The organism is Faecalitalea cylindroides ATCC 27803 (assembly GCF_000469305.1).
Lineage (GTDB): Bacteria > Bacillota_I > Bacilli_A > Erysipelotrichales > Erysipelotrichaceae > Faecalitalea > Faecalitalea cylindroides.
On the sequence record NZ_KI271042.1, the window covers coordinates 1 to 49,168 of the forward strand.

Below are 49,168 nucleotides of genomic sequence, written 5' to 3' on the forward strand. Positions count from 1 at the left end.
AGTTCCTTTCTGACGGTAAGGTTTACGTCCACCACCAGAAACTTCGCTGCGTCCTTTTGTGTCAGCTGTTCCCTGACGACGACTTGCCTGCTGCATTACCAATGCATCAAACAAGCTCTGCTGATTTGGTTCAATTCCAAATACGGCATCGTTAAGTTCCATTGAACCAACGACAGCACCAGTTTGGTTAATAACGTCGATTGTAGCCATTATTCTTGAACCTCCTTAGTAGCACTGTAGTCAATTAAAGTTACTGGTTCTTTGTCACCCTTAGAAGTCTTAGCAGTGCGAACCATTACTAATCCTTTTTTAGGTCCAGGAACATTTCCTTTAATTAACAAGTAGTTATTTTCCTTATCAACTTTGATAACTGTCAAGTTAGGGTTAGTTGTTGTATAACCACCTTCCTGACCAGCCATGATAGTACCCTTCATGATACGTCCCTGACGTGAAGTGATACCGTTAGTAGCCAATGAACCGATGTGTCTAATGTTCTTAGAACCACCGTGTGATTTTGGCCCCTGGTGAGCATTGTTACGAACGATAGTACCGTTGTAACCTTTACCCTTGCTAGTTCCAATAACGTCAACTGTTTCACCAGCTGCGAAGATTGTTACGTCAATTAAATCACCAACGTTAACATCCATATCGCAGTTACGTACTTCTTTGATAAAGCGTTTTGGACTAGTGTTTGCTTTTTTGCAGTGTCCGATGTTTGCTTTTGTAGTACGTTTTTCTTTGATTTCTTCAAATCCTAACTGAACTGCATCATATCCATCACTCTGTGCTGTTTTCTTCTGTAAAACAACGTTTGGAGTTGCTTCAACTACAGTTACCGGGATCAAGACACCATCTTCTGTGAAGACCTGTGTCATTCCTAATTTTCTTCCTAAAAGTCCTTTCATCTCAAGACACCTCCATTAAAGTTTAATTTCGATGTCCACACCACTTGGAAGTTCCAATCTCTGTAATGAATCGATTGTTTCCTTAGTAGGTGCAACGATCTCAATTAAACGTTTGTGTGTACGCATTTCGAATTGTTCACGTGAATCTTTGTATTTGTGAACAGCACGAAGAATTGTTACAACCTGTTTTTCCGTTGGTAACGGTACGGGACCAACAACTTTTTTAGCTCCGTGTTTAGTTGCAGCTTCGACGATTTTTTTAGCACTATCATCCAAGATGCGATGTTCATACGCTTTTAAGCGAATTCTCATAGTATTTTTTGCCATGTTTTACTCCTTTCGTTTATTCTAGATAAACATGCTCCATACGAATTACCTGACTCCACCCATGACAACGCTTTTCAGTGGGTCAGCAACCTCGCACTTCCTCGCAATGCCCATAGAGTTTACCATAAATAAAAAGGGCATGCAAGCCTTATTTTTAAAAGATTTTTAAGTAATGTCAAACACTTAAATCCAACCCTTTTTTATGTGTTTTTTCTACTAATTTCTATCCAATTTCATATATTTAATGATTTTTTATTTCATAAACTTTCCTAGTAAAAAAAGCTTTCGGTTTTATCCGAAAGCTTAAGATTAAATCGTAAATTCATCCAACATCTTCTCGAATTTCTTCTTTGATACAAAATGTGCGATAAACAAGATGATCAAAGAGAAATCAAATGATACTGGAAGCCATATCTTTAATAAGAAGCACAATACAAAACTTGCTATATCCAAATATAAGTAATCTCTAGATGCCGTATAGCGTTTAACCAAACGATACTTGATCTTCATATTACGATATAAGAATACGATTGATAAAGCACCTACGATACCATCTACCCAAATATTAAACAAGAATTTTCCTGTCAATATCGCTACCAGGAAAAAAACCAATAATGTTCCTGTCATAACTATAACGATACCAGACATTACAAATTTACCTTTATCACTTTGAACCACTTGCTCCACCATCTTCTTAAAAGAAGAACTTTTTGGCCATGAGCGAAAATCACGAGTTAAATTGGAATCAAGTTTAATTTGATCAAGGCGATCTTCCTGAGCATATTTTTCACACTGATCAAAATAATATCTAGCTAAAATATCTTTTTTTGCTGATGTAAAATCTTTCTTATCTAATGTATCTAGAAGTCGTTTGGCTTCTTTTTCTTTGATCTGTGCACTTTCAGGCAAGCTTGCCTGTACATCCAGCCACTTATATTTTGTATAATCGATCATTATTCGTAAATGATCCCTTCAGCTTCATCAATTTTTACATTTGTATTATAGAAAGCTGTCAAAGATTCAACTGCATACCCTGTATCTTTGATACCAGCTGTTTCATAACATGAATGCATAGCCAACTGAGGAAGACCAAAGTCAACAGCATGCACACTTACCTGTGTATTTGACAAGTTGCCAAGAGTAGATCCACCCACTACATCTGAGCGGTTTGCAAATGTCTGTACCGGCACACCTGCTTTATTACAGATACCTGTGAACAAGGCACGGCTGAAAGCATCTGTTGTATATTTCTGGTTTGCACTTTCTTTGATGACGATACCCTTATTCATATATGAACAGTTTACCTGGTCTGTCTTTTCTGGATGGTTTGGATGAACAGCATGTGCATTATCGCAGCTTACCAGGAATGATCTTGCGACTGCCTGATAATATTCATCCGCTGTTTTTCCTAGACAACCATTTACTCTTTGAAGAACATCATACAAGAATGTAGACATTGCACCTTGTTTTGTATTTGAACCAACTTCTTCATTATCGAAACAAGCATATACATTAACGGCATGATCATTATTTGAATCTAAGAAAGCTTTCAAAGATACGAATGCACACTGCAAGTCATCTAATTTAGGTGTTGATACAAATTCATCCTTCAATCCCCAGATAACTGGTTTTTGACGGTTTACCAAGAATAGGTCTTTTGCAAGGATCTGAGATACTTCTACCCCTAACTCATCAGCAACCATTTGATCAAAAGCACCTTTTTTCAATTCACCTGTAGAGAATAATGGGCAAAGATCAATCTGGCGATTATAAGAATAACCATTGTTGATTTCACGATTGAAGTGAATTGCGACATTTGGAATGATCAAGATATCTTTATCAATATAAAGAAGTTTACTTTCAACTTTATTTCCTGTCTGCACCAATACACGACCAGCTACAGTCAATGGGCGATCAAACCATGTTGAATCGATCATGCCACCATAAGCTTCTACATCTAAACGTAGATATTCACCCTGTCCTGTTAATTCAGGAACGCTTTTTACTTTATATGTAGGTGAATCAGAATGTGATGCAGTCATCTGGAAATGATAATCATCCAATTCTTTTCCTACTTTAAAAGCAACAACACTTGAATGATTGCGGATCGTATAATATTTTCCACCTTTTTCAACTGTCCATGTTTTTCCTTCTGGTAAATAAGTAAATCCATCCTTATCTAAATATGTACGAATTGTTTTGATTGAATGAAACATACTTGGGCTGTCTTGAATAAATGACAGTAATTCTTTTGTAATTTCAATATTGTTCATTTTGTGAATCCTCCCTTTTTCAAGAATACCATTATTCTTCATAAAAGAAAAGAAACCAGCTCAAAAACCGGTTTCTTTTTATCGATGATCTTAAGCTTCTTTTGCGTCCTGAGCTTTACGAATAGCTGGCAAGATCAATCCTAATGCTGTTAACACGAATGGAGTAACAACGTTAAGGATCATTGTGAACATATCATCAGAATACATACCTAAGATACAGCAAGCCAATGTTACGATAAAACACCAAGCACCGAATACCATACCTACAGTTCTATTCTTAACAAACTTATATTCACGTTTAAATTTTTCTCCAGCTTTAACAAGCATAAAGTACGCGAAGAATGTCCATAAGTAACGAAGAGGCATACATACAGAGTTCAATTTATTCAACTGAGCCAATACTTCTGCAGCACCTGAACCCATCATTTGAACTACGATGATTGCTCCTGAAAGAATAACTACCATCCAAATACCATTGATATAAGCACCAACATCGTTCTGTTTCAATAATTGTTTTGGAACATACTGACGAGTATTTGGATCATCAAGCAACATACGTAATGGAGCATCGATACTTACTACTAATGTAGAGAACTGTCCGATAGCATTACATGCAGCATAAATAATCATTAACAAGTTACCAACACCATAGTATTCTCCAAGTTTTTCAAATGCCCAATATGCACCATTAGCGATATAAGCAGTTTGAGATTCTGCAGATGCGAATACAACTTCAGGATCAAACATCATACCCATAGCAATAGTACCGAAAATTGCACAAATGATAACCATGATAGCAGCGAAGATCATACTCTTAGGGAACTGTTTTCCAGGGTTTCCTTCAACTTTATTGATATAAGGAGAAATCTTTTCGATACCACCAACAGCAAATACCAAGATAGACAAGTTTGTAAAATAGCTTACATCGAATGTTGGAATCAAGTTATCCAAGCTGAAGTCCATATTAACAAATCCACCATTAGGGTTGATAACTGGAGCAGCAAACATCAATAAGATGTAAAGAATACTCATAACAAACATACTAGAACCTGCTAAAGTAGCAAGTTTCTTCAATGGGTTCAAACCACGGCTTGCAACCCAGCAGAAGAACAAGAATACTGCCAAAGTAGCTAACTGTACGTACAATGTAGGGAATGTATCGTAAGTTTCTGCATTTTGGAACACCATCCAGCTCAACGCTTTCAAACCACCAGAACCTTTTGATGCGATATAAGTTACATGGCATGCCCAATAAGTCCATCCTGCATAATACGCAACTTTTGAACCAGTAGTTTCACGGACCCAAGAAGTAACACCACCACCTAGATCTTTAAATGCTGAACCTAACTCACCAACCATTAACGCATTTGGTACGAAGTAAAGAGCAAACATCAAGATCCAAGAGAAGATTACCTGGATTCCATTGAAGTACATAAATCCATTTACGACATTTCCAAATCCCCATAGAGTTGAGAAACACATAAATGAAAGCATGTACCATTTGATTTTCTTTTGAGAATTATCCATTATATAGTTCTCTCCTTTCAATACGTACACATATAATCACATATTATTGATAAAATGTCAAAGAAACGTTGAAAAAAAGTTAAAGATATTTGCACAAATGTTAAATATCCTTGAACTTTTTGACAATTTTTTATGTTTTTTTCAATGATTTACTTTTTCTAAACCCTCATTTTCATTTTCAAGATATGCCAACCCTATTTCAATATCTGTTGAAAAATCAATAGGAAGACATTTTACCTTTCCTTGCCAGACTTTTGCAATCAAGCTATGCTCAACACTAATCCCCAATCCGGCTTCTACCATCGTATATGTAACAAACACATCTTTTGTTGCCAGCCTGGTGTTTGGAACTATGTGATATTTTTTAAAGATTCTAGCATAATCTGTATTCTCACCAACATGGGTTGCGATAAAAGGCTCCTTTTTTAACTGTTCAATCAAAATTGAATTCTTTTTTGCAAGTTTATGATTTTCGGATACCCATGCAACAAGCTTATCCTTATATAAAGGAATCCACTTATGATTACCTTCTCGTTTAGAAATAATACAAGCATCTATTTCATGATTTTCAACAGATTTTAATAGATTTGAACTATAATCGTGAATCAACTCTATTTCAATTTTAGAATAAACTTTTTGAAATTCTTTTGTAATATCTCCTAACCAACTAAGATACGCATGGTGTGCACATCCTATCTTAATTCTTCCTTGTGGTTGTTCTGATATCGTTTCTACTTATTTATCACACATCTCATTTTGTTCTACCAATTGACGAATCGAAGGAAGGATATCAAGACATTTTTTTGTAGAAATTACTCCTCCCCGATTTCGATATAATAACTTTAAACCTATATCATGTTCAAAAGTTGACATCATTTTGCTGATTCCTGAAGTTGTGATATTTAGCTTTCCCGCTGCGGCAAAAAGACTTCCAGTATCTATCGCATAAATCAATGCCCTACACCTATCGATATCCATATCTGATCCTCCTGACTAAAAAATACTACCTAAAAATGAGAAAAAGAAGGAGCGTTCCTTCTTCTATCTCTTACATTTTGCATAAGCCTCTTCCAAGAATCTAGTGTCAAGATCATTATCTCGAAATCCTTGTTCAACTCTTCTATAATACGATTCAGATGGAGTTGAAATCTCATATGACGGATCCATTTCATAAAAGAAAGCTTGTTTAATGCTTCCATCATCCATGAAAACATCACATTTACTACGTCCATACAATTTAGGATATTCTTCATATTCATCTAAAGATTTTAAATCATTTTCCGAAATTTTAAACAAACATACATTTACTTTTTTTGCAGAGTTAGGTCGAACATTCAAATATGCTCTTCCTGCTTCACCACAAAATAAAAGTTCATATCCTTCAATGGTTCCTGTTCCTTCATGCTTAGCATCAGGACAACGTTTTTTCATTTCTTCTAAATTCATATTACTGCCATATGCAGCATAATAAAGATCTAAATACTTTATATTACTCATCATCTACACCTTATCTTTCTGTATCGGCTTTATGCAAAACCAAAGTTCCATAACCATTTTTGTCGCCTTTCGAAAACGCCTCTTACGATAATGATACACTTCCAGATCTTGCCATGCATCATCTTGATCAAAGTCCTGATATGGAAGCCAATCTTGATAAAACTTCTTTCTTAATTCTGCGACTTTAGCTGGCAACAAGGCTTGAGTATGATATTTGACTGGAACTTTTACAATCCACTGCCCTTTTTCAATTTTTAAAGAAGCCATCTGTTTGTTTGCTTTTTCAGTCATATCTCCCATAAATAACTTTTTGCTTGATGTCGCAACCACTGTATAAACAGGTTTTTTTAAATGTTTGATTTGAGGTTTGATTTTTGCATATTTTTTACTGATAGTCTTTAAATCTTCAAACAATGTATCTGAATTTGTTTCCATCATTACCCCTGAAAGATAGATAGTCTCATCCAATTGTTGAGGATCAAACATTAATGCGTTGTTCCTCCTTGTGCCATGATATCTGTTGGATTTTCTATAATGGCTTCAATACTTAACTCTATACCTCTAGCAATATCATTTAGATTCATGCCTGGTGTTCCAGCTGGCTGATTGACAGTTTGACTTGTAGCATATGGTACATGCATAAAACCACCCTTTATATTTGGATATTTTGTATTTAAGGCATGCAGTACACAATACAACATGGCATTACATACATAGGTACCAGCTGTATAACTAACGGATGCAGGAATACCATTTTCTTTCATTTTTTCAACCATAGCATATACTGGTAATTGAGTAAAATATGCTGCAGGTCCACCCTCAACTAAAGGTTGATTGAAAGGCTGATCTCCATCATTATCTGGTATTCTTGCCTGTGCGTAATTGATTCCTACAAATTCTGGAGTTATTTGTGAGCGCCCTCCAGCTTGACCGATACAGAATACATAATCTGGATGATATTTTTCAATCGCATCAATTGTTGCCTGAGGCCCTTTCTTAAATACTGTAGGAACTTCTAGTTTAATAATTTCGGCTCCTTCAATACAATCTGGAATTAATTTTACTGCTTCAAAAGCAGGGTTTATTTTTTCTCCTCCGAATGGATCGAAACCTGTAACTAATATCTTCATGTCAAACCTCCTAAGATAAAATGATCATCATAACAGTTTGGATAACCAGCATGATTACTGCAATCAAAATCTGATTCTTAATAACTCCGTTATTATCCTTCATCTCCAACACCGCGACTGGAACCATATTAAAGTTAGCAGCCATCGGTGTACATAAAGTACCACAATAACCACAAGTTAGAGCTAGAGAGCCTACAATTACCGGGTCAGCGCCATAAGCTAGTACAAAAGGCGCACCAATTCCAACGGTCATGACCGTGATAGCTGCAAATGCATTTCCCATAATCATTGTAAATAAGGCCATACCAACACAATAAACGATCATACCAATAACGATATTACCTTCTGGAATTACGTTGGCAACCAAACCTGAAAGAACATCGCCTACTCCAGCAGCAGTAAATACCGATCCTAAAGCAGCCAGCAATGTAGGTAACATGCTCAATGGGCCAACAATATCCATCATCCTGCGACAATCATGCATGATAATAGACGGTGTATTGTCTTTAGAATAAGCCAATAGCATAATAAAGGCTACTAATACACCAACACCCATACCTACTAAAGGAGAAATTGGAGTTACCAAAGCAAAGGCTAGAGCACATACACCTATTGATAATGCAGGTATAAAAATTTTCATACCAATTTTTTTGTAATTTTTCTCTGTTTCCTCGTTAGATGGTGCCGGTTCAGAACCTACCCCAACTTGTTTTAATATTGGACTCAATACCATCAAAACCATTAATATACCCGTATACAAAGGTGGAATCCATGGTCCAATCACAAACATTAATCCAAGCAAAAACCAGAAAATAAACGAACCATATCGTTTCTTATTCTCTTTATCCTGTAAATTTCTAAAAGCTACATACAAAGTAATTAAACCTATCACAAAATATAATACTTCAAGAAGCTTATCTGACATTGTGATATCTACACTCATAAAATATTCAATAGGATTTGTCATGACTAGGCTCCTTTCTTATATTGTTTCATTAATCGTTTATCTTTTATATAATAGTAAACAATTGCACAACCAACTGCCATTATAGCTACTGGGATCTGAACAGAAGCTAAATCAATTAATTCCACCTCATATCCAAGATCTGCTAAAGTAGACTGTACAAGTAACATACCACTCGTACCAACAAACAACACCTGTCCAAAGAACCAGGCAACATTATCCATACCAGCAGACATTCCTTTTAACTGTTCTAGATGGTCTTCATTGATCTCATAACCTTCTTTTTCAACAGCCGCTTCAGCCATTGGCATTACAATTGGTCGAATAAATCCAGCCGATCCACCAAAACTGATATTAAACGCTGCAAAAATAAGACGGAAAACGCCATAAATGCCTACCACCATACCAGCTGAAGCCCCTTTAAACTTTTTCATCAATGCTGCAGCAGCTTGTTTCAAGCCATTTCTCTCTAATGTACCTGTAACTACCAATACAATAATAAAAGTACACATACTTCGATTCGAAACAAAACTAGAACCTAGTGTTTCCAAAAAAGTTACCAAGTCCATTCCACCAACTAGGGCCGTAACAACTGCAGCAACCATTATGATCAAGATTGAATCCATTTTTAATACGAACCCTATGATTACAATTAAAATTCCTAATAGTTTAAGTAATTCCATATTCAGCATCCTTTCTGCACTGAATTATATAAAAAATGTAAATTTTTTTCAATGTAATGTGATTTATTTTCATTATTTTTCCATAAATTTATTGCATTTTAATCAAGAAAAAAAGAGAGTCAACGCTCTCTTATAGATATTGTGATATCTATTAAGTATTTGACTCTCTTAAACTAACTTAAAATAAATTAAGCAATGATTTCGATAACGTTTCCGGCACCAACTGTACGTCCACCTTCACGGATAGAGAATTTAGTACCGTTTTCGATAGCGATTGGGTGAATCAATTCAACATTCATTTCAATGTTGTCACCAGGCATAACCATGTCAGTTCCTTCTGGTAATGTGATTACACCAGTTACGTCAGTTGTACGGAAATAGAACTGAGGACGGTAGTTAGATACGAATGGAGTGTGACGTCCACCTTCTTCTTTAGTTAATACGTAAACCTGAGCTTTGAAAGTTGTGTGTGGGTGTACACTTCCAGGTTTAGCAAGAACCTGTCCACGCTGAATATCAGTACGAGCAACACCACGTAACAATGCACCGATGTTGTCACCAGCCTGAGCTTCATCCAACTGTTTGTGGAACATTTCAAGTCCTGTCAATACTGATTTAGAAGTTTCACGGATACCAACGATTTCAACTTCATCGCCTAAGTGAGCAGTACCACGTTCAACACGTCCAGTAGCAACTGTACCACGTCCAGAAATTGTCATAACATCTTCAATTGCCATCAAGAATGGTTTGTCGATATCACGTTCTGGATCTGGAATCCAGCTATCTACAGCATCCATCAATTCATCGATAGCTGCTTCGTATTTAGGATCGCCTTCAAGAGCTTTCAATGCAGATCCACGAATGATTGGAGTTTCATCTCCATCGAATCCATATTCGTTAAGAAGTTCACGAACTTCCATTTCTACAAGGTCGATCAATTCTTCGTCATCAACCATATCACATTTGTTCAAGAATACAACGATGTAAGGTACACCTACCTGACGAGCAAGCAAGATGTGCTCACGAGTCTGAGGCATAGGACCATCAGATGCAGCAACTACAAGGATAGCACCATCCATCTGTGCAGCACCAGTGATCATGTTTTTTACGTAGTCAGCATGACCTGGGCAGTCTACGTGTGCATAGTGACGTTTTTCAGTCTGGTATTCAACGTGAGCAGTGTTAATTGTGATTCCACGTTCTTTTTCTTCTGGAGCACCGTCGATTTCATCGTATGCTTCTGCTTTAGCCATACCTTTCTTAGCTAATACGCTAGTAATAGCAGCTGTTAATGTTGTTTTACCGTGGTCAACGTGACCGATAGTACCAATATTAACATGGGTTTTACTTCTGTCAAATTTTTCCTTAGCCATTTAAATTTCCTCCTAAATATGCTATACATGCAAAATTATTGTAATTCAATAATCCTTTAAAAGCAACTAGTTTTCTTTTGAATTCTCTTTAATGATCTTTTCTGCAATGCTCTTTGGCACTTCTGCATAATGATCAAACTTCATAGAGTAAGTTCCACGTCCCTGAGTGAAGCTACGCAAGTCAGTTACATAACCAAACATTTCTGACAATGGAATGTGTGCACGTACGATAACGGCATTTCCACGTTCTTCCTGTTCAGTGATCTGTCCACGACGACTTGATACGTCACCCATAACGCTACCTAAGTATTCATTAGGTGCAGTTACTTCAACAAACATGATTGGTTCCAAGATAACTGGTTTACATTTTTTAGCAGCTTCACGTAAAGCCATGCTAGCAGCAATCTTGTATGCCATTTCACTTGAATCGACATCATGGTAAGAACCATCAAATAATGTAGCTTTGATATCGATTACTGGATAACCAGCGATGATACCATTTTCAAGTGCAGCTTCCAAACCTTCCATTGTAGGTTTGATATATTCTCTTGGCACTGTACCACCAACGATTGCATCAACGAATTCAAATCCTTTACCTTCTTCATTAGGTTCAAATTTGATCCATACGTGACCATACTGTCCACGACCACCTGACTGACGGATATATTTACCTTCACATTCAGCAGCCTGACGAATTGTTTCACGATAAGCAACCTGTGGTTTACCAATGTTTGCTTCTACTTTAAACTCACGACGAAGACGATCAACGATGATATCAAGGTGAAGTTCACCTACACCAGCGATAATTGTCTGTCCTGTTTCTTCATTTGTATATGTTTTGAAAGTAGGGTCTTCTTCTGCCAATTTAGCTAAAGCCAATCCCATCTTATCCTGGTCAGCTTTTGTTTTTGGTTCCAAAGACAATTCGATAACTGGTTCAGGGAATTCCATAGATTCAAGGATGATTGGATCCTTTTCATCACATAAAGTATCACCTGTAGTAGTTACCTTTAAACCAACAGCAGCAGCGATATCCCCTGCCCATACCTGGTCAATTTCTTTACGGCTGTTAGCATGCATCTGCACGATACGACCGAAACGTTCTTTTTTACCTTTTGAAGAGTTCAATACATAGCTTCCTGCTGTAGCTGTACCTGAGTACACACGGAAGAATGAAAGCTTACCAACAAATGGGTCTGTCATGATCTTGAACGCAAGAGCTGAGAAAGGTTCTTCATCACTAGAATGACGAACAGCATCTTCCCCATCCAATGTTGTACCTTTGATTGATGGTACATCTGTTGGAGCTGGCAAGTAATCAACAACAGCATCCAATACTAACTGAACACCTTTGTTCTTGTAAGCAGATCCACAAAGTACTGGGAAGAAATCACCAGCACAAACGGCAATACGTAAAACACGTTTGATTTCGTCAATTGATGGTTCTTCACCTTCCAATACCTGCATCATGAAATCTTCATCATAATCAGCAAGATATTCTAATAATTTAGTACGATATTCTTCTACCTGATCAACCATATCTTCAGGAACTTCACTAGTCGTAATATTACGTCCATAGTCTCCACTGAAATGATATGTTTTTCTTTCAATAATATCGATAATTGCTTCAAAATCGCTTTCAGCACCGATTGGCAACTGAATTGGGCATGATTTTGCACCTAAACGATCAATGATCGTGTTGCAAGACATAATGAAGTCAGCACCCGTAGCATCCATTTTGTTAACGAATACAATACGAGGAACTCCATAAGTCGTAGCCTGACGCCAAACAGTTTCAGTCTGAGGTTCAACACCTGCTTTAGCATCAAGTACTGTAACCGCACCATCCAATACACGCAAAGAACGTTCTACTTCGACAGTGAAGTCTACGTGGCCCGGTGTATCGATGATATTGATACGGCATTCTTCACCTGTACCATCTAGTTTTTTCCAATGGCAAGTTGTAGCAGCTGAAGTGATTGTAATACCACGTTCTTGTTCCTGCTCCATCCAGTCCATTGTACTAGCACCATCGTGTGTTTCACCGATTTTGTGATTTACACCTGAATAATAAAGGATACGTTCAGTTGTTGTAGTTTTTCCAGCATCGATGTGCGCCATGATACCGATATTACGAGTATTCTGTAAACTATATTCTCTAGGCATTCAACTGACTCTCCTTTCTTACCAACGGTAATGAGCAAATGCTTTATTTGCTTCTGCCATTTTATGTGTATCCTCACGTTTTTTAACACTAGCACCTGTTCCGTTAGATGCATCGATGATTTCAGCAGCTAAACGCTGTTCCATCGTCTTTTCATTACGTAAACGTGCATAATTTACGATCCAACGAAGACCTAAAGTTAAACGACGTTCATCGCTTACTTCAACTGGTACCTGATAGTTAGCACCACCTACACGTCTAACTTTTAATTCAAGCTGAGGCATAACATTTTCCAATGCTTGTTCGAAAACTTCCATTGGCTGTTTACCTGTTTTTACTTCTACAATTTCAAACGCGTTGTACAAAATAGTTTGTGCAACCCCTTTTTTACCATCAATCATGATTTTGTTGATCAAACGAGTAACCAACTTGGAGTTATACATTGGGTCTACTAATACGTCACGTTTGGCAATGTGTCCTTTTCTAGGCATTTAATTTCCTCCTTTCACGATTGATTTATTTCTTAGGTTTTTTAGTTCCATATAAAGAACGAGATTGTTTACGGTCGTTTACACCTGCACAGTCAAGTGTACCACGTACGATATGGTAACGAACACCTGGCAAGTCTTTAACACGTCCACCACGAATCAAAACAACACTATGCTCCTGTAAGTTGTGTCCGATTCCTGGAATATAAGCAGTAACTTCCATTCCATTGCTCAAACGAACACGGGCATATTTACGAAGTGCTGAGTTCGGTTTCTTTGGTGTCATTGTACCAACACGAGTACAAACTCCACGTTTCTGAGGGCTTGACAAGTTTGTTGGCTTAGACTGCAATGAGTTGTAACCACGATTCAAAGCTGGTGACTTTGAAACGTTTTGACTGGCCTTACGACCTTTACGAATCAACTGGTTGATTGTAGGCATAAGATCCTCCTTTCAAAATCTTCTAAACACACGCTTCCAGGTGTGTCTTTTTCATCCGTTTAATAAAGGCTCTTAAAAAGAACCTAATTTACGCATGCACGTTAAGATTACACTTTTGATACTTAAATGTCAAATCTTTTTTTATTTTTTTTGCACAAAAAGAGCATAGTTAAAAAACTATGCTTTATAAACCTATTAACCTGCAAAACGCACATCAATATTTCCATTTGATGATTCTAAACTTAATTTTTTATTTGCTCCATGATTGCCTTCTGTTTCTATCGAATGTGAAGTAGAAATATCACCAACATTTGTAGTTCCATTCTCATTTTCTAACTCATATCTATAGTCTTCAAATTTGCCACTTAGCTCTGCATCAATATTACCATTAGAACTATCTAAAGAAACTATATTGAAGTTTATTGTTTTGGCTTCGATATTACCATTTTCACAACTTACTTCTATATTGTTACCGACCATATTTTCTACAGTAACATTTCCTGAATCACATTCAATATCGAAATTTGCATTTTCATCTGCTACTTCAATAATAACCTTTTTACTCGTCTCATCACGAGTCGAATTTACTTTAACCTCAACCTTATTTTCATTACTGTTGACATTTACTTCCCTATCATACAATTCGTTAAATATGATTTTGTTTGAATTTCCTTGTCGTATCAACACAGAACAATTTGTTTCTAATTCTATTTTATTGATTTGAGGGAATGTATAGTCTGCCGCTAGCATTTCTTCACTTGAAAAAACTTGTGTATTCTTATTATTAATTATCACTTTATCAACAACATGGAACGTATAAAAGCCAAGAACAAATTTCAATAAAACCCCAATTATTATAAATGCCGCAATCACTCCGACTATTATGAAAGGTAATTTAGATTTCTTTCTTGAAGTTTTCGATATTTCATTTGATACATTTTTCATTTGATACTTAAACTCTGGTGGCGTTATTTTTTGTTTAAACGATTCATCACTTTTTAATTGTTCGGCGAATTCTTCTGGAGTACCTAACTCTTTTATAATTTGTTCAACATCTTTATCTTGAGCGTCTTCAAAATATTCTCGGCAATACGCAAGTGCTTCTTCTTTTTCCTTTGGATCCATGCCCTCGAGAAGTTTTTCTAGTCTTTCTAAATATGTTTCTTTTGTCATTTTAATTCCCCTTTCCGCAACAATGAATCTACGTTCTGACTAAAATGTGTCCATTCCTTTATATTATCCAAGTGTTTTAGCTTTCCTTTAGCACTTAAATGATAATACCGACGATTTCTTCCCATGTATTCTTGATCATATGTTTCAAGATATCCTTCCTTCATCAAACGTCTTAATACGGGATATAAAGTTGATTCACTAACACTCATCACATTACGAACTTCTTGTGTAAGCTTATAGCCATAGGTATCTTCATCTGCCAAGACACCTAATACACAAGCTTCTAAAAGTCCTGCTCCTAATTGAAATGCCATAATATCACCTCTTTAATAATATTATATTTCATATAGTATTATATTTCAATCATATTGCTAATATAAAAGACACAAAATGTATTTTATTTTGTATAATAGTATCAAGTAAGAAAAGAGGTTTTAAGATGAAACATAAAATTGCTTTTTTTGATATGGACGGGACACTTTATCAAACTGAAAATGATATTATCCAGGATTCTGCTCTAGAAGCTATCGATATGCTTCGAAAAGAAGGCTATACCGTATGTGCTGCAACCGGAAGACCTTTAAATCAAATGAAACTTATATTAGAAAGAGTTCATTTTGATTATTATGTACTTATCAATGGCAGCTATATCCTTGATAAAGATTTTAATGAGATTTCTGCTTATCCGATTAAAAAAGAAAACGTTGAAAAACTCGTTAAACTTTGTGCAGATGAAAAATATGGATTAATGTTCCATTTTGGAGATGCTACATATATTTATAATGATTTCTACCCTATGTATTATTTCTGTAAATACTGTAATGTGTTAGATTCATTGTTCTATGATCCAAATCAAGCATTCCACAAACGCCATCGTGTATTTAATGCCGTAGTATTGACCAAAGATGATCAAAAACTAAAACATTTTATGGAAGATCATCCTGAGCTTAGAAAAGATTTAATCAATGTAAAGACCGATGGTTTCTGTTACGATATTTTCAATGCTGACAATGATAAAGCTAAAGGAATCGAAGCTATTCTGGAAAAAGAAGGTCTAACATGGAAAGATACTATTTGTTTTGGTGACAGCACCAATGATATTCATATGTTAGAAAAAGCTGACATTGGCGTTGCCATGGGAAATGCTAGTGATTATGTTAAGAGCTTTGCTAACTTCTCGACAACTACGACCTATGATAATGGTATCTATAATGCAGTAAAGAAAATCTTAGAGGAAGAAAAAGACTAAATTATGTTTCTTTTTCCTTGGATTTTTAAAGAAAATAAATTAAAATATATCTCGTATTAGGCAATAGCCTTGATCCACGTTTGTTAGGGAAAATCATTTCTCCTGCCAAACGTGTTTTTTTGTGAAATTGGAGGAAGAATTATGTCAGTATTAAAATCAATTATTCCTGTCATGATAGGAAACATCATTTATGCCTTGGTCGTAAAACTTTTTATTCTACCAACAAATTTAATGAGTTCAGGTACTACCGGTATCGCCTTATTGGCAAATCACTTTTTAGGAATCCCTGTCTCATTTTTTATCTTAATATTTAATGTCTGCATGTTGATCCTTGGATTAATCGTCTTGGGAAAGAAATTTGCAATGACAACAATTGTCAGTACTTTAATGTATCCAATTGCTCTTGAATTCTTTAATCAGACATTGGGAGAATTTGTAATTACGAACAATGAATTATTGAACACGATCTTTGCCGGACTAGGCATTGGTCTAGCTTTAGGCATTGTAATAAGAAGTGGTGCCAGCACCGGCGGTATGGATATTCCTCCACTTGTGTTAAATCATTTTTTCAGAATTCCAGTATCCGTAAGCCTATATGTCTTTGACTTTATCATCCTTTCAAGTCAGTCTTTATACAATCCGCTTGAAAGATTGTTGTATGGTATTATCTTGATCCTGCTTACATCCATTGTATTAGATAAAGTCTTGTTAATGGGTACAACAAAAACCGAAGTAAAGATCATTAGCCCTAAATTTGAAAAAATTGCTGAAGAGATCTTATCCGAAATGGATCGTGGTGTTACGCTATTAAACGCCAGAGGTGGATATCTAAAAAATGAACATAGCGTTGTCTTAAGTGTTGTATCCAATCGTGAACTTCCAAAAATCGAAAAACTAGTTAGAGCCTTAGATCCAGATGCATTCATGATCGTTAGTCGTGTCAGTGAAGTTTGGGGACGTGGTTTTTCTACTAAGAAAAAATATCAATAAAAAAGATCAAACATCTTAAAGATATTTGACCATAATTAAGCCTTTATCAACCTAAGATAGAGGCTTATTTATTAAATATTGAATCTTATCAAGATATTTTTGACAACGATCATAATCCTTTTGACTTGGATTTTTGATACGGGTAATATCTGAATTGTGCTTCATATCCGCCAACTTAACCTTTTTGGCAATAGGATTTCTTATCACTCGATCAATATAAACATCATAAGACTCGTTTTTTTGTTTAGTTAAGGCTTTTAGAGCTTCTATGATTTGATTAGGAAACCCATATTCTTTTAAATCATCAAAGCTAATATTAGTATCTTCTACAACATCATGCAAATAGGCCACTGCTTTTTCTATATCTGTATCCATCATAGAAGCTACCGCTTTAGGATGTTCAATATAGTCGTTTCCACCTTTATCTTTTTGGCCTAGATGTGCTTTTTTCGCTAATGCGTATGCTCTTTGTGCATACATAACTTACCTATAGATATGAAATTACTAGAGCCACAAGCCCGCACGCAACCATGACTTTAATCGGCCCTGTTTTAAATTTTCTCAATACTATAAAAGCTCCAATAAATAAAATCAAGCTTTCTATATTAAGAGCACTCAACGAAACAGCACCTTCTGGCCAAAAACAGGCTATGATCATTGATACTCCGCTAGCCGCAATTAGAGCTGTAACCGCAGGACGAAGACCTTTTAAGATTGCTTTAACACTTCTTAATTGTCGATACTTATAATAAAACCAAGCCAGAAACAAAACAATCACAAAACTAGGCAATACTGTTCCTAATGTACTTACAATTGCTCCTGGCACTCCAGCAATTTTCGTCCCTACAAAAGTTGCAGCATTAATTGCTATGGGTCCCGGTGTCATTTGTGAAATCGTTACAATATCTCCAAACTCTCGTACTGTAAGCCAATGATTTAAATCTACAACTTGATTTTGAATGATAGGTAAAGCCGCATACCCTCCACCAATACTTAATAATCCGACTTGAAGGAAGCTTAACAATAATTGTATCAATATCATTTTACTTCCCCTCTTTTCTTTTCAAATATATATCCTGCAATGCCACATCCAAGTATGATCAATAATAAATGTACATTAAAGACAACACTTAACAAGAAAGCAACAAGCATCAATACAATATATATCGCCTCACCTTGCGAGACGATATCTTTTGCCATTTTATAAACCACATCACAGATTACAGCACAGACTCCAGCTTGCATTCCAAATAAGATTGTTTGAATCGCTTCAACTTGAATAAACCAGTCGTAGCATAAAGTAATAATAGAAATCACTAAAAAAGGTGGAAGAACCGTCCCAAACACCGAGACGATTGCCCCAACAACTCCTTGTATGCGATATCCAATTATGATTGAAGCATTGATTGCAATTGCTCCTGGAGATGATTGCGCTATAGCCACAAGATCCATCATTTCATATTTATCGATCCATTCATACTCTTCCACAAACTTCTTTTGCATCAAAGGAACGATCACATATCCTCCACCAAAAGTAAATGCACTTAATGAAAATGTGGATCGAAATAGTTGAAATAACACTTTATAATCTATCTTCATAATCCTATTCCTTCCTAAAAGAAAATACAAAAATAAAAATGGCCCAAATGTATTTTCTTTTTCCGTACATAGTATACCTAATGTTATCTTAAGATAAAAGAAAGATTTATTTAATATAACATCAAACAAAAGAAAAAAGCCTTCATCATACGATAAAGGCTTAAAGATCTTTAAAATCGATTTTACTTAACTTCTACAGAAGCACCAGCATCCATCAATTTCTTTTTGATTTCTTCTGCTTCTTCTGGAGAGATGTTTTCTTTGATTGCAGCAGGAGCACCGTCTACTAATTTCTTAGCATCAACTAGTCCTAAACCTGTGATTTCACGTACTGCTTTGATTACAGCAACTTTTGTTCCACCAACATCAGTTAATGTAACAGTTACTTCTGTAGGTCCTGCAGCTTCTTCAGCAGCACCTGCAGCAGGAGCAGCAACAGCAGCAGCTGCAACTACACCGAATTTTTCTTCGATTGCGCTTACCAAGTCGTTTAGTTCAAGAATTGTAGCTTCTTCTAAGTAAGCAAGAATATCTTCATGAGTTAATTTAGCCATTTTTCTTTTCCTCCTATAAATTATTCAGCAGCTGCCTCAACAGCTGGTTCAGCAGTTTCTTCTGCCGGTTTTACTTCTTCAGCCTTTACAGTTCCATTTTCTTTAGCTTCAGCTAATGCCTTAATAGTCATAGCGAACTTAATTACTGGAGCATTCAAGCAAGAAGCGAATTTAGCCAACATACCTTCTTTGTTAGGTAATGATGACAATTTTTTAATTGTATCAGTGTCAACCATTGACCCATCAACAATACCAGTTTTTAACACCAAGTTTTCGTGGTTTTTAGCAAATTTAGCTAATACACGAGCTGGAGCAACTGGATCCTTACCAAACGCTAATGCGTTAGGACCAACCAATCCTTCGCTGAAATCGTTGTATCCAAGTTTTTCACTTGCGCGGCGAGCGATTGCATTTTTGTATACCTTAAGTTCAACATCTTCTTCACGTAATGCGCGACGAAGTTCTGTTACTTCAGCAACAGTCAAACCACGGTATTCAACAAGTACAACTGAACTTGCTGCTTCCATTTTTTCAGCTAAGGCGTTAACGTCAGCTTCCTTTTTTGCAAGGATATCTTTGTTCATTCGTTCCACCTCTTCTTTCTTTTATTGCAACAATATTCGAAAGAAAAGCCCATACCAAAGTACGGGCTTTACAATGCAAAAACAATACTTACTGCATCAACCCTCGGTAACATGATTAAGCTTTCGCCGTTACTGTCTTTGGAATATTGATAACAATCAAATTCTAAATGTTCTTTACTGCTTTGTCAAACTATTTTTCAATAGTGACTTTAATTCCAGGACCCATTGTAGTAGAAAGAACTAAATTTTTCATGTAAGCTCCTTTTACTGTAGTTGGGCGTGCTTTTGCAATCGTGTTGTAGATTGCACGGAAGTTTTCAACAAGCTTGTCTTCTTCAAAGCTCACTTTACCGATCATAACATTGATGTTTCCTTCTTTGTCAACACGGTAAGTAACTTTACCTTTCTTGATTTCATCAACAGCTTTTGCAACATCCATTGTTACAGTTCCTGTTTTAGGGTTTGGCATTAAACCTTTAGGTCCTAAAACACGTCCTAATTTACCTAACTGACCCATCATATCTGGAGTAGCTACCAATACATCAAAATCGAACCAACCTTTTTGGATTTTTTCGATGATGTCAGCTCCGCCTACAAAGTCAGCACCTGCTTCTTTAGCAGCTTTTTCTTTGTCACCTTGTGCGACTACACATACACGCTGTGTTTTACCAGTTCCATTTGGCAATACCATTGCACCACGAATCTGCTGATCAGCATGACGTGGGTCAACATTTAAACGGAAACTTACTTCAACACTTGCGTCAAATTTAACTGTACTTGATTTTTTTGCTAATGCTACTGCTTCTTCGATTGAATAAGTTTTTTCAGAATCAACCAATTTAGCAGCTTCAGCATATCTCTTACTTACTTTTGCCATTTCGATTCCTCCTATTCAAATCCTTCAATTTTAATACCCATGTTACGAGCAGTACCAGCTACGATCTTCATAGCTGCTTCAATGTCATTAGCATTCAAATCTGGCATCTTGTATTCAGCGATTTCTTTTAACTGATCTACTGTGATAGTACCAGCGATTTGTTTCTGGTCTCCACTAGCCTTCTGAATGTTTGCTGCTTTCTTTAACAAGTTTGCAGCTGGAGTCGTTTTCAATACGAAATCAAAGCTTTTGTCTTCGTAAGCTGTAATGATTACAGGAACGATATCTCCTTTACGATCTTTTGTTGCGTCGTTAAATGCTGTACAGAACTGTGGCATATTGATACCAGCACTTGCCAATGCAGGACCTGGTTTAGCTCCGCCAGCCATAAATTGCAACTTACAAACCTTTGCAACTTTCTTTTTAGCCATAAGACACACCTCCTATTTTGGTCTTATGCAGTGGTCTTAACGAGTGGGTTGCGCACTCTGCCACGCATGCTAATCTATAATACAAAATTAAATAACCGATTTCAAGGCTTTTTTTGTAAATATAAGCATAAAATCCAAACATTTATCATTTTATCCTTTTCATCACGCTTAATATATTCTATACTTGTCTTGTAGCAGAGTAAAAATATGAGCGTTAAGTGTTCTAAACACGGGGAGTTGGTTTAGAAACGAAAAGATTTTCTTGCGGTTCATATTTTGCATCCCGCTGTTGTGATGAAAAAAAGAACCTCCTTTTTTCCATTCACAATATGGAAAAGGAGGTATTTTTATATGAAACAATACTTTGTTATGTTAAACGAGAATGCACGCTCAATTAAAAATGTGCACGTGATCGTTGGTGTCAGCTTATTTTTCGCATTAAACGTTATCATGAACCTGTTTGTATCGGTATATATTACACCGGAAATCAAAGTTGGTTTTGCCAGCATTGCCACAGCTGCAAGTTGTTATTTCTATGGACCAATTCCAAATCTAATCGTTGCCCCACTTTTAGACTTTGTTAACTTCATTGTTAAACCAAGTGGAACTTACTTTCCAATCTTTATGATCAGCACTTTTGCTACGGCAGCTATTTTCTCTTTCTTCTTTTATGGACAAGACAAAGTTTCTTTAAAGCGAGTAATATTGGCACGACTTAGCTATGACATCATCGTTAGTTTATTCTTAAACTCACTCTTTACTTCAATGCTTTGGGGAACTCCATTCTGGGCAATTGTTTCACCAAAGATTGTAAAAAATCTTATCTGTCTGCCAATTCAAGTAGTCGTTCTATACCTAACAATGAAAACTTGTACGCAGCTAAAGCCTAGACTTAAAGCTTAATTTTTAAGACATCTCCTACAAAATAAAGAGATCCACACAAAAGAATATTTTCTTTTGTGTTTTTTATTATTGTTTCCAGTTCATCAAATTCAATAATAGGCAATCCAAGATGCTCTAATGGATAAAGTCGATCTGTATCGAAACGAACCAATACGATATCTTTTGTAAGCTTTTTTAATTCTTCGATCATATCCGATGCATCTTTTTCTTTTAATACAGAAAAATAAATCGTCCCATCAAATGATTGAAGTTCATTTACCAAAGCTTTGATACCTGGAACATTGTGCGCTCCATCCACTAAAACATATGGATCCTCTCTTAGCACACTAAATCGTCCTAACCAGTTAAAATTATCCAGCACTTCCTGAATATGCTTGCTGCTAATGGAGTAACCTAGCACAAATAAAGTTTCCAAGGCTAAAATCATATTGTCAATTTGATATTCTGGGATCTTCGCAAAATAATCAACACCGTTGTATACGATCTTATATCCATCTTTTGTCTTGGAGATATCAGACAAAGACACAAATCCTAACATGACATTTAAATAATCGGCAACCAGTTCCATTACTTTTTGACAGGCAGGATCCTTCTCTGTCGTTAATGCGATCGCATTCGGTTTAAAAATGCCGGATTTTTCATAAGCAATTTGTTCTAAGGTATCCCCTAAAAACTCTTGATGATCTAAACCTACATTCGTAATCAAAGTGGCCATATAGTCTAGTGAAGTTGTCGCATCAAGCCTTCCACCAAGCCCAACTTCTATGATGGCAACATCTACATTTTGTTCAATAAAGTATACTAAAGCCATCCAAAGATCAATTTCAAACATCGTTAACTGTTTTTCTTCAAAAAATGCATCCCAAATATCATAAATCCTTCCCCAATCCTCTAATGAGATATCCTTTGAATCAATTTGTATCCTCTCCATATGAGACACTAAATGAGGTGAAGTAAACATACCCGTTTTATAGTCTTCGCTTTGTAAAAACATAGAAAGCCACTTACAAGTGCTTCCTTTCCCATTTGTCCCTGCAACTTGAATCTTTTTTAAGCTTTTGTGTTCCGGTAGATATTCATCCAGCCATTTTCTAAAAAGAACCAAATCGTGATTCTTCCCTTTTTTGTTTTCCATTTTTTTAATTTTATCTTGTACATTCATAGTGGTATTATATCATTAGTCAAACAGAAATGAGGAATAATTATGATCATGAATAACGATTGGGACGCTCTATTTGATCAGGAGATCCAAAAAGAATATCTATTGAACCTTCGATATTTCTTAGCTCGTGAATATAAGACAAAACAAATCTTTCCGGCAAAAGAAAACATCTTTGCGGCATTTAAGACGACTTCTCTAAAAGATACAAAAGTTGTCATTTTAGGACAAGATCCCTATCACAATGTTGGACAGGCACAAGGATATGCCTTCTCTGTGCCATCCGATTTTCCTTTACCACCATCATTAAAAAATATTTATAAAGAATTAGAAAACGAATATCATGTACCGGTTCATAGAAGTGGCGATCTTACCGACTGGGCAAAACAAGGCGTGCTATTGATGAATACAGTATTGACCGTTGAAGCTCATAAAGCTTTTTCTCATAGTAAGATGGGATGGCAAAACTTTACAAACGAAGCTTTGCGATGGATCAATAAAAAAGATGGACCTGTAGTCTTCATGCTATGGGGAAACAGCGCGATCAATGCTAAAAAGTTTCTAGACAACCCAAAACATCTTGTACTAACATGTGCCCATCCATCTCCATTAAGCGCTTCAAGAGGATTCTTTGGTTGTAACCACTTTAGATTGGCCAACGAATACTTAGAAAGTTATGGAGAAACCCCAATCAAATGGATCTAAACCAACTTTAATCAATATTTTTACAAAACAGATTATTTATCACAAACAAGAACCCAAACACAAAATTGATCAAACCATATTCCATCCATGACCATTGCTGTTTGGAAAATCTGGAGGCATATGTCAACATCGGATTGGCATCTTGTAAATAACCAATATATTGGATCAATCCAAATAACATTAATGCACTTACAAAGATCAGGATTAGTTTTAAGATCATTTCTACGACCTGCATCTTCATAAATACATTCGAATCGACACCCAGCTGGAAAAATACTCTTTGTTTTTCCAGTTTTTCTTTTATCTGCTGCTTTTTAAAATGATATTGCGTAAAGACCATCACGCATAAAACAATGAATGAGAGCATGCAGTTCAAAATCAGTTCATCATGCGCTATTTGATAATTTTCTTGTTTGATAAAAACATTATTGGAAAACATCATGTTATTCTCACTGGCAATTTTGGATATATCCGTTTCGATTGGAAGGGTATCCGCTTCTTTATCATAATAAAGCTCAATATGACTAACTGGATCATCCAAGCCAAATACAATATTCGTTGCATAAATACGATAAGGAGTATGTAAATCATATTGGAAACTGTTGGATGGTTTGTATTCTCGAATGATTCCCCCTATTTTTACCTTTTTATCTTCTTTATCATAGGAATGAATTGTGATCGTATCTCCTACATGGATCGTATCCTCTTGATAGATCTTATCTGCATCATAGAAAAACTCAGGGTTGGCACTTAACTGGGATCCTAATTCATCTATATAAAAAGTATATTCCGGTAGATAGATGTAGACTGCCTCTCCTTTTAAATACGCTTCTTTATCAAAAGTTCCTTCAGACAGGTTTTCTTCTAGAAAATCTTCCAGTGAATCAACCGGGACATATACCATATCCGGGAAAATCTGTTTATTTAAATTCCAGTCTAGATCAACGATAAATTGATCCAGTCCAGAATCCCATATATCCGAATCTTTCATGCCATTCCATGTTATATAGCTTGTATTGTCATAATAATACGTTTCATATTTCGTCAAGTTCTGGTTTGCGGTCAGCTTCTGAACGATTTCTTTATCGATCGAATCGTATTTTTCATGTCTTACCTGATAAACATCTTCAGATTCCTGTGTCATATACACAAGACTACGTGAAGATTCAAGATCTATATCACTTGTTTCATCCCATGTATCGGCAATATATTGATTATGTATCTGACTTGCTAGCCCTTGATATAAAAACACCAACAAAACGATCGAAATCATCATCTGGATCAATTCCTGTTTCCAATGAAATCGCAATGAACGAAGCATAATCCTAAATGGTGTTTGTTTCTTATATTTCGCTCGAATTGCTTGTTTTACGACCATTTCCTGATCTGAAAACGAATTGATATTTAAAGGAACTTTTCGGATTTGAAGAAAACAAAAGATAATGACAAGTATCAGTGCTGCCAAATAAATCGATAAAGAAACAACGATCGTAATTGGATAAATCGAAAACAAGATACAGCAGATTCCAAATATCATTATAGGCAGGATCAATGCCTTTGATAAAAGTTTTAAGAAATCCTTACACAACATAAATGAGCTGGCTCCTAAAGATTTCAACATTTGAATTTCCTTGGTGTGTTGATTGGTCCAATTATAAAAAGTGTATGTTATCAAAAGTAAAGTATAGATGATTGCAAAGCACGCCAGTATCGTATAAGGAAGATTTTGTCTGGAAAAAGGATCATAGACAAATTCAACCATATCGTTATACACAAAACGATTTCCATTTTTTAGGATAATTTCATCCATTACATCAAAATAATCTTGAAGCGGCAAGATGAACAAATTTGTTTGTTGAACGAAAAAAGAATCATCTTCCTGTATAAAGAAATTAACCAAAGAACCTTGATTGATCCAGGTTGCCGAATAATTATCCAGGATACCGCAAAGTCTGTATTCTTTTTTAAAGATCTGATCTCTAGACTGGATCGATAAAGAAATCTTTTGATCCAATGTATAATCAATTCCCAGACCATCCAGTATGTAAGCTTCGATGGCAATCTCTTCAGGACTTGAAGGAAGTTTCCCCGTTTTTAATGAAATATTGGAAATCTCGTAAAAGGAATCATCAACAATACCGATATTTCCCGCATATTCATCATTATATTGAACCTGGCCATAGACGCTCATCTTACCAATCGTATCTAACATCTGATGATCATACAACATATTCTCATTTTCTTTTGTCACATCATAAACAGATGCATACCAGGAACCATAGAGATCTTCATTATGTTCTTTTTTGGTTTCAAACACCCTTATCTGCATGAACAACGAAAAAAGGATCAACATCAAAGACGAAAACAACACAACACTAAAACGTATAAACAGCTTTCTATTTTTGGCATAGTATGCAAACTTATGATGTTTCATATCGCTTCACCTGCCCATCTTCCATATAGATCAAGGCATCGGCTCTTTTTGCTAGATCGATATCATGAGTAACCATGATAATCGTTTGTGAATACATGGCCTGGCATTCCTTTAACAGATTCATAACCTGCTTCGTGTTTTCTCTATCTAGATTGCCGGTTGGCTCATCTGCCAGGATAATATCCGGTTTACGAATCACAGCTCTTGCGATCGATACTCTTTGCTGCTCTCCACCAGATAATTCAAAAGGAAATTTATCCACCAATTTATTTAGATCAAGATACTGGATCACTTCATTGACAAATGCTTGATCCACTCTTTCACCATTTAAATCAAATGGCAACATCAGATTTTCCATAACGGTCTGTTCCTGTAAAAGATTAAAGAATTGAAAAATAAAACCAATATGTTCTCTTCGAAAACGAGAAAGTTCTCTTTGATCAAGTTTGGTCAATTCATGATCTTTGACAAGAATGGATCCAGAATCTACCGAAATCAATCCTCCAATCGCATTCAATAAGGTTGACTTTCCACAACCGCTCTTTCCAATGATACAACTAAAAGTAGATGGCATAATTTTCAAAGAGCAATTCTGCAGTGCTTTTGTTGGCGTACTAAGACCATGATACGTCTTATTTACTTCAGTTAATGTTACGATAGGTTTCATGATATCCCTTCTTTCCATCTACATTGTATGCATTAAAAATTACAAAAAGATTACAATCCTATCTTTCGCTTTAATTATATAAGACTTTTATTTAAGAATATATGAATCGACCATAAAAAAATGCTGTCATGATGACAGCACTATTTATGTACAAAATATTCCAATACTTTATATCCGTGTTCTTCTAAAGCTTCACAAATTTCTTTTGGATCCAGAGTATCACAGCGAATCACTAGATTTGCCACTCCGTTTTCAAAAGAATAAACACCGATATGGGAAATATTGATACCTTTTTCCACGAAAATTGCGGAAAGTTTACCAATCGCTCCTACTTCATCTTTGACAGAAACAGTAATACGTGCACCAACTTCATCCCAGCCCAAGACATTCAAGAAACAACTAAACACATCGTTTTGAGTAAGAATTCCTACAACATCCCCTGTCTGATCCACAACTGGCAAACATCCGATATCACTTTTCAACATTTTAGATGTTGCATATTCCATTAATTCATCTTGATCAACCGATACCACATTTTTGATCATGACTGTTTCCACTGTTGTTTTAGATAAAAGATAATTTAATTCATAAATGCTAAGGCTTGTTGCCTGACTAGTTCCTGAGTTTGAGATCATCCCTTCTGTGATCAATCCTACAAGCTTGCCATTTTCTGTAACTGGAACACGATGAATCTTATTTTGATTCATTAAATCAATAATTTCTGAAATCGTTGTATCCTTTTCTGTACAAATGACATCTTTGGTCATAAAATCTTTAACTTTAAACATTATCTTATCCTCCTAAATAGGCTTTTTGAATCTCTGGTGAATTGATCAATTCTTCACCGGTACCGCTTAATACGATTTTTCCTGTTTCAAGAACATACGCACGATGGGCAATCGATAAAGCCATCTTCGCATTTTGTTCAACCAGTAAAACCGTTGTTCCCTGAGCATTGATTTCTTTAATAATTGAAAAAATTTCTTTTACTAGAATTGGGGCTAAACCCATACTTGGTTCATCCAGTAACATTAACTTTGGCTTGGCCATTAAAGCCCTTCCCATGGCTAACATCTGCTGTTCACCACCAGATAAAGTTGAAGCATCCTGATTGATACGCTGTTCTAAAATAGGGAACTGCTTATACACTTTTTTTAGATCTTCTTCGATGCCTTTTTTATCTTTTCTTAGAAAAGCACCCATCATTAAATTTTCATAAACACTTAATCCAGTAAAGATTCGCCTTCCTTCAGGAACTTGAGTCAAACCAGCTGCTACAATATTTTTAGGATTGGTTTTATAGATAGATTGACCTAGGAATTCAACATCTCCGGAGCTTTTCTTGACGATTCCACTGATCGCCTGCAACATCGTTGTCTTTCCGGCACCATTTGCCCCAATTAATGAAACAATTTCTCCTTCGTTGACATCAATGCTGACACCTTTTAAAGCTTCGATCACACCATAGTGTACATGGAGATCTTTAACTGATAACATTGACATAATTAAATTTCCTCCCCTAAGTACGCCTTGATTACAAATTCATTGTTCTTGATTTCTTCTGGAGATCCATTGGCGATCATCTTTCCATAATCAAGTACATAAATTCTTTCACAAATGTTCATGACCAAAGACATATCGTGTTCAATCAAGATAACAGTTAATTTATATTTTTCACGAATATGATGAATTAGCTTTGTTAAATCGGCTGTTTCCTGTGGGTTCATACCAGCAGCCGGCTCATCCAAGAATAAGATTTTTGGATGAATTGCCAGAGCACGGGCAATTTCAAGTCGCCTTTGTTCACCATAAGGTAAATTGGTTGCCATCTCATTGCGTTTTGAATACAAGCCAACTTCCTTTAACAATTCACAGGCTTTTTCTTCGACCCATTTTTCTTCTGAGTAATAAGAAGGAAGTCTTAAGATTGCCGCAATTGTTCCATATCGAACATTTTTGTGCATCGCAACTTTAACGTTTTCTAATACCGTCATTGCCTTGAACAAACGAATGTTCTGGAATGTACGAGAAATCCCATAGCTTGTGATCTTATATGGTTTTAAACCACCAAGCTGGATTTTCTGTCCATCTTCATTTAATTCGATCAAACCACTGCTTGGTTCATATACACCTGTTAAAAGGTTAAACAATGTCGTTTTTCCTGCACCGTTTGGCCCAATCAATCCAATCAATTCCCCTTGATTAATAGTCATGGACACATTAGAAACAGCACAAAGACCACCAAAGTTTTTTGTCAAATTCTTCACTTCTAGAATTGGTTCCATTATTTATCCCCCTTTCTAGATGCAAAGAGCTTTTTGAAAGACAACTCACGCTGTCCCAAAAGTCCTGTTGGCTTAAAGATCATGATTGCAACTAAGGCAAGACCGTAGATGATCATACGGATTTCAGAGAAGTTCGCAAGGACCATATTGATGATACCAATTACAATGGCCGCAATGACACTTGAAGTCATAGAACCCATACCACCAAATACTACCATAACTAGAATATCAATCGATTTATTGAATGTAAACTGGTTAGGTTTGATTACATAGAAATTACATGCATATAAAGCGCCTGCCAAGCTGGCTAATAAAGCACCAATTACAAAAGCGATTACTTTATATTTTGTCGTGTTGATTCCCATAGCTTCACTGGCAATCTCATCTTCACGAATTGAAATACACGCACGACCTGGAGCACTATGCGTAAAATTACAAACGATCATAATTGAAATTACGACACCAATCATCAACAATGGCCAGCTTGTTAACTGAGGAATTCCATTCAATCCTGCTGCTCCATTGGTAATCTTCATATTCTGCACCAAGATACGAATAATTTCCGCAAACCCTAGTGTTGCGATTGCAAGATAGTCACCACGAAGTCTTAAAGTAGGAACGGAAACAATCAACGCAACAAGTGCAGAAATCGCAAATCCAACCAAGATACCAATCATGAATCCCCCAAAATTAGGCATCATCTTAGTAATAATACCAGCAGCATATGCTCCAATGCACATAAAACCGGCATGTCCCAATGAGAATTGTCCACAAATTCCAATAACCAAATTCAAAGATACAGCTAGAATAATATTGATACAAATATTATAAAGGGTAATCTGATAATAAGAATTGATGATACCCAAATTCATCAACAAAGAACAAAGCACAAAAGCACCAACCGCCAAAAGCAGCCATGCAATATTTTCTTTTGATAAATATTCTTTTCGCATATCTTACACCTTCTCTTTCACGTTTTTTCCTAAAAGTCCATCCGGCTTTAAGATCAAAACTAAAATCAAGATTACATATACGATCGCATCTTTATATAATGAACTTCCATATGCTGTAACCAGTGTTTCGGCAATACCGATAAATAATCCACCAATCATGGCACCAGGAATGTTTCCAATACCGCCAAATACAGCTGCGATAAAGGCTTTTAGACCTGGTGTCATTCCCATCAATGGGTTAATTGAATTGTAATAAACACCAACCAATACACCTGCAACACCAGCTAGGCAGGATCCTAAAAAGAATGTAAAAGAAATCGTTGTATCGACATTGATACCCATCAATTTAGCTGCATCCTCATCTACACTAACAGCACGCATTGCACGTCCCATCTTTGTCTTATTTACGATATAAGTCAATAACACCATCAAAATGATCGTAATCACAAAGATATAGATCTGCATCATCGTAATACGAACACCACCCAACGAAAATGCGGTATTCTCTAACAAATCTGTTGGAAAGGTTTTAACATCACTTCCAGCAAAATACTGCATTGTATACTCTAATACATAAGAAACACCCATGGCTGTGATCAAAGCCGTGATCCTTGTCGCATGACGTAAAGGCTTGTAGGCAATACGCTCAATTAAAACGCCTAACACACCACACAATAACATTGCGATGATCAAAGCAACAAAGAAGTTTAAATGGAAAAACGTTGTTGCATAAAAAGCCGTAAAAGCACCTAACATGTAGATATCACCATGCGCAAAGTTGATCAATTTAATAATTCCATATACCATCGTATACCCTAATGCGATCAAGGCATAGATGCTTCCTAGCGATAATCCATTGATCATCTGCTGTAGAAACTGAATCATAGTCATTCTCCTTCCTTAGCTAAAAAAGTGGAGAAAGTTTGCTTTCTCCACATCATTGTTCCATATACCTTATTCAGCGTTTGGATCAACTTCTACAGGGTTAACCTGTTCACCATTCTGAAGTTCAACAACAAGAACTTTCTTCAAAGGTGTGTGTTCTTCATCAAATGTAAAGCTACCTGTCAAACCAGTAAATTCAATATTTTTGATCGCTTCATTGAAGGCTTCACCTGTTTTTCCAGCCTTTTCCAATGCCTGCAAACCTAAGTTTGTTGCATCATAAGCAAGTACTGAGAACATATCTGGTTCTTCATTATATTCAGCCTTGTAAGCTTCGATAAATGAAGTTAATTCTTCAGAAGCATCAACCGTTGTATAAGCTGTTGTGAAATATACATCATTCAAGTTTTCTTCACCTGCAAGTTCTGCAAGTTTAGGTGAATCCATTCCATCTGGTCCTAAGATTGTCTGTGAAATACCAGCATCTCTAGCCTGTTTGATGATCAAACCAGATTCACTATAGTATCCTGGAACATAAAGTACATCAAAATCTTCTTCACTAATTTTTGATAATGCTGCATTGAAATCTGTATCTCCTGAAGAATAACTTTCCTGAGCAACGACTTCACCGCCTAATGCTTCAAATTTACTTACAAAGTCTTCCGCAAGACCTTTTGCGTAATCACTAGTTGCATCTGAATAAACAACCGCTTTTGTCTTACCTAAATTTTCACGGGCAAATACAGCCATCGCACTAGCCTGTGCACTGTCTTCAAAACATACACGCCAAGCATATTCATAAGCGGAACCATCTTCTTTTAACATACCGCCATTTTGTGTAACAGCTGGACTCAATACTGGTGTCTGATTTTCGTCAGCTGCTGGATATGTTGCGATAGAATCACCAGATGTAGCTGGACCTAGCTGCATAACAACTTGATCTTCTGTCATCAATTTTGTCGCAATAGAGTAAGCTTCTCCTGAATCACTCTTATTGTCCATTGATACAGCTTCAGCTTTGTATTTTGCATCTTCGCTTTCGTTATATTGTTTAATTGCTAATTCTGTAGCTTTATTCATAGCCTGACCATAAGTTGCTACATTTCCACTCAACTCATAGTTAAGGCCAATTTTTACTGTATCTCCCTCAGATAATGTGACCGCTTCATTGGCTGCACCACCAGAGCTGCATCCTACTAGCATACTGGCTGCGATCGTACCAGACGCTAAGACTTTCCAAAAGTTTCCTTTCATATTTCATCCCTCCGTAATATGTGTATATCATACTCTTTGTTTGTTTTCTTTGCAAGGATTTTCGAAGATTTTTTGAAAATTTACAGATAAAATGTAAAAATTTTTCATAAGCATTTCATTACATTATCGTATATAATGTCGGTGTAGAAAAAGGGGTCAATATTACTATGCAAAGTATCAAAAATATATACAAGATCGGGCCAGGGCCAAGCAGCTCCCATACCTTTGGTCCAATGAAGGCATCTTCTTATATGCTGGTAAAATATCCAGAAGCAGATCGTTTCGATGTTATCTTATATGGTTCATTAGCTTTGACTGGAAAAGGTCATTTAACCGATATGATCATCAAAAAGACATTAAACCCAAAAGAAACAAATATCGAATTCAATCTCAAAGACACATGTAAACATCCAAATACGATGACCATTGAAGCATTCAAGGAAAATCAATCTTTAGGTAAACATCAGTTTGTATCTGTCGGTGGAGGAAAAATCGAAATTGATGGGCAAAAAAATGATGAAGTTGACGATGTATATCCTCATTCCACGATGGATGATATCCAAAACTATTGTAAACAAAGACATCTTCGTCTAGATCAATACATCGATATCTTTGAAGGGCCAGAATTTGATGCCTATATGAAAAACATCTTCAAGGCAATGTTAAAATGCGTAAAAACAGGATTAAACAAAACCGGTGTCCTACCAGGAAGCCTGAAATTAGACCGTGTAGCACACGCCTTATTTCAATCAGCTAACAGCTGTGAAGATATTACAGATAAAAACAATCTGTTAGTTTGCAGCTATGCCTATGCAGCCAGTGAACAAAACGCCAGCGGAGGAATGGTCGTAACCGCTCCTACGATGGGAAGCTGTGGTGTGCTTCCAAGTCTTGTCTACCACTTTTATCACGATCTTCATTATCCAAAAGTCACTTTGATCCAAGGCCTTAAAGTTGCTGGATTAATCGGTAATCTAATCCAGACAAATGCTACGATCTCTGGAGCCAAGGCAGGATGCCAGGCTGAAGTCGGTGCTGCCTGCGCTATGGGAAGTGCCATGGTTGCCTATTGTCAGATGCAAGCTAATGAGCAGATCGAATGTGCTGCTGAAATTGGTTTAGAACATCATCTAGGTCTAACCTGTGATCCAGTTGGCGGATATGTCATGATTCCATGTATCGAAAGAAATGCCGTTGCCGCAACAAGATGTATTGATGCTGCAAGACTTGCTAAATACATCCGAAACGTAAAGAAAAACCGTGTCAGCTTTGACATGGTCGTTAAAACAATGAATCTAACCGGTAAAAAACTTCCAATCGAGCTTAAAGAAAGTGCTCTTGGCGGTTTGGCTGTTGTTGTCCCGGATAAAGTATAAAAGCGCTCCAGACGAAGCGCTTTTTTATGAATAAATTATAGTGGAACTATCGCAGAAGCGACATTCCAGAATACTTCAAAGATACTGTTTCTAAACATATACAAAGGAACATCCAAAATTCCCGAGAATAAGACTGCGATAAAAATGAAATAGAAGATCTGTGATCCCTGGATAAAACGATAATATTGATCATCTGGCAAAAAGGAGAACAAGATCTTTGAACCATCCAGCGGTGGTATTGGAATCAAGTTAAAGATCCCAAACGCAATAGAGATACTTGATGTACCAATTAAACATGAGGCAACAAAATCACCTATTGTAGTTCCTAATAAAAAACCAGGAGCAAATTTTACCAGCAGCATATAGATAACCAAAACCAAAAAAGCTAAGATAAAGTTTGCCAAAGGGCCGGCAAAGCTTGTCCAAATAATTCCCGTTTTTTGATCTTTATAATATCTTGAATCAATAGGTACCGGTTTGGCCCAACCAAACCCGAAAAACATCAAACAAAGCACCCCTAACCAGTCAATATGCCTAAAAGGATTTAAACTTAAACGTCCTTCTAACTTCGCTGTTGGATCACCCATCCAATATGATACAAGAGCATGTGCCATTTCATGCACTGACATAGCCAGGACAACCGCAACGATACGAACAAGGATCGAAGTTATATCAAATCTAAGCATACTATACGTTAAATCTGAAGTGCATTACATCGCCATCCTGCACGACATAATCCTTTCCTTCTAAACGAAGTCTACCGGCTTCTTTGATGGCATGTTCACTTTCTAATTCATCAATATCTTCAAATCGGTATACTTCTGCACGAATGAATCCTTTTTTGAAATCGGTATGAATAACTCCCGCACAATCTGGAGCTTTCATGCCTTTTTTAAATGTCCAGGCACGACATTCATCTTCTCCAGCCGTTAAGAATGTACAAAGATTTAATACAGAATAGGCTTTTTGGATCAATAGATCAAGACCACTTGAATCCACACCAAGTTCATTTAAGAATGCGGTCTTTTCCTCTTTATCCAATTCCGATAATTCTTCTTCCATTTTGGCACATAACGCAACAACTTCATTATTCTGTGAACTTGCATATTCTACCAACTGGTTATAATACGCATTGGCTGATGGATCCATGACACCTTCTTCATCCAAATTGGCAACATAGATCATCGGTTTTGCTGTCAACAAATTATACCCTTTCAAAATGATAGCTTCATCTTCATCTACTTCTAATACACGTGCTGGTTTACCTTCTTCCAACAACGGTTTTAAACGATTCAATAAAGCCATCTCGGCAACTGCATCTTTATCTTTCGTTGTTTTCGATTTCTTTTCAATCTTTCCAATACGATTTTCAACTGTCTGTAAGTCCGCTAAATTCAATTCAAGATTGATGATTTCCGCATCACGAACAGGATCCACACTGTTTTCAACATGAGTGATATTCGCATCATCAAAACAACGAACCACATGACAGATCGCATCTGTTAATCGAATATTTGATAAGAACTGATTCCCCAATCCTTCTCCTTTGCTGGCACCTTTTACAAGACCGGCAATATCTGTAAATTCAAATGTAGTATAAATCGTTTTTTTAGGATGAAAGATCTCAACAAGACGATCGATCCTTGCATCCGGCACTTCTACGACACCTACATTGGGTTGAATTGTCGCAAAGGGATAATTTGCGGCTTCTACCTGACTTTTTGTAATAGCGTTAAACAGAGTAGATTTCCCAACGTTAGGAAGACCTACGATTCCAGCAGTTAATGGCATATTTCTAACTTCCTTTCACTTCTTCATGAACGACTACTTTTTTCAGCTTCTTTTCAAACTTTTGCCTAGGCATCAAAACACTTGCTCCACAACCTAAACATTTGATTCGAATATCCGCACCCATACGAATGATCTTCCATTGTTTTGATTTATGGCAAGGATGTTCTTTTTTCATCTCAACGATGTCATTTAGACCATATTCTTTTTCGTTCATCCAGTTTTCCTTTCTTTATTGTGATATGACTCCAATGTATTTTCTAACAACATACATACAGTCATTGGACCTACTCCTTTAGGAACAGGCGAGATAGCTTTCACTTTATCACAAACGTCATCAAAGTCAACATCTCCACAAAGTTTTCCATTCTCCATTCGATTGATTCCAACATCGATTACAACGGCTCCGTCCTTGACCCAATCAGATTTGACCATTTTTGGCTGTCCAATAGCTGCAACTAGTATGTCCGCTTTCGATGTGATGGTTTTAATATCTTTTGTCTTTGAATGCACTATTGTCACCGTTGCATTTTTATTTTGCAATAACAAAGCCAGCGGTTTTCCTACAAGGTTGCTTCGTCCTAATACAACAGCATTCATACCAGAAAGATCATCTAAACCAATGCTTTCTAACATCGCCATTACTCCTTTAGGCGTACATGGAATAAAACCACTTCGATTTGTCAATAAAGCACCTGCATTTACCGGATGTAAACCATCCACATCTTTTAAAGGACTGATCTTATCAATAACAGCCTGCTCATTTAAATGTTTTGGCAAAGGAAGCTGAACAAGGATACCATCTACCGTATCATCTTCATTTTGCTGCTGCACGACATTCTCTAATTCCTGCTGTGAAATATCTTCTGTCAGCACGATCGTCTTGTTTTCCATTCCAATGGATAGACAAGCTTTTTCTTTGGAACGCACATAAGACTGGCTTGCCGGGTTGTTTCCTACTAAAATTACCGCCAGCAAAGGAAGTCGTTTATTTTCCTTTTTTAATATTTCGATTTCTGCTTTCATCTTCTCTTTAAAAGAAGCTGCAAGTTCATTACCATAAATAATCATCCAAATAACTCCTTACTATCCAAAACGATCGTAACCGGTCCATCATTTAACAATTCAATTTTCATATCTGCACCAAAAACACCCGTTTCAACATGTACTTCTTTTTTTAGCTCTTGATTAAAATAATCATATAAAGGTATCGCAACATCTGGTTTTGCTGCATCAATAAAGCTTGGGCGATTTCCTTTCTTCGCATTTGCATATAAAGTAAATTGACTAATTGATAAAACAGAACCAGAAATATCTTTTAGAGATAAGTTCATCTTTCCTTGTTCATCCGAGAAAACACGAAGCTTGACGATCTTTTGGACCATCTTATCCACAATTTCAGATGTATCTTCCTGACAAAAGCCAACCAATGCTAAATAACCATCTTCGATCTTTCCTGTAACAGTTCCATCAATTGTACAAGATGCATGACGTACTCTTTGTAAAACAACTCGCATTATTTTTCCTCCAATAGGCAAACAGCCATAGAGAGAATTCCTTCTTCATTTCCTACAAAGCCAAGTTTTTCTCCACGAGTTGCCTTAATTGATATCTTATCTACATTACAATGCAGAATCGATGCGATATTTTCCCGCATTTTTTGAATATGAGGTGCCATCTTAGGCCTTTCAGCCAATATAGTTGAATCAATATTACCAATCTTATAGCCCTTTTCATCCATTAAGTGATATACATGTTCCAACAATATCATGCTTGAAACACCTTTATACTTTGGATCTGTATCTGGAAAATGTTTTCCCAGATCACCTAAAGCTAAAGCACCTAGGACACTTTCCATGATCGCATGGGTTAAAACATCCGCATCGGAATGCCCCAACAAACCTTTTTCGTGTTTGATCTTAACTCCACCTAGTATTAAATCTCTTCCATTACATAGCTGGTGGATATCCACTGCCTGCCCTATACGCATATCTTTACTCCCAAACGACTTTAGATGTACGTGGTTTTCTTGGTGCTATTTCACCATCAGAATAGCCTAGAATACAATTACCAATTCCCTCATATTCTTCCAAGCCCCATTTTTTCAACAACTCTTTTCCCTCTTCGGTTTCAAACACTTCTTTAGCACGATGAATCCAACAACTGGACACTCCCAAAGAATTGGCTGCCAGCATCAAATTCTCCATAGCCAAAGAACCATCGTAAACATGTGTACGCACATCTTTTTTCCCGAATACAATAATCACACAATCCGCATGATAAAAAGGATCTGTATCCGCCTGCATAATAGATGCATTTAATTTAGAGATCGTATTCATCATTTTCTTATCTTGAACAACGACAAAAGCATATGCCTGACGATTCATACCACTCGGCGCCATTTGTCCTGCCGCTACGATTTTTTCTAATACGTCTTTGGGAACTCTTTGTTCCTTGTAGGATTTACAACTTCTTCTTTCTATGATATTTTCATATGCTTGATTCATAACTTCTCTCCTTTAAAAAAAGCCTGACTATAAAGTCAAGCTTAACGACATACTTGGATAAACTGTGGAGCACCACCTGGAATGTATACAGACTCAATTACTGTACGTCCATTGTAGTTTCCATGCACGGCTAAACCGTTTCCAATATAGATAGCGATATGATCGACACCACGTCCTCCGTTATTATAGTAAATCAAGTTACCTGGCTGAGGATCATTTGTATAATATCCATACATACCAGCATATTCATCTGGCCATAACTGGTAGGCATCTGATACACCAGCTAATGCAAGAGCCTGTTGAACAACCTGTGTACACCATTGTCCATCTGTAACCCCTACTAACGTCTGCGCTGCAGCAGCAATACGTGCATTTAAATCGGCATAAGGATTTGTTGGTGTAGTTGGTTCCGTTGGTGTTTCTGGAACAGTTGGTTCAACTGGTGTAGTAGGAGTTTCTGGAGTACTTGGAGTCTCAGGTTCAACTGGTGTAGTTGGTTCAGCTGGAGTTTCCGGCGTACTAGGTTCTTCTACTGGAGTTGATGGTTCTGCAGGAGTTTCTGGTTCAACTGGTGTTGTCGGTTCTTCTGCTGGAACTTCCTCAACTGGTGTTGTAGGCTCTGCTGGAACTTCTTCAGCAGGAGTCTGTGTTTCTGTAGTATTATCCACTGGAGTTTCAACAACTTCCTGTGTATTCTTCTCTTCTTCTTGTTTCTGTACTTCTTTTACAACGGCTTCTTTTGCAACATTAGCTACTGTTTCCTGAACATCCCCCGAAATGTTAGAAGAAACACTAGCAACTACCGCTTTCTGTGTAGTTTCTTTTTCAATTGTTCCGTCATCTTCAGAGAAATAATAACTCTTTCCTTCGATTTCTTCCCAACCTTTTGCTACGGTAGCGTCTTCTTTAATATACTTATCGCCATGCCATCCTGGTTCTGTTTCCATTGCATATACAGTTGCAACAACTGGGAAACAAGATGCTACACAAAGTACGGCTGCTACTTTTTTACCATTGTTTTCAACATAATTCATAGCTATTCCCCCTATTTATATCCGATGATTCAAAAATACTTTAACACAAAAAAAAAGTACATTCAACCTTTAAAAGAAAGATTGTTTGTACTTTTTAGGAAAATCCTTTTAAAAACTATTTAGTTTTTTCAATAATATCGATAAAGCTTGCTTCCTTTAAACTAGCTCCGCCGATCAATGCACCATCGATATCTGGGCAAGCCATGTATTCAACGATATTTTCTGGTTTAACACTTCCACCATACTGAACACGTACGTTTTCAGCAGCTTCTTCACCATACATAACTTTTACCTGATCACGAACGATAGCACAGCATTTCTGAGCATCTTCTTTTGTAGCTGATTTACCAGTACCAATAGCCCAGATTGGTTCATAAGCAATAACCATGCTTCCTACGCATTTAGCGCAAAGGTCTGCCAATGATCCAGTTAACTGATCACGGATAACTTTTTCTGTTTCACCTGCATCGTACTGAGCTTCTGTTTCACCGATACAAAGAATTGGTGTGATACCAGCCTTTAATAGGCGTTTAGCTTTTTTGTTAACTGTTTCATCAGTATCACCAAACATCTGACGACGTTCAGAATGACCGATAATGCAGTATTTAATTCCGATTTCTTCTAGCATAGGAACGCTTACTTCACCCGTGAATGCTCCTGAATCTTCCCAGTGGCAGTTTTCAGCAGCAACGATCAAGTTTTTAGCATTGTCCTGAGCTGTTCTTAAATCTGTAAATGGACATCCAATTCCATAAGTAGCATTTTCGCTTGCAGCAACTGCATCAACAGCTTCAAAGAAAGCTTTTGTTTCTGCGTTGTTTTTATTCATTTTCCAGTTTCCAACAATAATTGGTTTTCTCATAATTCGTTATCTCCTTATTTCTCGCTGATGATTGCGATACCAGGTAATGTCTTACCTTCCATATATTCTAATGAAGCTCCTCCTCCAGTTGATACGTGAGAGAACTTATCAGCATATCCTAATTGTTTAGCAGCAGCAGCTGAATCACCACCACCGATTACAGTGATTGCATCAGGAAGTTCTGAAATAGCCTGGCAAACCAATTCAGTACCTTTTGCGAATTTCTTCATTTCGAATACACCCATTGGGCCATTCCATACAACTGTTTTAGCACCAGCTAATGTTTCTTTGAACAATTCAACAGAAGCAGGACCGATATCTAGACCCATCCATCCTTCAGGGATTTCACCAGATTTGCAAACCTGAGTGTTAGCTTCTTCGCTGAATGCATCTGCGCAAACATTGTCTACAGGCAATACTAATTTATCGCCAGCTTTTTCTAAGTATTCTTTTGCAAGATCTAATTTGTCATCTTCTACCAATGATGTACCGATTGATCCGCCTTTAGCTTTCATGAATGTATAAGCCATTCCACCACCAATGATAACTTTATCAGCTTTCTTCAACAAGTTATCGATAACATCGATCTTGCTGGAAACTTTTGAACCACCGATGATTGCAACAAATGGATGAGCTGGTTCATCAACAGCTTTTCCTAACATTGTTACTTCTTTTTCTACCAAGAAGCCAAGACCGTTTTCTTTGATATTTGTTGGGATACCAACTGTAGAAGCATGAGCACGGTGTACTGAACCAAATGCATCTTCTACGAATACTTCACCAAGGCTAGCCCAGTAAGCACCTAATTCAGGATCGTTTTTGCTTTCACCTTTTTCATAACGTGTATTCTGCATTAAAACGATTTCACCTTCATTTAATGCGTTAACTGCTTCTTCCAATTCTGGCCCACGTGTAACAGGGCAGAAAGAAACTTTTGTTTCAGGCAGTAATTCCTGTAAACGTACAGCTACACATTCCAAGTTGTTTTTAGCTTTGTCTTCTTCTGTCTTTACTTTTCCAAGGTGAGACATAAGAACAACTTTCGCCTTATTTTCAACCAAGTATTTAATTGTTGGCAACGCCATAACAATACGGTTGTCATCTGTAATTACTCCGTCTTTTCTAGGTACGTTAAAATCGCAACGTACAATGACCTTTTTACCGGCAACATCAAGGTCTTTTACAGTTCTTTTAGCCATTTAAATTCCTCCTATTGTTTTTTTACGCACATTTATTATAACACTACACATTTTTATTGACTAGTTTTTCACAAGCAATTTTATCAAAGTTTAACACTTATCTTCGTATATTTTATCAATATTAAAACGAGCATCCATCAATGCTCGCCAAGAGTTGTATGATTTGATTTTTTAAACTGAACCCATTCTCTTCTCGAAACATGAAAACTATGACCATTTATCAGTTTTATTTCATGTCTAGCATGATCGATCGCAATGATCTTATCTTTATTTACGATACAGTTACGATTGATACGCCAAAATCGAGAAGATAGAATATTTTTAAGTTCAATCAAAGTACGATAAGAAAGTCGAATTCTTTTTCCTGATCTAATTCAAGATACATAAATCCATCCTCCAAATAACAATACATCATCTTATATTCAGGAACTCGCACAAATTGGCGCTCGCTCTTTAACTCATAAATCTTATGTATCTGCATTAAATTCCTTATTTTTTGTAACTTTATATAGATCTTGTCTTCAATTTGATTCTTTAATACATATCCAAGAACATTCACACCATAAGCATCTTCCATATAATTACGGTTCATTGCCAGATAAATGATATACGTAAAAGGCTGTGGATGTGAATTTATACATTTTAGACCTTTTAAACCTATCGTATCAATATCGGCCAATAAAGCATCATGATAACGACCACAATTTTGATATCCATTTAAATCTTCATATACATCTATATCGGCAATCGAATACTCTTTCTCAATAACTCGTAACAGTTTTTTCAAAAATACAAAATGATCACACACAATAGCTAACTTCATATTTTCCCCTTAGTTGTTTTTAAATACTGTAGTAAAAATATTATATAGCCGCAAACTCTTTTTCACAAGAACATTATTTCATAGTACTGTGAAGTTTTTTTATATTAAAAAACAGGCAATGCCTGTTATTTATGATAGTTACGATTATTATTGATCATAAAAGCTCGATAAATCTGTTCCAAGATCAAAACACGAGTCATTAGATGCGTAAATGTTAGATCCGATAGCTTCCATCTTAGATTAGCTCTTTGTACCAGACTTGTCGAAGGACCTAAAGATCCCGCAATTACAAACACGATGTTTGACTGCGTGCTCATCAAAGAATCCAGTTTTTGTGCAAAGCTTTCACTTGTGAACATTTCACCATGTAAATCTAATAAAACAACAAAATCATTGACCTTAATTTTTTCCAGCACTCTGGAAGCTTCTTTATCTTTTATGATCTGCATCTCTTTTTCGCGCTCAGCATGTTCATTGGATTCGTCTTTTACTTCGATCACTTCACATTTACAAAAAGCTGACAATCTTTTTAAATATTCGGCTTCCTGTAATTTCAGGGCTTTATCCTTGTTCTTGCCAATGGCAATGATCTTGATCAAAATGTTGCCTCCGCTGGATGATCCTGAGTAAGTTTTAATACTTCTTCTCTTATCTTTTTAGCAAACTCTTCATCTTTTGATTTTAAGACTTGTATCATAAGATCTGTCACTTTTTCAAATTCTTTTTCTTTAAATCCTCTTGTAGTCATAGCCGCCGCACCTAAACGAATTCCAGATGTGACAAATGGTTTTTGTGTATCATATGGAATCGTGTTTTTGTTGCAGGTAATTCCAGCAAGATCTAACAATCTTTCCGCTTCTTTTCCTGTCATGCCAATACTGCCTAATACATCCACCAGTAACAAGTGATTATCACTGCCACCTGAAACAAGACGGAAACCAGCTTCTTTAAATCCTTTGCACATCACCTGCACATTTTTTAGAGTCTGTTCCATATATGATTTGAATTCAGGTTGGCTTGCCTCATATAAACAGACACCTTTAGCTGCGATCACATGTTCTAAAGGACCTCCCTGCATTCCCGGAAATACTTTTGAATCCAATTTTTTGGCAAACTCTTCTTTGCAGAAAACCATCCCTCCACGCGGACCTCGAAGAGTCTTATGGGTCGTCGTTGTCACAAAATCAGCATATGGAATTGGGCTTGGATGAAGACCTGTTGCCACCAATCCTGCAATATGCGCCATATCCACCATTAAATAAGCATTCACTTTCTTGGCAATCTCACTAAACCTTTTAAAATCGATGATTCTAGGATAAGCACTTGCCCCAGCCACGATTAACTTAGGTTGTGTTTTAATTGCCAATTCTTCAAGCGCGTCATAATCGATCAATTCTGTTTCAGGATCTACATTATATGCGACAAACTTATAAAGCGTTCCTGAAAAGTTCAAAGGATGTCCATGTGTTAAATGTCCACCGGCAGCCAGATCCATCCCCAGCACAACATCCCCTGGTTGCAACAAGGTATTATAAACAGCCATATTAGCCTGTGAACCTGAATGAGGCTGTACATTGGCATGCTCTGCCTTAAATAGTTCTTTAGCACGCTGGCGTGTCAAATCTTCAGCCTGATCCACATAAACACATCCACCATAATATCTTTTGCCTGGATACCCTTCTGCGTATTTGTTGGTCAAAACACTTCCCTGTGCTTCTCTTACTTCTTTTGAAACAAAATTTTCACTGGCAATCAGCTCTACATTTTGTTTTTGTCTTTTTGCTTCCTTATCTATAATAGAAAACATTGCTGTATCTCTCATGCTTTTTCCTCCTGTTTTCTAGTATTCTATCACTTCAAGGTCATTTGACAAAGAAGGATCTTCTGCAAGTTGTTCAAGAACATTACCCTGCAGATCACTTAAATACCATGTTCCATCTTGATTCAGCCCTAAATAATACGTTGTTGTCTCTTCTTTTCTTTGAACCAATACAACATCATTGTATTCTAGATTTACACTGGTCTTTGTTTTAGTATCATAAGATAAATATCCTTGATCATTATGAATAACTATATAATTAGACATTGTATAGATCACATCATCAATATTCTCAATAACCACATGATCATTTTCATCAATCAGTGATCCATTTTTGATCGTAAATCCATTTAAGAATGGTTCATTCAACTGATTCATGGTTTTATCTGTGTCGATATCCAATGGCTCTACTTGTTTTGTATCATCTGGCTCACTATCCCCTTCAATATTTTGCATAAAAAGTGTTAAAGCTCCAGATACCGCAATAACTACAATAATAAAGATTGCTCGATAAACTTTTGATTGTTTTGAAGATACAAGATATGCATTTTGAAACTTCTGCACTTTCTTTTTAGCCTGAATAAATCCATGCTCATCCAGCAGTTTCAACATAACTTGAAACTCTTCATAAGTTCCAATGAATGTTTTTTTGATCAAGGCCTTCTCTAATTTTCCACAAAATATCGAATCGCTTTTATATGTTTGTACCAGTGAATTTTCAAATAAATCTTTCAACGTTGTTGCATCGATCTTTTTTGGCAGGCTTGAAACGATGTTTTCCACGACATATTGATTATTATCGGTCTTGTTTGTTTCTTTGGTTTCCTGAAATAATTCCTTGCTTCTTGGAATTGGAGAAACATTTGATTCAATTGGATCTACATCAAACTCTAAATATGTTTCCGGCTTGGTTTCAGGTTCAATCTTTACGGGTTCTTCTTGATGAACCGGATTGCCTTTAGCGTATTCCAAAGCTTTTTGATACGCTTCCTGTAATTGTTCGAACTGTTCTGGGTGGGTTTCTGGATGATATACTTTTGCCATTTTCGCATAGGCTTTTTTGATTTCTTTCTTGTTTTGTGTTGGTTCAATTCCTAAAATTGTCCAAATCGTCATGATAACATACCTTCATTTTCATCTTCTTCATTCTTAAAAATGTCCATGTTTTCATAAATACGATTTAGATCATAACGATCCAGCAAATGATCCATTTCTTCTATCAATAAAGCCTTCTTTTTGATATTATTCGTATTTCTTTCATACAATTTGATAAAGCGCAAAACCATATCACGAAGCCAGTCCTGACCTTGGGCATCCATTTCCATATATATACGTTTAGCTTTTTCTAAGACCATTTCGTATTCTGAATTTTTATTCAGCTGTAAAGATACATTCTTGATTGAATCTAACTGTTTGGTTGAAGTTACCTTCTCAAAATCACTGCTCTGCCCAACTTGAAAAATATATATTTCATTTGTGGACAAGATATGGATCTCCACATACAACATCGAATTGATATCATAAGTATACGTTAGAGCAAACTGTTCATGTACCTGATGGTTTATTGGAATATCAATGCTTGTTTTTCCTAACTGCAAATTGTCCTTGGCATACATGGATTCTCCCTGAAACACTTCAACGTCCAGCTTCTTTTGACCAAGCCTAGCTGTCTGCAGCATGACCGTTTTACTACAAGGAAGCACACTGTTTCTTTCAATGATTACTTTCGATAACAGTTTGTCAGGCTCAACATCATTGATCACTGCCGTAGATAACGAGAATGGGCAAATATCGGTCACGACCATATCTTTGATGCTCTCGCTGCGTTGTTTGATTCCTATATATTTGCCTAACCCCATTGCGACAAGCTGATCAAAGTCACGTGTCTGTTCAATAGGAATGCTCAATAAATCAGATAAATACTCCTGCACCAGTGGCATTTTAGAAGAACCGCCAACCAAGATCAAGCTATCTAGTTCATCCGCTGTAAAGCCACTGTCCTTTACTGCTTTTGCGATCACGATCTTGGCATTTTCTAGAATCGGCAAACATATTTCTTTTAGTTTTTCCTTAGTAAAAGTATATTCATACATTTTATCTTTTATTGATAATTTCATTATGGCTTGATCATGATCTGATAAATAAATCTTGCAACGCTCAGCTGCCATCATCAAGCTTGCCTTGATAGAATCATTCAATTTTTCAAAAACAAGATTATTTTTGGCACAGAAATAATATGCGATTGCACGATCAAAATCACTGCCCCCTAGATGATTATTGCCACAAATTGAAGTGATGCTGACGACATTTTCAAAACAATCAACAACCGATACATCCAAAGTTCCACCACCAAAATCATATACAACAAAGGTTTCATAGTCCGGCATATCATGACAGGCTATAGCGGCAGCACTTGGTTCATTGATCAAACGATCCAATTTGATTCCTAAAATACTTCCAATTTCTTTTGTCGCCTTTCTTTGGCGCGCATTGAAATACGCTGGAACACTGACAATAACTTCTTCCACTTTCTCATTTAAATATACTTCAGCATCATATATCAATTGTTTTACCACAAAGCTTGAAAGTTGTGATGGAGTAAATTTTTTATTATCTAATTCATAAAGCTTATTAGTACCCATCGCACGTTTAAAAAGACTGGCTGTATGTGCAGGATCACTGACAAGTCTCTGTCTAGCAATTTTCCCTACGATTACTTCATCATCTTTGATCCAGACAGCACTTGGTGTCAAATATTCATTAAAGGCATTAGGAATTAGTTCCACTTTATTATTTCTATACGTTACACAAAGACTGTTCGTCGTTCCTAAATCAATTCCTATTACGGCCATAATATTCACTTCCCTTCTTGTTTACGATATAACTAATGATCAAGGCAATTAAAAAACCTCCTAAAACATCACTTGGATAATGAACTCCTAAATATAGTCTTGAAAACCCAATCAAAGCCGCAATCAACACAAAGATCCAGCTGTATTTTTTGTCCAACTGCCAAAAGCAAATCAAAGCAACCGAAAATGCAGCTGACGTATGACCCGATGGAAAAGAATAATCCCAAGGTTTATGTCCTATATAAATCAAAAAATCCACTAAATCATAGGGTCTGGTTCGCATAAAAAGAGGTTTCATAAACACATTAACAACTAACGCACATGCGCAAAATGATACGAACGCTATGATACCGACCTTTCTTGTTTTCTTATTGATCAATAAAACGATGATAAGCAATATCCAAAACCATCCATAATTTGATAAAGAAGTAATAAATGTAAAAAATCTTGTCAGAAAATCATTTCTTAAGTTTTCCTGGATCCAATAGTTGATCGCCAGATCAAGATTTGTTATCCAATTTAATATATTCATATCTCAACTATACGAAAGATTAATTAAAAAGGCAAAGAAATATTACATTGATTGACGAAACCCAAAAAATTAGCTAGGATTTAGCTATGCCAAAGATACAATTTGATATTGAAAACACTATAGAAATTAAAAAAAGCAAATTCATAACCTATCTTCATCGTACAAGCGATGAAGAAGAGGCAAAAGAATATATTCGTCAAATCAAAAAAATGCATCCTAATGCCACACACCACTGTACCGCAATGATCATCGGCTCTATCATGCGCTCTAACGATGATGGTGAACCAAGTCAAACTGCTGGTCATCCTATGTTAAATGTTTTGATGCAAAAAGAGATGCAAGATATCCTTGTTGTAGTAGTCCGCTATTTTGGTGGCATCAAATTAGGTACTGGCGGATTAGTTAGAGCCTACTCTTCCAGTGTCAGCGAAGCATTGGATAAAAGCGTACTAGTTGAAGAAACAATGTTTGATGAATACGAAATTGAATTCAATTATTCACTTATAGGTAAATTAGATCACTATTTTGCCACACATGGTATCCACATTAGTTTAAAAGATTATGCCGAAAATGTAATCTATCATTATTTAAGTACAGAAGATATTTCCAAAGATCTAAAAGAAATCTCGGGTGGAGTGATTGAACCGAAATGGATCAACAAACAATCTATGGAAAAAGTCATTTAGCCAAGATATTCTTATGTTATACTTTAAGAGGTGATCAACATGAATCTATTCTTTTATTTTATTGTCATATTGATAATTTTTATCTTGATTGGATATATTCTGCCTTTTTTGGCACCAATCTTACTTTTCTTCTTGGTTTTAGGTGTATTAAGAAGTTTTTTTCAAGGACGCAAACATTATGATGATTATGAAGATAATACATATTATGAAGACATTCACAATCAATCGGACTACACCTATACAAATCCACCAAAACACGATGCAATTGATGTCGAATACACTGAACATGAAGATGATGGAGATGCACAATGATTTGTCAAAACGCAATCGGCTACCATAATGAAATTCAAGAGCTGTTAAAAAAATCAATGTTAAATATGAATGATGCGCAGATTCGGGCATGGATGGAACATGAATTCAAACCCGAAACTATGTTCTGTTATTGGCAGGATGGTCGTTTGACTTCTTGTCTTCAGACCAAACGAAGGATCCTATCTTTCAAACACCAGAAGATCGCCGTTGCAACCATATCCCTTGCAGCTACACTTCCCGATTATCGTCAACGCGATCAGTTTGGACAGTTGTTAGAGGCTTTTTTGGAACAATCCAGTCATAATGAACTATTAACAATGGTATATACAAATTTTCCTAAACTTTTTGAAAACCGAAGTTTTTCTTGTATATCAAAAACAAAATACTATTGGATCCCTGCCGATAAATGCAATCAGGGAAATGATAAAAACATTCGTTTTTACCATCCAAATATCGATCTCTATCCATTGTATCTTGAATTCATGTCCCACTTTGATGGAAGCATCATTCTTTCAAAAAAAGACTTTGAAAACCAAATACACTATGCAATTGACTGCAAGAAAAAAGTAGCCCTCATGATGCATGGTGAAAAGCCCCATGGTTTTGCGATCTATAAAGTTTTAAACAATCATGTTAAAATTGATGTCCTGGTTTATCTGGATTCCAACGCAATCTTAGATCTCTTACGCTACTTGGCAATTCGAAACGATGCCATTTCCTTTGTTGTTTCAATGGATGAAAGAATCGAAAAATTATTCCCATTTGATATTCCTCGTAATCAAGGAACGATCTTAGCCCGATTGAACAACTACAAACTATTTTCCAAGTGGACCAAAGAAGATGTTCGTAACGCAAACCAGGCCTTTGAACTTATTCATCTTTTACCGTTAAGATTTCATCATA

60 protein-coding genes, 1 riboswitch and 1 other annotated feature are annotated in these 49,168 nt (G+C 36.3%); of the genes, 8 read left to right on the top strand and 52 right to left on the bottom strand.

What is annotated here, in order from left to right:
- The 19 genes from rplD to HMPREF0367_RS08480 form a co-directional block, all read right to left on the bottom strand.
- Positions 1-210, bottom strand: a 210-nt coding sequence (gene rplD / locus HMPREF0367_RS08390; protein ID WP_035403292.1) for a 50S ribosomal protein L4, incomplete at its 3' end; no start/stop codon positions are given.
- Positions 210-905, bottom strand: a complete 696-nt coding sequence (rplC, locus tag HMPREF0367_RS08395) for a 50S ribosomal protein L3 (RefSeq protein ID WP_035403294.1) — start codon at positions 903-905, stop codon at positions 210-212. The genes rplD and rplC, both read right to left, overlap by 1 nt.
- A gap of 15 nt (positions 906-920) precedes the next feature.
- On the bottom strand, positions 921-1,232 hold the full coding sequence (gene rpsJ / locus HMPREF0367_RS08400) for a 30S ribosomal protein S10 (RefSeq protein ID WP_015535569.1): 312 nt from the start codon (positions 1,230-1,232) through the stop codon (positions 921-923).
- Positions 1,233-1,541: 309 nt separating this feature from the next.
- Positions 1,542-2,186 carry a hypothetical protein gene (locus tag HMPREF0367_RS10120; protein WP_051335232.1) on the bottom strand — a complete coding sequence of 215 codons (645 nt, stop codon included), beginning with the start codon at positions 2,184-2,186 and terminating at the stop codon, positions 1,542-1,544.
- Positions 2,186-3,505, bottom strand: a complete 1,320-nt coding sequence (locus tag HMPREF0367_RS08410) for a M18 family aminopeptidase (protein ID WP_035403296.1) — start codon at positions 3,503-3,505, stop codon at positions 2,186-2,188. Before HMPREF0367_RS08410 ends, HMPREF0367_RS10120 begins: the two co-directional genes overlap by 1 nt.
- A 90-nt stretch (positions 3,506-3,595) precedes the next feature.
- Positions 3,596-5,032, bottom strand: coding sequence for an amino acid permease (locus tag HMPREF0367_RS08415; RefSeq protein WP_035403298.1), 1,437 nt, complete (start codon positions 5,030-5,032; stop codon positions 3,596-3,598).
- 141 nt (positions 5,033-5,173) lie between these two features.
- Positions 5,174-5,758: a LysR family transcriptional regulator substrate-binding protein gene (locus tag HMPREF0367_RS08420; protein WP_081683667.1), complete on the bottom strand. Its 585-nt coding sequence runs from the start codon at positions 5,756-5,758 to the stop codon at positions 5,174-5,176.
- A gap of 9 nt (positions 5,759-5,767) precedes the next feature.
- Positions 5,768-6,010 carry a LysR family transcriptional regulator gene (locus HMPREF0367_RS08425; protein ID WP_035403303.1) on the bottom strand — a complete coding sequence of 81 codons (243 nt, stop codon included), beginning with the start codon at positions 6,008-6,010 and terminating at the stop codon, positions 5,768-5,770.
- Between the two features lie 63 nt (positions 6,011-6,073).
- Positions 6,074-6,529: a gamma-glutamylcyclotransferase family protein gene (locus HMPREF0367_RS08430; RefSeq protein ID WP_035403384.1), complete on the bottom strand. Its 456-nt coding sequence runs from the start codon at positions 6,527-6,529 to the stop codon at positions 6,074-6,076.
- Between the two features lie 3 nt (positions 6,530-6,532).
- Positions 6,533-7,015, bottom strand: coding sequence for a hypothetical protein (locus HMPREF0367_RS08435; protein WP_015535572.1), 483 nt, complete (start codon positions 7,013-7,015; stop codon positions 6,533-6,535).
- The gene (pcp, locus tag HMPREF0367_RS08440; protein WP_015535573.1) at positions 7,015-7,659 is read right to left on the bottom strand and encodes a pyroglutamyl-peptidase I; all 645 of its coding nucleotides are present in this window, start codon (positions 7,657-7,659) and stop codon (positions 7,015-7,017) included. Before pcp ends, HMPREF0367_RS08435 begins: the two co-directional genes overlap by 1 nt.
- A 10-nt stretch (positions 7,660-7,669) precedes the next feature.
- A complete protein-coding gene (locus HMPREF0367_RS08445) occupies positions 7,670-8,626 on the bottom strand; it encodes a DUF979 domain-containing protein (RefSeq protein ID WP_035403305.1) in 957 nt (318 codons plus the stop codon).
- Positions 8,627-8,628: 2 nt separating this feature from the next.
- Positions 8,629-9,306: a DUF969 domain-containing protein gene (locus HMPREF0367_RS08450; protein ID WP_035403308.1), complete on the bottom strand. Its 678-nt coding sequence runs from the start codon at positions 9,304-9,306 to the stop codon at positions 8,629-8,631.
- A gap of 188 nt (positions 9,307-9,494) precedes the next feature.
- Positions 9,495-10,679, bottom strand: coding sequence for an elongation factor Tu (gene tuf / locus HMPREF0367_RS08455; protein ID WP_022355616.1), 1,185 nt, complete (start codon positions 10,677-10,679; stop codon positions 9,495-9,497).
- A gap of 66 nt (positions 10,680-10,745) precedes the next feature.
- A complete protein-coding gene (gene fusA, locus HMPREF0367_RS08460) occupies positions 10,746-12,845 on the bottom strand; it encodes an elongation factor G (protein WP_015535578.1) in 2,100 nt (699 codons plus the stop codon).
- Between the two features lie 18 nt (positions 12,846-12,863).
- Complete coding sequence (rpsG, locus tag HMPREF0367_RS08465; protein WP_015535579.1) at positions 12,864-13,334, bottom strand: 30S ribosomal protein S7; 471 nt, start codon at positions 13,332-13,334, stop codon at positions 12,864-12,866.
- Between the two features lie 25 nt (positions 13,335-13,359).
- The gene (gene rpsL, locus HMPREF0367_RS08470; RefSeq protein ID WP_015535580.1) at positions 13,360-13,773 is read right to left on the bottom strand and encodes a 30S ribosomal protein S12; all 414 of its coding nucleotides are present in this window, start codon (positions 13,771-13,773) and stop codon (positions 13,360-13,362) included.
- 195 nt (positions 13,774-13,968) lie between these two features.
- Entirely contained in the window at positions 13,969-14,946 is a 978-nt protein-coding gene (locus tag HMPREF0367_RS10125; RefSeq protein WP_051335233.1) for an HAAS signaling domain-containing protein, read from the bottom strand.
- Positions 14,943-15,260: a PadR family transcriptional regulator gene (locus HMPREF0367_RS08480; RefSeq protein ID WP_015535582.1), complete on the bottom strand. Its 318-nt coding sequence runs from the start codon at positions 15,258-15,260 to the stop codon at positions 14,943-14,945. Before HMPREF0367_RS08480 ends, HMPREF0367_RS10125 begins: the two co-directional genes overlap by 4 nt.
- Positions 15,261-15,385: 125 nt before the next feature.
- On the opposite strand from HMPREF0367_RS08480, the gene HMPREF0367_RS08485 reads away from it, so the two are divergent.
- Together HMPREF0367_RS08485 and HMPREF0367_RS08490 are read left to right on the top strand one after the other, a co-directional pair.
- Positions 15,386-16,195, top strand: a complete 810-nt coding sequence (locus HMPREF0367_RS08485) for a Cof-type HAD-IIB family hydrolase (protein WP_035403310.1) — start codon at positions 15,386-15,388, stop codon at positions 16,193-16,195.
- Positions 16,196-16,336: 141 nt separating this feature from the next.
- Entirely contained in the window at positions 16,337-17,185 is an 849-nt protein-coding gene (locus HMPREF0367_RS08490) for a YitT family protein (RefSeq protein WP_035403313.1), read from the top strand.
- Positions 17,186-17,236: 51 nt separating this feature from the next.
- On the opposite strand, the gene HMPREF0367_RS08495 is transcribed toward HMPREF0367_RS08490, so the two are convergent.
- From HMPREF0367_RS08495 to rplK, 7 genes are all read right to left on the bottom strand, one after another.
- The gene (locus HMPREF0367_RS08495; RefSeq protein WP_035403315.1) at positions 17,237-17,665 is read right to left on the bottom strand and encodes an HD domain-containing protein; all 429 of its coding nucleotides are present in this window, start codon (positions 17,663-17,665) and stop codon (positions 17,237-17,239) included.
- A gap of 7 nt (positions 17,666-17,672) precedes the next feature.
- Positions 17,673-18,227, bottom strand: a complete 555-nt coding sequence (locus HMPREF0367_RS08500; RefSeq protein WP_015535586.1) for a chromate transporter — start codon at positions 18,225-18,227, stop codon at positions 17,673-17,675.
- On the bottom strand, positions 18,224-18,784 hold the full coding sequence (locus HMPREF0367_RS08505; RefSeq protein ID WP_022355622.1) for a chromate transporter: 561 nt from the start codon (positions 18,782-18,784) through the stop codon (positions 18,224-18,226). The genes HMPREF0367_RS08500 and HMPREF0367_RS08505 overlap by 4 nt, the downstream gene beginning before the upstream one ends.
- Positions 18,785-18,966: 182 nt before the next feature.
- Entirely contained in the window at positions 18,967-19,338 is a 372-nt protein-coding gene (gene rplL, locus HMPREF0367_RS08510; RefSeq protein ID WP_015535588.1) for a 50S ribosomal protein L7/L12, read from the bottom strand.
- A gap of 20 nt (positions 19,339-19,358) precedes the next feature.
- A complete protein-coding gene (rplJ, locus tag HMPREF0367_RS08515; protein ID WP_015535589.1) occupies positions 19,359-19,922 on the bottom strand; it encodes a 50S ribosomal protein L10 in 564 nt (187 codons plus the stop codon).
- A gap of 32 nt (positions 19,923-19,954) precedes the next feature.
- Positions 19,955-20,082, bottom strand: a sequence feature (ribosomal protein L10 leader region).
- Between the two features lie 30 nt (positions 20,083-20,112).
- Positions 20,113-20,799 (bottom strand): 50S ribosomal protein L1, encoded by a 687-nt coding sequence (gene rplA / locus HMPREF0367_RS08520; protein WP_015535590.1) that lies wholly within the window; start codon positions 20,797-20,799, stop codon positions 20,113-20,115.
- A gap of 11 nt (positions 20,800-20,810) precedes the next feature.
- Positions 20,811-21,230, bottom strand: a complete 420-nt coding sequence (rplK, locus tag HMPREF0367_RS08525) for a 50S ribosomal protein L11 (RefSeq protein WP_015535591.1) — start codon at positions 21,228-21,230, stop codon at positions 20,811-20,813.
- Between the two features lie 193 nt (positions 21,231-21,423).
- A riboswitch (THF riboswitch) is annotated at positions 21,424-21,521 on the top strand.
- Positions 21,522-21,581: 60 nt separating this feature from the next.
- On the opposite strand from rplK, the gene HMPREF0367_RS08530 reads away from it, so the two are divergent.
- Positions 21,582-22,133 carry a folate family ECF transporter S component gene (locus HMPREF0367_RS08530; RefSeq protein ID WP_015535592.1) on the top strand — a complete coding sequence of 184 codons (552 nt, stop codon included), beginning with the start codon at positions 21,582-21,584 and terminating at the stop codon, positions 22,131-22,133.
- Here HMPREF0367_RS08530 and HMPREF0367_RS08535 read toward each other — a convergent pair.
- Positions 22,123-23,295, bottom strand: coding sequence for a bifunctional folylpolyglutamate synthase/dihydrofolate synthase (locus tag HMPREF0367_RS08535; protein WP_035403316.1), 1,173 nt, complete (start codon positions 23,293-23,295; stop codon positions 22,123-22,125). The genes HMPREF0367_RS08530 and HMPREF0367_RS08535 overlap by 11 nt on opposite strands.
- Positions 23,296-23,337: 42 nt before the next feature.
- On the opposite strand from HMPREF0367_RS08535, the gene HMPREF0367_RS08540 reads away from it, so the two are divergent.
- On the top strand, positions 23,338-23,997 hold the full coding sequence (locus HMPREF0367_RS08540) for a uracil-DNA glycosylase (protein ID WP_081683668.1): 660 nt from the start codon (positions 23,338-23,340) through the stop codon (positions 23,995-23,997).
- A 7-nt stretch (positions 23,998-24,004) separates the two neighbouring features.
- Here the strand turns inward: HMPREF0367_RS08540 and HMPREF0367_RS08545 are convergent, their stop codons facing one another.
- From HMPREF0367_RS08545 to HMPREF0367_RS08580, 8 genes are all read right to left on the bottom strand, one after another.
- Positions 24,005-26,431 carry an ABC transporter permease family protein gene (locus HMPREF0367_RS08545; protein ID WP_035403319.1) on the bottom strand — a complete coding sequence of 809 codons (2,427 nt, stop codon included), beginning with the start codon at positions 26,429-26,431 and terminating at the stop codon, positions 24,005-24,007.
- A complete protein-coding gene (locus HMPREF0367_RS08550; RefSeq protein WP_022355626.1) occupies positions 26,418-27,098 on the bottom strand; it encodes an ABC transporter ATP-binding protein in 681 nt (226 codons plus the stop codon). The genes HMPREF0367_RS08545 and HMPREF0367_RS08550 overlap by 14 nt, the downstream gene beginning before the upstream one ends.
- A 140-nt stretch (positions 27,099-27,238) precedes the next feature.
- Entirely contained in the window at positions 27,239-27,886 is a 648-nt protein-coding gene (locus tag HMPREF0367_RS08555) for a CBS and ACT domain-containing protein (RefSeq protein ID WP_035403320.1), read from the bottom strand.
- 4 nt (positions 27,887-27,890) lie between these two features.
- Positions 27,891-28,595: an ABC transporter ATP-binding protein gene (locus HMPREF0367_RS08560; protein ID WP_035403390.1), complete on the bottom strand. Its 705-nt coding sequence runs from the start codon at positions 28,593-28,595 to the stop codon at positions 27,891-27,893.
- 8 nt (positions 28,596-28,603) lie between these two features.
- Positions 28,604-29,383: an ABC transporter ATP-binding protein gene (locus HMPREF0367_RS08565; RefSeq protein ID WP_035403322.1), complete on the bottom strand. Its 780-nt coding sequence runs from the start codon at positions 29,381-29,383 to the stop codon at positions 28,604-28,606.
- Complete coding sequence (locus HMPREF0367_RS08570) at positions 29,383-30,336, bottom strand: branched-chain amino acid ABC transporter permease (protein WP_035403323.1); 954 nt, start codon at positions 30,334-30,336, stop codon at positions 29,383-29,385. The genes HMPREF0367_RS08565 and HMPREF0367_RS08570 overlap by 1 nt, the downstream gene beginning before the upstream one ends.
- 3 nt (positions 30,337-30,339) lie before the next feature.
- Positions 30,340-31,221 carry a branched-chain amino acid ABC transporter permease gene (locus HMPREF0367_RS08575; RefSeq protein ID WP_035403326.1) on the bottom strand — a complete coding sequence of 294 codons (882 nt, stop codon included), beginning with the start codon at positions 31,219-31,221 and terminating at the stop codon, positions 30,340-30,342.
- Between the two features lie 69 nt (positions 31,222-31,290).
- A complete protein-coding gene (locus tag HMPREF0367_RS08580) occupies positions 31,291-32,475 on the bottom strand; it encodes an ABC transporter substrate-binding protein (protein ID WP_035403327.1) in 1,185 nt (394 codons plus the stop codon).
- Positions 32,476-32,642: 167 nt separating this feature from the next.
- On the opposite strand from HMPREF0367_RS08580, the gene HMPREF0367_RS08585 reads away from it, so the two are divergent.
- Positions 32,643-33,851 (top strand): L-serine ammonia-lyase, iron-sulfur-dependent, subunit alpha, encoded by a 1,209-nt coding sequence (locus HMPREF0367_RS08585; RefSeq protein ID WP_035403330.1) that lies wholly within the window; start codon positions 32,643-32,645, stop codon positions 33,849-33,851.
- A gap of 35 nt (positions 33,852-33,886) precedes the next feature.
- Here HMPREF0367_RS08585 and HMPREF0367_RS08590 read toward each other — a convergent pair whose 3' ends face one another.
- The 17 genes from HMPREF0367_RS08590 to HMPREF0367_RS08670 all read right to left on the bottom strand — a co-directional run bounded on the left by HMPREF0367_RS08590 (position 33,887) and on the right by HMPREF0367_RS08670 (position 47,267).
- Positions 33,887-34,537, bottom strand: coding sequence for a site-2 protease family protein (locus tag HMPREF0367_RS08590; protein ID WP_035403333.1), 651 nt, complete (start codon positions 34,535-34,537; stop codon positions 33,887-33,889).
- 1 nt (position 34,538) lies between these two features.
- Entirely contained in the window at positions 34,539-35,642 is a 1,104-nt protein-coding gene (gene ychF / locus HMPREF0367_RS08595) for a redox-regulated ATPase YchF (RefSeq protein WP_022355635.1), read from the bottom strand.
- A 4-nt stretch (positions 35,643-35,646) separates the two neighbouring features.
- Positions 35,647-35,856, bottom strand: coding sequence for a DUF951 domain-containing protein (locus HMPREF0367_RS08600; protein ID WP_022355636.1), 210 nt, complete (start codon positions 35,854-35,856; stop codon positions 35,647-35,649).
- Positions 35,853-36,710, bottom strand: a complete 858-nt coding sequence (folD, locus tag HMPREF0367_RS08605; RefSeq protein WP_035403337.1) for a bifunctional methylenetetrahydrofolate dehydrogenase/methenyltetrahydrofolate cyclohydrolase FolD — start codon at positions 36,708-36,710, stop codon at positions 35,853-35,855. Before folD ends, HMPREF0367_RS08600 begins: the two co-directional genes overlap by 4 nt.
- Positions 36,707-37,156 carry a D-aminoacyl-tRNA deacylase gene (gene dtd / locus HMPREF0367_RS08610; RefSeq protein WP_035403340.1) on the bottom strand — a complete coding sequence of 150 codons (450 nt, stop codon included), beginning with the start codon at positions 37,154-37,156 and terminating at the stop codon, positions 36,707-36,709. The genes folD and dtd overlap by 4 nt, the downstream gene beginning before the upstream one ends.
- The gene (gene ispF / locus HMPREF0367_RS08615) at positions 37,156-37,629 is read right to left on the bottom strand and encodes a 2-C-methyl-D-erythritol 2,4-cyclodiphosphate synthase (protein WP_035403343.1); all 474 of its coding nucleotides are present in this window, start codon (positions 37,627-37,629) and stop codon (positions 37,156-37,158) included. The genes dtd and ispF overlap by 1 nt, the downstream gene beginning before the upstream one ends.
- Positions 37,630-37,633: 4 nt before the next feature.
- A complete protein-coding gene (locus HMPREF0367_RS08620; protein ID WP_015535605.1) occupies positions 37,634-38,146 on the bottom strand; it encodes a nitroreductase in 513 nt (170 codons plus the stop codon).
- A gap of 41 nt (positions 38,147-38,187) precedes the next feature.
- Positions 38,188-39,180 (bottom strand): NlpC/P60 family protein, encoded by a 993-nt coding sequence (locus HMPREF0367_RS08625; RefSeq protein WP_015535606.1) that lies wholly within the window; start codon positions 39,178-39,180, stop codon positions 38,188-38,190.
- A gap of 115 nt (positions 39,181-39,295) precedes the next feature.
- Positions 39,296-40,042, bottom strand: coding sequence for a triose-phosphate isomerase (gene tpiA, locus HMPREF0367_RS08630; RefSeq protein WP_015535607.1), 747 nt, complete (start codon positions 40,040-40,042; stop codon positions 39,296-39,298).
- Positions 40,043-40,056: 14 nt separating this feature from the next.
- Entirely contained in the window at positions 40,057-41,241 is a 1,185-nt protein-coding gene (locus HMPREF0367_RS08635) for a phosphoglycerate kinase (RefSeq protein WP_015535608.1), read from the bottom strand.
- A 137-nt stretch (positions 41,242-41,378) separates the two neighbouring features.
- Positions 41,379-41,576 carry a LytTR family transcriptional regulator DNA-binding domain-containing protein gene (locus tag HMPREF0367_RS08640; protein ID WP_035403346.1) on the bottom strand — a complete coding sequence of 66 codons (198 nt, stop codon included), beginning with the start codon at positions 41,574-41,576 and terminating at the stop codon, positions 41,379-41,381.
- Positions 41,573-42,064, bottom strand: a complete 492-nt coding sequence (locus HMPREF0367_RS08645) for a response regulator transcription factor (protein ID WP_035403349.1) — start codon at positions 42,062-42,064, stop codon at positions 41,573-41,575. Before HMPREF0367_RS08645 ends, HMPREF0367_RS08640 begins: the two co-directional genes overlap by 4 nt.
- A 125-nt stretch (positions 42,065-42,189) precedes the next feature.
- Complete coding sequence (locus HMPREF0367_RS08650) at positions 42,190-42,663, bottom strand: 23S rRNA (pseudouridine(1915)-N(3))-methyltransferase RlmH (protein WP_022355641.1); 474 nt, start codon at positions 42,661-42,663, stop codon at positions 42,190-42,192.
- The gene (locus tag HMPREF0367_RS08655; RefSeq protein ID WP_022355642.1) at positions 42,660-43,886 is read right to left on the bottom strand and encodes a serine hydroxymethyltransferase; all 1,227 of its coding nucleotides are present in this window, start codon (positions 43,884-43,886) and stop codon (positions 42,660-42,662) included. The genes HMPREF0367_RS08650 and HMPREF0367_RS08655 overlap by 4 nt, the downstream gene beginning before the upstream one ends.
- Positions 43,887-43,904: 18 nt before the next feature.
- Positions 43,905-44,999 (bottom strand): DnaJ domain-containing protein, encoded by a 1,095-nt coding sequence (locus tag HMPREF0367_RS08660; RefSeq protein WP_035403352.1) that lies wholly within the window; start codon positions 44,997-44,999, stop codon positions 43,905-43,907.
- Positions 44,996-46,735 carry an Hsp70 family protein gene (locus HMPREF0367_RS08665; RefSeq protein WP_035403355.1) on the bottom strand — a complete coding sequence of 580 codons (1,740 nt, stop codon included), beginning with the start codon at positions 46,733-46,735 and terminating at the stop codon, positions 44,996-44,998. The genes HMPREF0367_RS08660 and HMPREF0367_RS08665 overlap by 4 nt, the downstream gene beginning before the upstream one ends.
- Entirely contained in the window at positions 46,716-47,267 is a 552-nt protein-coding gene (locus HMPREF0367_RS08670; protein ID WP_015535614.1) for a phosphatase PAP2 family protein, read from the bottom strand. Before HMPREF0367_RS08670 ends, HMPREF0367_RS08665 begins: the two co-directional genes overlap by 20 nt.
- 86 nt (positions 47,268-47,353) lie before the next feature.
- Here HMPREF0367_RS08670 and HMPREF0367_RS08675 point away from each other — a divergent pair, with 86 nt between their 5' ends.
- The 3 genes from HMPREF0367_RS08675 to HMPREF0367_RS08685 form a co-directional block, all read left to right on the top strand.
- Entirely contained in the window at positions 47,354-47,953 is a 600-nt protein-coding gene (locus HMPREF0367_RS08675) for a YigZ family protein (RefSeq protein ID WP_022355646.1), read from the top strand.
- Between the two features lie 39 nt (positions 47,954-47,992).
- Positions 47,993-48,265: a hypothetical protein gene (locus HMPREF0367_RS08680; protein WP_022355647.1), complete on the top strand. Its 273-nt coding sequence runs from the start codon at positions 47,993-47,995 to the stop codon at positions 48,263-48,265.
- The coding region (locus HMPREF0367_RS08685) for a GNAT family N-acetyltransferase (protein WP_035403358.1) at positions 48,262-49,168 on the top strand (907 nt) is incomplete at its 3' end. The genes HMPREF0367_RS08680 and HMPREF0367_RS08685, both read left to right, overlap by 4 nt.

What these genes read in the sequence shown, in the direction of transcription:
- rplC (WP_035403294.1), bottom strand. Translation starts at nt 905, where the DNA reads ATGAAAGGACTTTTAGGAAGAAAATTAGGAATGACACAGGTCTTCACA.
- rpsJ (WP_015535569.1), bottom strand. Translation starts at nt 1,232, where the DNA reads ATGGCAAAAAATACTATGAGAATTCGCTTAAAAGCGTATGAACATCGC.
- HMPREF0367_RS10120 (WP_051335232.1), bottom strand. Translation starts at nt 2,186, where the DNA reads ATGATCGATTATACAAAATATAAGTGGCTGGATGTACAGGCAAGCTTG.
- HMPREF0367_RS08410 (WP_035403296.1), bottom strand. Translation starts at nt 3,505, where the DNA reads ATGAACAATATTGAAATTACAAAAGAATTACTGTCATTTATTCAAGAC.
- HMPREF0367_RS08415 (WP_035403298.1), bottom strand. Translation starts at nt 5,032, where the DNA reads ATGGATAATTCTCAAAAGAAAATCAAATGGTACATGCTTTCATTTATG.
- HMPREF0367_RS08425 (WP_035403303.1), bottom strand. Translation starts at nt 6,010, where the DNA reads ATGGATATCGATAGGTGTAGGGCATTGATTTATGCGATAGATACTGGA.
- HMPREF0367_RS08430 (WP_035403384.1), bottom strand. Translation starts at nt 6,529, where the DNA reads ATGAGTAATATAAAGTATTTAGATCTTTATTATGCTGCATATGGCAGT.
- HMPREF0367_RS08435 (WP_015535572.1), bottom strand. Translation starts at nt 7,015, where the DNA reads ATGTTTGATCCTCAACAATTGGATGAGACTATCTATCTTTCAGGGGTA.
- pcp (WP_015535573.1), bottom strand. Translation starts at nt 7,659, where the DNA reads ATGAAGATATTAGTTACAGGTTTCGATCCATTCGGAGGAGAAAAAATA.
- HMPREF0367_RS08445 (WP_035403305.1), bottom strand. Translation starts at nt 8,626, where the DNA reads ATGACAAATCCTATTGAATATTTTATGAGTGTAGATATCACAATGTCA.
- HMPREF0367_RS08450 (WP_035403308.1), bottom strand. Translation starts at nt 9,306, where the DNA reads ATGGAATTACTTAAACTATTAGGAATTTTAATTGTAATCATAGGGTTC.
- tuf (WP_022355616.1), bottom strand. Translation starts at nt 10,679, where the DNA reads ATGGCTAAGGAAAAATTTGACAGAAGTAAAACCCATGTTAATATTGGT.
- fusA (WP_015535578.1), bottom strand. Translation starts at nt 12,845, where the DNA reads ATGCCTAGAGAATATAGTTTACAGAATACTCGTAATATCGGTATCATG.
- rpsG (WP_015535579.1), bottom strand. Translation starts at nt 13,334, where the DNA reads ATGCCTAGAAAAGGACACATTGCCAAACGTGACGTATTAGTAGACCCA.
- rpsL (WP_015535580.1), bottom strand. Translation starts at nt 13,773, where the DNA reads ATGCCTACAATCAACCAGTTGATTCGTAAAGGTCGTAAGGCCAGTCAA.
- HMPREF0367_RS10125 (WP_051335233.1), bottom strand. Translation starts at nt 14,946, where the DNA reads ATGACAAAAGAAACATATTTAGAAAGACTAGAAAAACTTCTCGAGGGC.
- HMPREF0367_RS08480 (WP_015535582.1), bottom strand. Translation starts at nt 15,260, where the DNA reads ATGGCATTTCAATTAGGAGCAGGACTTTTAGAAGCTTGTGTATTAGGT.
- HMPREF0367_RS08485 (WP_035403310.1), top strand. Translation starts at nt 15,386, where the DNA reads ATGAAACATAAAATTGCTTTTTTTGATATGGACGGGACACTTTATCAA.
- HMPREF0367_RS08490 (WP_035403313.1), top strand. Translation starts at nt 16,337, where the DNA reads ATGTCAGTATTAAAATCAATTATTCCTGTCATGATAGGAAACATCATT.
- HMPREF0367_RS08495 (WP_035403315.1), bottom strand. Translation starts at nt 17,665, where the DNA reads ATGTATGCACAAAGAGCATACGCATTAGCGAAAAAAGCACATCTAGGC.
- HMPREF0367_RS08500 (WP_015535586.1), bottom strand. Translation starts at nt 18,227, where the DNA reads ATGATATTGATACAATTATTGTTAAGCTTCCTTCAAGTCGGATTATTA.
- HMPREF0367_RS08505 (WP_022355622.1), bottom strand. Translation starts at nt 18,784, where the DNA reads ATGAAGATAGATTATAAAGTGTTATTTCAACTATTTCGATCCACATTT.
- rplL (WP_015535588.1), bottom strand. Translation starts at nt 19,338, where the DNA reads ATGGCTAAATTAACTCATGAAGATATTCTTGCTTACTTAGAAGAAGCT.
- rplJ (WP_015535589.1), bottom strand. Translation starts at nt 19,922, where the DNA reads ATGAACAAAGATATCCTTGCAAAAAAGGAAGCTGACGTTAACGCCTTA.
- rplA (WP_015535590.1), bottom strand. Translation starts at nt 20,799, where the DNA reads ATGGCAAAAGTAAGTAAGAGATATGCTGAAGCTGCTAAATTGGTTGAT.
- rplK (WP_015535591.1), bottom strand. Translation starts at nt 21,230, where the DNA reads ATGGCTAAAAAGAAAGTTGCAAAGGTTTGTAAGTTGCAATTTATGGCT.
- HMPREF0367_RS08530 (WP_015535592.1), top strand. Translation starts at nt 21,582, where the DNA reads ATGAAACAATACTTTGTTATGTTAAACGAGAATGCACGCTCAATTAAA.
- HMPREF0367_RS08535 (WP_035403316.1), bottom strand. Translation starts at nt 23,295, where the DNA reads ATGAATGTACAAGATAAAATTAAAAAAATGGAAAACAAAAAAGGGAAG.
- HMPREF0367_RS08540 (WP_081683668.1), top strand. Translation starts at nt 23,338, where the DNA reads ATGATCATGAATAACGATTGGGACGCTCTATTTGATCAGGAGATCCAA.
- HMPREF0367_RS08545 (WP_035403319.1), bottom strand. Translation starts at nt 26,431, where the DNA reads ATGAAACATCATAAGTTTGCATACTATGCCAAAAATAGAAAGCTGTTT.
- HMPREF0367_RS08550 (WP_022355626.1), bottom strand. Translation starts at nt 27,098, where the DNA reads ATGAAACCTATCGTAACATTAACTGAAGTAAATAAGACGTATCATGGT.
- HMPREF0367_RS08555 (WP_035403320.1), bottom strand. Translation starts at nt 27,886, where the DNA reads ATGTTTAAAGTTAAAGATTTTATGACCAAAGATGTCATTTGTACAGAA.
- HMPREF0367_RS08560 (WP_035403390.1), bottom strand. Translation starts at nt 28,595, where the DNA reads ATGTTATCAGTTAAAGATCTCCATGTACACTATGGTGTGATCGAAGCT.
- HMPREF0367_RS08565 (WP_035403322.1), bottom strand. Translation starts at nt 29,383, where the DNA reads ATGGAACCAATTCTAGAAGTGAAGAATTTGACAAAAAACTTTGGTGGT.
- HMPREF0367_RS08570 (WP_035403323.1), bottom strand. Translation starts at nt 30,336, where the DNA reads ATGCGAAAAGAATATTTATCAAAAGAAAATATTGCATGGCTGCTTTTG.
- HMPREF0367_RS08575 (WP_035403326.1), bottom strand. Translation starts at nt 31,221, where the DNA reads ATGATTCAGTTTCTACAGCAGATGATCAATGGATTATCGCTAGGAAGC.
- HMPREF0367_RS08580 (WP_035403327.1), bottom strand. Translation starts at nt 32,475, where the DNA reads ATGAAAGGAAACTTTTGGAAAGTCTTAGCGTCTGGTACGATCGCAGCC.
- HMPREF0367_RS08585 (WP_035403330.1), top strand. Translation starts at nt 32,643, where the DNA reads ATGCAAAGTATCAAAAATATATACAAGATCGGGCCAGGGCCAAGCAGC.
- HMPREF0367_RS08590 (WP_035403333.1), bottom strand. Translation starts at nt 34,537, where the DNA reads ATGCTTAGATTTGATATAACTTCGATCCTTGTTCGTATCGTTGCGGTT.
- ychF (WP_022355635.1), bottom strand. Translation starts at nt 35,642, where the DNA reads ATGCCATTAACTGCTGGAATCGTAGGTCTTCCTAACGTTGGGAAATCT.
- HMPREF0367_RS08600 (WP_022355636.1), bottom strand. Translation starts at nt 35,856, where the DNA reads ATGAACGAAAAAGAATATGGTCTAAATGACATCGTTGAGATGAAAAAA.
- folD (WP_035403337.1), bottom strand. Translation starts at nt 36,710, where the DNA reads ATGATTATTTATGGTAATGAACTTGCAGCTTCTTTTAAAGAGAAGATG.
- dtd (WP_035403340.1), bottom strand. Translation starts at nt 37,156, where the DNA reads ATGCGAGTTGTTTTACAAAGAGTACGTCATGCATCTTGTACAATTGAT.
- ispF (WP_035403343.1), bottom strand. Translation starts at nt 37,629, where the DNA reads ATGCGTATAGGGCAGGCAGTGGATATCCACCAGCTATGTAATGGAAGA.
- HMPREF0367_RS08620 (WP_015535605.1), bottom strand. Translation starts at nt 38,146, where the DNA reads ATGAATCAAGCATATGAAAATATCATAGAAAGAAGAAGTTGTAAATCC.
- HMPREF0367_RS08625 (WP_015535606.1), bottom strand. Translation starts at nt 39,180, where the DNA reads ATGAATTATGTTGAAAACAATGGTAAAAAAGTAGCAGCCGTACTTTGT.
- tpiA (WP_015535607.1), bottom strand. Translation starts at nt 40,042, where the DNA reads ATGAGAAAACCAATTATTGTTGGAAACTGGAAAATGAATAAAAACAAC.
- HMPREF0367_RS08635 (WP_015535608.1), bottom strand. Translation starts at nt 41,241, where the DNA reads ATGGCTAAAAGAACTGTAAAAGACCTTGATGTTGCCGGTAAAAAGGTC.
- HMPREF0367_RS08645 (WP_035403349.1), bottom strand. Translation starts at nt 42,064, where the DNA reads ATGAAGTTAGCTATTGTGTGTGATCATTTTGTATTTTTGAAAAAACTG.
- HMPREF0367_RS08655 (WP_022355642.1), bottom strand. Translation starts at nt 43,886, where the DNA reads ATGAGAGATACAGCAATGTTTTCTATTATAGATAAGGAAGCAAAAAGA.
- HMPREF0367_RS08660 (WP_035403352.1), bottom strand. Translation starts at nt 44,999, where the DNA reads ATGACGATTTGGACAATTTTAGGAATTGAACCAACACAAAACAAGAAA.
- HMPREF0367_RS08665 (WP_035403355.1), bottom strand. Translation starts at nt 46,735, where the DNA reads ATGGCCGTAATAGGAATTGATTTAGGAACGACGAACAGTCTTTGTGTA.
- HMPREF0367_RS08670 (WP_015535614.1), bottom strand. Translation starts at nt 47,267, where the DNA reads ATGAATATATTAAATTGGATAACAAATCTTGATCTGGCGATCAACTAT.
- HMPREF0367_RS08675 (WP_022355646.1), top strand. Translation starts at nt 47,354, where the DNA reads ATGCCAAAGATACAATTTGATATTGAAAACACTATAGAAATTAAAAAA.
- HMPREF0367_RS08680 (WP_022355647.1), top strand. Translation starts at nt 47,993, where the DNA reads ATGAATCTATTCTTTTATTTTATTGTCATATTGATAATTTTTATCTTG.